The organism is Paenibacillus sp. TCA20 (assembly GCF_000732325.1).
Classification (GTDB): domain Bacteria; phylum Bacillota; class Bacilli; order Paenibacillales; family Paenibacillaceae; genus Paenibacillus; species Paenibacillus urinalis.
Window position 1 is genome coordinate 1 of sequence record NZ_BBIW01000023.1, and the last position, 48,784, is coordinate 48,784.

General features: G+C 45.6%; 46 protein-coding genes, 1 tRNA gene, 1 rRNA gene, 1 other RNA gene and 1 riboswitch. Of the genes, 11 read left to right on the forward strand and 38 right to left on the reverse strand.

The genetic code is table 11. The annotated features are described in order from the left end of the window. Positions 1 to 314 precede the first annotated feature (314 nt). The 13 genes from TCA2_RS24975 to rpoE form a co-directional block, all read right to left on the reverse strand. Positions 315 to 578, reverse strand: a complete 264-nt coding sequence (locus tag TCA2_RS24975) for a pro-sigmaK processing inhibitor BofA family protein (RefSeq protein WP_047914321.1) — start codon at positions 576 to 578, stop codon at positions 315 to 317. Then, positions 578 to 844 (reverse strand): DUF2508 family protein, encoded by a 267-nt coding sequence (locus TCA2_RS24980; protein WP_047914364.1) that lies wholly within the window; start codon positions 842 to 844, stop codon positions 578 to 580. The genes TCA2_RS24975 and TCA2_RS24980 overlap by 1 nt, the downstream gene beginning before the upstream one ends. A gap of 335 nt (positions 845 to 1,179) precedes the next feature. Continuing rightward, positions 1,180 to 1,779 carry a recombination mediator RecR gene (gene recR, locus TCA2_RS24985; protein ID WP_047914322.1) on the reverse strand — a complete coding sequence of 200 codons (600 nt, stop codon included), beginning with the start codon at positions 1,777 to 1,779 and terminating at the stop codon, positions 1,180 to 1,182. A 29-nt stretch (positions 1,780 to 1,808) separates the two neighbouring features. Further along, entirely contained in the window at positions 1,809 to 2,120 is a 312-nt protein-coding gene (locus TCA2_RS24990) for a YbaB/EbfC family nucleoid-associated protein (RefSeq protein ID WP_047914323.1), read from the reverse strand. Positions 2,121 to 2,159: 39 nt separating this feature from the next. Further along, positions 2,160 to 3,905, reverse strand: a complete 1,746-nt coding sequence (gene dnaX, locus TCA2_RS24995) for a DNA polymerase III subunit gamma/tau (RefSeq protein ID WP_047914324.1) — start codon at positions 3,903 to 3,905, stop codon at positions 2,160 to 2,162. A gap of 297 nt (positions 3,906 to 4,202) precedes the next feature. Continuing rightward, positions 4,203 to 4,469, reverse strand: an RNA gene (gene ffs, locus TCA2_RS26825) — signal recognition particle sRNA large type. A 153-nt stretch (positions 4,470 to 4,622) separates the two neighbouring features. After that, positions 4,623 to 4,820: a 50S ribosomal protein L31 gene (gene rpmE, locus TCA2_RS25000; RefSeq protein WP_047914325.1), complete on the reverse strand. Its 198-nt coding sequence runs from the start codon at positions 4,818 to 4,820 to the stop codon at positions 4,623 to 4,625. A gap of 194 nt (positions 4,821 to 5,014) precedes the next feature. Next, positions 5,015 to 6,364 (reverse strand): transcription termination factor Rho, encoded by a 1,350-nt coding sequence (gene rho, locus TCA2_RS25005; protein WP_047914326.1) that lies wholly within the window; start codon positions 6,362 to 6,364, stop codon positions 5,015 to 5,017. Between the two features lie 303 nt (positions 6,365 to 6,667). Then, positions 6,668 to 7,921, reverse strand: coding sequence for a UDP-N-acetylglucosamine 1-carboxyvinyltransferase (locus tag TCA2_RS25010; RefSeq protein WP_047914327.1), 1,254 nt, complete (start codon positions 7,919 to 7,921; stop codon positions 6,668 to 6,670). 190 nt (positions 7,922 to 8,111) lie between these two features. Then, the gene (gene fba, locus TCA2_RS25015) at positions 8,112 to 8,966 is read right to left on the reverse strand and encodes a class II fructose-1,6-bisphosphate aldolase (protein ID WP_047914328.1); all 855 of its coding nucleotides are present in this window, start codon (positions 8,964 to 8,966) and stop codon (positions 8,112 to 8,114) included. A gap of 234 nt (positions 8,967 to 9,200) precedes the next feature. After that, positions 9,201 to 9,581 carry a response regulator gene (locus TCA2_RS25020; RefSeq protein ID WP_047914329.1) on the reverse strand — a complete coding sequence of 127 codons (381 nt, stop codon included), beginning with the start codon at positions 9,579 to 9,581 and terminating at the stop codon, positions 9,201 to 9,203. Between the two features lie 206 nt (positions 9,582 to 9,787). Beyond that, positions 9,788 to 11,398, reverse strand: coding sequence for a CTP synthase (locus TCA2_RS25025; protein ID WP_047914330.1), 1,611 nt, complete (start codon positions 11,396 to 11,398; stop codon positions 9,788 to 9,790). Between the two features lie 333 nt (positions 11,399 to 11,731). Continuing rightward, a complete protein-coding gene (gene rpoE, locus TCA2_RS25030; RefSeq protein WP_047914331.1) occupies positions 11,732 to 12,274 on the reverse strand; it encodes a DNA-directed RNA polymerase subunit delta in 543 nt (180 codons plus the stop codon). Positions 12,275 to 12,813: 539 nt separating this feature from the next. On the opposite strand from rpoE, the gene TCA2_RS25035 reads away from it, so the two are divergent. After that, complete coding sequence (locus TCA2_RS25035) at positions 12,814 to 13,974, forward strand: S8 family peptidase (protein ID WP_047914332.1); 1,161 nt, start codon at positions 12,814 to 12,816, stop codon at positions 13,972 to 13,974. A gap of 152 nt (positions 13,975 to 14,126) precedes the next feature. On the opposite strand, the gene argS is transcribed toward TCA2_RS25035, so the two are convergent. The 10 genes from argS to TCA2_RS25085 all read right to left on the reverse strand — a co-directional run bounded on the left by argS (position 14,127) and on the right by TCA2_RS25085 (position 24,296). Continuing rightward, entirely contained in the window at positions 14,127 to 15,806 is a 1,680-nt protein-coding gene (gene argS / locus TCA2_RS25040; RefSeq protein ID WP_047914333.1) for an arginine--tRNA ligase, read from the reverse strand. Positions 15,807 to 15,809: 3 nt separating this feature from the next. After that, a complete protein-coding gene (locus TCA2_RS25045; protein ID WP_047914334.1) occupies positions 15,810 to 16,229 on the reverse strand; it encodes a DUF1934 domain-containing protein in 420 nt (139 codons plus the stop codon). 232 nt (positions 16,230 to 16,461) lie between these two features. Continuing rightward, positions 16,462 to 17,331 (reverse strand): agmatinase, encoded by an 870-nt coding sequence (gene speB, locus TCA2_RS25050; protein WP_047914335.1) that lies wholly within the window; start codon positions 17,329 to 17,331, stop codon positions 16,462 to 16,464. 16 nt (positions 17,332 to 17,347) lie between these two features. Beyond that, entirely contained in the window at positions 17,348 to 18,175 is an 828-nt protein-coding gene (gene speE / locus TCA2_RS25055; RefSeq protein ID WP_047914336.1) for a polyamine aminopropyltransferase, read from the reverse strand. A gap of 210 nt (positions 18,176 to 18,385) precedes the next feature. Further along, on the reverse strand, positions 18,386 to 18,814 hold the full coding sequence (gene mnhG, locus TCA2_RS25060; RefSeq protein ID WP_047914337.1) for a monovalent cation/H(+) antiporter subunit G: 429 nt from the start codon (positions 18,812 to 18,814) through the stop codon (positions 18,386 to 18,388). Then, positions 18,798 to 19,082 (reverse strand): Na(+)/H(+) antiporter subunit F1, encoded by a 285-nt coding sequence (locus TCA2_RS25065; RefSeq protein WP_047914338.1) that lies wholly within the window; start codon positions 19,080 to 19,082, stop codon positions 18,798 to 18,800. Before TCA2_RS25065 ends, mnhG begins: the two co-directional genes overlap by 17 nt. Further along, positions 19,082 to 19,558, reverse strand: a complete 477-nt coding sequence (locus TCA2_RS25070) for a Na+/H+ antiporter subunit E (protein ID WP_047914339.1) — start codon at positions 19,556 to 19,558, stop codon at positions 19,082 to 19,084. Before TCA2_RS25070 ends, TCA2_RS25065 begins: the two co-directional genes overlap by 1 nt. 4 nt (positions 19,559 to 19,562) lie before the next feature. Continuing rightward, on the reverse strand, positions 19,563 to 21,047 hold the full coding sequence (locus tag TCA2_RS25075) for a Na+/H+ antiporter subunit D (protein WP_047914340.1): 1,485 nt from the start codon (positions 21,045 to 21,047) through the stop codon (positions 19,563 to 19,565). Continuing rightward, entirely contained in the window at positions 21,040 to 21,378 is a 339-nt protein-coding gene (locus TCA2_RS25080) for a Na(+)/H(+) antiporter subunit C (RefSeq protein ID WP_047914341.1), read from the reverse strand. The genes TCA2_RS25075 and TCA2_RS25080 overlap by 8 nt, the downstream gene beginning before the upstream one ends. Before the next feature lie 2 nt (positions 21,379 to 21,380). Then, the gene (locus TCA2_RS25085; protein ID WP_047914342.1) at positions 21,381 to 24,296 is read right to left on the reverse strand and encodes a Na+/H+ antiporter subunit A; all 2,916 of its coding nucleotides are present in this window, start codon (positions 24,294 to 24,296) and stop codon (positions 21,381 to 21,383) included. Between the two features lie 195 nt (positions 24,297 to 24,491). Here TCA2_RS25085 and TCA2_RS25090 point away from each other — a divergent pair, with 195 nt between their 5' ends. Continuing rightward, positions 24,492 to 26,504, forward strand: a complete 2,013-nt coding sequence (locus tag TCA2_RS25090; protein WP_052512296.1) for a transglycosylase domain-containing protein — start codon at positions 24,492 to 24,494, stop codon at positions 26,502 to 26,504. A 131-nt stretch (positions 26,505 to 26,635) separates the two neighbouring features. Here TCA2_RS25090 and TCA2_RS25095 read toward each other — a convergent pair whose 3' ends face one another. Beyond that, the gene (locus TCA2_RS25095) at positions 26,636 to 27,142 is read right to left on the reverse strand and encodes a YwhD family protein (protein ID WP_047914344.1); all 507 of its coding nucleotides are present in this window, start codon (positions 27,140 to 27,142) and stop codon (positions 26,636 to 26,638) included. Positions 27,143 to 27,244: 102 nt separating this feature from the next. Between TCA2_RS25095 and TCA2_RS25100 the strand changes: the two genes are divergently transcribed. From TCA2_RS25100 to TCA2_RS25120, 5 genes are all read left to right on the forward strand, one after another. Next, a complete protein-coding gene (locus tag TCA2_RS25100; protein ID WP_047914345.1) occupies positions 27,245 to 29,227 on the forward strand; it encodes a M1 family metallopeptidase in 1,983 nt (660 codons plus the stop codon). A 12-nt stretch (positions 29,228 to 29,239) separates the two neighbouring features. Beyond that, positions 29,240 to 30,061, forward strand: coding sequence for a hypothetical protein (locus TCA2_RS25105; RefSeq protein WP_047914346.1), 822 nt, complete (start codon positions 29,240 to 29,242; stop codon positions 30,059 to 30,061). A 306-nt stretch (positions 30,062 to 30,367) separates the two neighbouring features. Further along, positions 30,368 to 30,509: riboswitch (cyclic di-AMP (ydaO/yuaA leader) on the forward strand. A 6-nt stretch (positions 30,510 to 30,515) separates the two neighbouring features. After that, on the forward strand, positions 30,516 to 30,983 hold the full coding sequence (locus tag TCA2_RS25110) for a C40 family peptidase (protein ID WP_047914347.1): 468 nt from the start codon (positions 30,516 to 30,518) through the stop codon (positions 30,981 to 30,983). Positions 30,984 to 31,110: 127 nt separating this feature from the next. Continuing rightward, positions 31,111 to 31,608, forward strand: a complete 498-nt coding sequence (locus TCA2_RS25115) for a GNAT family N-acetyltransferase (protein ID WP_047914348.1) — start codon at positions 31,111 to 31,113, stop codon at positions 31,606 to 31,608. A gap of 113 nt (positions 31,609 to 31,721) precedes the next feature. Beyond that, positions 31,722 to 32,084, forward strand: a complete 363-nt coding sequence (locus TCA2_RS25120; RefSeq protein WP_047914349.1) for a cytochrome c — start codon at positions 31,722 to 31,724, stop codon at positions 32,082 to 32,084. A 93-nt stretch (positions 32,085 to 32,177) separates the two neighbouring features. Here the strand turns inward: TCA2_RS25120 and TCA2_RS25125 are convergent, their stop codons facing one another. Continuing rightward, positions 32,178 to 32,474, reverse strand: a complete 297-nt coding sequence (locus tag TCA2_RS25125; protein ID WP_047914350.1) for a 4a-hydroxytetrahydrobiopterin dehydratase — start codon at positions 32,472 to 32,474, stop codon at positions 32,178 to 32,180. Between the two features lie 241 nt (positions 32,475 to 32,715). Further along, positions 32,716 to 33,009, reverse strand: a complete 294-nt coding sequence (locus TCA2_RS25130; RefSeq protein ID WP_047914351.1) for a hypothetical protein — start codon at positions 33,007 to 33,009, stop codon at positions 32,716 to 32,718. Positions 33,010 to 33,156: 147 nt separating this feature from the next. Between TCA2_RS25130 and motA the strand changes: the two genes are divergently transcribed. After that, on the forward strand, positions 33,157 to 33,957 hold the full coding sequence (gene motA, locus TCA2_RS25135) for a flagellar motor stator protein MotA (RefSeq protein WP_047914352.1): 801 nt from the start codon (positions 33,157 to 33,159) through the stop codon (positions 33,955 to 33,957). Continuing rightward, a complete protein-coding gene (motB, locus tag TCA2_RS25140) occupies positions 33,944 to 34,738 on the forward strand; it encodes a flagellar motor protein MotB (RefSeq protein WP_047914353.1) in 795 nt (264 codons plus the stop codon). Before motA ends, motB begins: the two co-directional genes overlap by 14 nt. A gap of 111 nt (positions 34,739 to 34,849) precedes the next feature. Here the strand turns inward: motB and rluF are convergent, their stop codons facing one another. Together rluF and TCA2_RS25150 are read right to left on the reverse strand one after the other, a co-directional pair. Then, positions 34,850 to 35,551, reverse strand: a complete 702-nt coding sequence (gene rluF, locus TCA2_RS25145) for a 23S rRNA pseudouridine(2604) synthase RluF (protein ID WP_047914354.1) — start codon at positions 35,549 to 35,551, stop codon at positions 34,850 to 34,852. Between the two features lie 35 nt (positions 35,552 to 35,586). Further along, entirely contained in the window at positions 35,587 to 37,893 is a 2,307-nt protein-coding gene (locus tag TCA2_RS25150) for an ATP-binding protein (RefSeq protein WP_047914355.1), read from the reverse strand. Positions 37,894 to 38,279: 386 nt separating this feature from the next. On the opposite strand from TCA2_RS25150, the gene tadA reads away from it, so the two are divergent. Then, on the forward strand, positions 38,280 to 38,795 hold the full coding sequence (tadA, locus tag TCA2_RS25155; RefSeq protein ID WP_047914356.1) for a tRNA adenosine(34) deaminase TadA: 516 nt from the start codon (positions 38,280 to 38,282) through the stop codon (positions 38,793 to 38,795). A 3-nt stretch (positions 38,796 to 38,798) separates the two neighbouring features. After that, entirely contained in the window at positions 38,799 to 39,362 is a 564-nt protein-coding gene (locus TCA2_RS25160; RefSeq protein ID WP_052512295.1) for a GNAT family N-acetyltransferase, read from the forward strand. A gap of 177 nt (positions 39,363 to 39,539) precedes the next feature. Here the strand turns inward: TCA2_RS25160 and TCA2_RS25165 are convergent, their stop codons facing one another. From TCA2_RS25165 to rrf, 10 genes are all read right to left on the reverse strand, one after another. Next, positions 39,540 to 40,622: a hypothetical protein gene (locus TCA2_RS25165; RefSeq protein WP_047914357.1), complete on the reverse strand. Its 1,083-nt coding sequence runs from the start codon at positions 40,620 to 40,622 to the stop codon at positions 39,540 to 39,542. Positions 40,623 to 40,926: 304 nt separating this feature from the next. After that, entirely contained in the window at positions 40,927 to 41,079 is a 153-nt protein-coding gene (locus TCA2_RS25170; protein WP_047914358.1) for a small acid-soluble spore protein P, read from the reverse strand. Positions 41,080 to 41,092: 13 nt separating this feature from the next. After that, positions 41,093 to 41,434: a hypothetical protein gene (locus TCA2_RS25175; RefSeq protein WP_047914359.1), complete on the reverse strand. Its 342-nt coding sequence runs from the start codon at positions 41,432 to 41,434 to the stop codon at positions 41,093 to 41,095. 129 nt (positions 41,435 to 41,563) lie between these two features. Beyond that, a tRNA-Ser gene (locus tag TCA2_RS25180) sits at positions 41,564 to 41,652 on the reverse strand. A gap of 132 nt (positions 41,653 to 41,784) precedes the next feature. Next, entirely contained in the window at positions 41,785 to 43,068 is a 1,284-nt protein-coding gene (gene serS, locus TCA2_RS25185; protein WP_047914360.1) for a serine--tRNA ligase, read from the reverse strand. 125 nt (positions 43,069 to 43,193) lie between these two features. Further along, positions 43,194 to 43,778 carry a pyridoxal 5'-phosphate synthase glutaminase subunit PdxT gene (gene pdxT, locus TCA2_RS25190; protein WP_047914361.1) on the reverse strand — a complete coding sequence of 195 codons (585 nt, stop codon included), beginning with the start codon at positions 43,776 to 43,778 and terminating at the stop codon, positions 43,194 to 43,196. A 17-nt stretch (positions 43,779 to 43,795) separates the two neighbouring features. Next, positions 43,796 to 44,677, reverse strand: a complete 882-nt coding sequence (pdxS, locus tag TCA2_RS25195; RefSeq protein WP_047914362.1) for a pyridoxal 5'-phosphate synthase lyase subunit PdxS — start codon at positions 44,675 to 44,677, stop codon at positions 43,796 to 43,798. A gap of 309 nt (positions 44,678 to 44,986) precedes the next feature. Then, complete coding sequence (locus TCA2_RS25200) at positions 44,987 to 46,357, reverse strand: D-alanyl-D-alanine carboxypeptidase family protein (protein ID WP_047914366.1); 1,371 nt, start codon at positions 46,355 to 46,357, stop codon at positions 44,987 to 44,989. A 402-nt stretch (positions 46,358 to 46,759) separates the two neighbouring features. After that, on the reverse strand, positions 46,760 to 48,223 hold the full coding sequence (gene guaB, locus TCA2_RS25205) for an IMP dehydrogenase (protein ID WP_047914363.1): 1,464 nt from the start codon (positions 48,221 to 48,223) through the stop codon (positions 46,760 to 46,762). A 348-nt stretch (positions 48,224 to 48,571) separates the two neighbouring features. Beyond that, positions 48,572 to 48,687 (reverse strand): 5S ribosomal RNA (gene rrf / locus TCA2_RS25210). Positions 48,688 to 48,784 lie beyond the last annotated feature (97 nt).

Below are 48,784 nucleotides of genomic sequence, written 5' to 3' on the forward strand. Positions count from 1 at the left end.
CTGACGAGAACGTAATGTTCTCTTTATTTTGCTCAACCATTCATACGGTCTTACGACACGTACCAAATGATCTCGCTAAGCATTTTCTTCGAAAATGCTACTCACTCGTTGTTCAGTTTTCAAAGATCAAGTTTACTTTTTTGTTCAATCGCTTTGTTTCAGCGACCTTTATAATATATCATGTTCAGCACCTTGTCGTCAAGAGTTTTTTTAAATTATTTTTTCGTGTGATATGCTCTCGAATTAAATTAATTTAGTTAGCTCTTAAAAGGGCCGAGATATAATATACCACATATCTTCAATTAAAGTCAACACTAAAATAAAGAGATTTTTAAACCGTAAAGCAAGGCCACTCCCGGCAGTCCAAGCACTGTAACTGTGCCTATGGTTGCAGGGTTTATCGGAATGCTCACCTCTCCAATTAATCCGGAGTAGTTAACGACATATATTCCTAGAGCTGCGAGCACTAAATGAATACCAAAGGAACTGATCCATTTAAAACCGATTTTCCTTCTGAATAGAATGACGAGGATCAGCAGCAAGGATACACTAAGCACTCCCCATAGAATAATTTTCATTATAGCCCTCCCGCTTCTTTGGTAAGACTTATAGCATTCATCTCTTTAACAGCATAATGACCTTTTCCATTCAAACCGGCCTGCTTCGCTCTTTTTAAGTGCATCTGATACTTTCTCTCTGCAGCCTCAAGTGTAAAAATCGCATAATCGATCTGATCCTGCCCTTGTGCCTCCTCGAACATATGGTGCGCCTGCATCCATTCTTCATGTGCCGTCCGTATGTCTTCCAAAATTTCTGTACCTATCCGCTTCTCTTGTAATACCATTTTGCTATCCTTTGCACCAATTGCTTTAATCCAACCTGCCACCATTATGCATCCCCTCCCGAGAAATTAACTCTTAACCTCTTTGAATCCAGAAAAAACCTTTTGAAACAGCTGTTTATATAAACAGGTATTTCAAAGGCCTTGCGACAAAAGCACAAGCACAGCCGAGCCGTGAGCACAGTAAATCTTCTGCCTTCTGATTCTTCAGCGGTCCATAGTGAACTTACTGCGTTATTTCATACATATCGCGAGAGGGACAAACTTAGAACATACAAAAAAGAAGCCCTGATAGACTCAGAGCTTCTTACATTTGTACATTTCGCTTATAAAATGATCTAGTGCAATTGCCGGCGGCCTTCCAGCGCCTTAGATAACGTTACTTCATCTGCATATTCAAGATCCCCGCCTACAGGCAGACCGTGCGCAATCCGGCTCACAACGATCTCAAACGGTTTAACCAGTCTTGAGATATACATTGCCGTTGCTTCTCCTTCAATGTTCGGATTTGTCGCCAGTATAAGCTCCTTCACCCGCTCATCACTCAAACGAGTAAGCAGCTCCTTCAGCCGGATATCATCTGGGCCAATCCCTTCCATAGGAGATATCGCACCCTGCAGAACATGATAATAACCATTGAATTCTTTGGTTCGTTCCATAGCTACGAGATCTTTAGGATCCTGCACAACACAGATCACGGATGTATCCCTCGTCTTATCCTGACAAATGCGACACGGATCTGTATCCGTAATGTTACAGCACACCGAACAATAGTGAAGATTCCGTTTCACACTTACCAGCGCTTTGGCAAAATCAATCACATCATCTTCTTTCATGTTCAGTACATGGAAGGCAAGGCGAGCGGCCGTTTTGGGACCGATGCCGGGCAGACGTGTGAAAGCATCTATAAGCTTCGCAATCGGTTCCGGATAATACAAGTTAAGAATTCTCCTTCTATTGGCTCAAATTAGAACAAGCCTGGGATTTTCATGCCGTTCGTAAATTTGCCCATGTCCTGGTTAGCCAGTTCATCAGCTTTGCTCATTGCATCGTTCACTGCAGTCATAACAAGGTCTTGCAGCATTTCAACATCTTCAGGATCTACTGCTTCAGGCTTGATTGTAATTGAGATCAGTTTCTTGTGGCCATTCACTTCAGCTGTTACGACACCGCCGCCAGAAGAACCTTCTACAGTCTTCGTGCCAAGCTCCTCTTGAGCCTTGAGCATTTGCTCCTGCATTTTTTTGACCTGCTTCATCATTTGATTCATATTGTTCATCTGTGTCATCTCCTTAAATTAATATAATGTTATACACGCTTATTCTTTAATGATAACCAAATTCTCGCCAAAAAGCTCGATCGCCTCATCAATCCAAGGCTCCTTCTGGTTCCCTTCCTGCTCAGGCTCCAGCTTGAACTCCTCTTCCTTCTTCGTCTCCTGCGTACCTTCAATTGCAGTTAACCAATCCCGCTGAAGCATCGTCACCAGTCTTAACGGTCTGCCCAGCTGCTGCTCTAGCACACCTTCAATTACTTCCCTATTCGCCGGCTTCTCTGTTGTTTCTCGGTGAATACTGTTCTTAAAGGCGACAAGCACAGCATCTTCTAAGGCAGAAACAGGTTCTCCATCAACAAACCAGGCATGTACCGTTACTTTCTCTTCCTTGACGCGCTGAAGGATCTGCCCCCATTTGCTCGCAATATCGGTGAATTCCTTGCCGCCTCTCTGGGCAACATATTGCTCCATGTTAGGAGGCAGCTTGGCAGGCCCTGATATTCTTGGCGCAGCTGTTCGCTGATTTGAGCGAGCAGTACCGCCACCTGCGCCCTGAGCTCCACTCGCAGCTCCTACGCCGCCACTCTTCATCGCCTTCTCCAGCTTCTTCTCAAGCTCAGCAATTTGACGTTTCATCGCGGCGATCTCAGAGGAGTCGACGCTGGATCCTTGCCCCTCGGAAGCTATTGCAGCAGTACCGCCCTGAGGAAGACTGCACAATTTGAGCAATGCGACTTCGAACAAGGTTTGGGGCTGAGCCGCATATTTCATTTCACTTTGATATCGATTGAGCGTATCAATTACGTAAAACAACTGCTCTTTGGAAAAGGCATCTGCAATCGGCTTAAATGACGCAGGATCAAGGACCCGATCCGTCATCCGATCTGCATTCGGCACCATCTTGATCAGAAGCAGATCACGGAAATAATATAGAAGGTTCTCCATACTCTTATCCGCGCTCTTGCCTTCCTGCATAAATTCTTCAACCGTCTGCAGGACCTCGCCCACGTCTCCTTTCAGAAGGAATCCAGCCAGCTTGCCAAACTTCTCTGATGGAAGTCCACCTGTCATATCCAATGTCTGCTGATAGGAGACATGTCCTCCTGTAAAGGAAGAGACTTGATCAAGAATGCTCAGCGCATCCCGCATCCCCCCATCAGACAAACGCGCAATATATTGAAGAGCCTCATCTTCTGCTGTAATACCTTCTTCTTTACAAATCGCTGCAAGCCGTCCTGTCTGCTCTTCCAGGGATACCCTGCGAAAATCAAAACGCTGACAGCGAGAAATAATCGTAGCAGGAAGCCGATGCGGCTCTGTTGTTGCGAGTATAAACATCACGTGCGGCGGCGGTTCTTCCAGTGTCTTCAGCAAGGCGTTAAACGCTTCTGTCGTCAGCATGTGTACTTCATCAATGATGTACACTTTATGACGGACCTCGGTAGGAGCATACTTCACTTTTTCGCGTAAATCACGAATCTCCTCTACCCCTCGATTGGATGCAGCATCAATCTCCTGGACATCCATTACCGAACCCGACGTTATACGCCGACATGCTTCACACTCGTTGCAAGGCTCTACCTGAGGACCCCGTTCACAGTTGACAGCCTTCGCAAGTATCTTGGCAGCGCTTGTCTTCCCTGTTCCACGCGGACCACTAAACAGATACGCATGCGAAATCCGCTCTTCACGTATGGCATTCTGCAAAGTCTGAATGATATGCTGTTGCCCAACCATGTCTTGAAACGACTGAGGCCGCCAAGCACGGTACAACGCAATATGTTCCACTGTGCTTTACCCTCTTTCCACATGTCTCATGACCTTTGTTTGTGGCTTCATTATACTATATTCCCTCTTGAATCAAAACTTTAAAAGTACATGAGCCGTATTTTCATTATTATTTATTACTTGTATTCAATATTGTGAGGTCAAAAGAAATACCCAGTTGAATTGAGCTATTTCTATTTAGATATAACCATGAATTATTGCATTTAAATTCACTAAAAACCTCTCATAAATACAAAAAAATCTTTGCATTCCTAATGCAAAGATATCTGTCATACCATCTATTTATTTAGATAAGAACCGTGCACCTGTTATTGATAATTGCGATCCAAGCGGCACCCCTGCATAACAACTCGGGTTAGGCCACCCTCCGGCACAAGAGTGATCTTGCTTATGGCTGCTTCCTTCCGGACCTGACCAGATTCACAAGTACTCATTGCGGAGGACCCAACCGTCAACATTGCATGCAGGGACCAGCCTCACATCGACAAAACCTCTAACAGGAATTCAACCTCGCTATAGCGGATTGCGAGTTACAGGGCACCGCTACCTCCCCATCTAGCACGGTGAAAATAAGTATATCGCATGCAGTATTAAAATGCAACCGGACTGCAACACTTTCCAGCTCCACCCGTCCTGCAAAAAAATAAAACCTTCTGCCACTCCGGCAGAAGGTCAAAAACAAATGAAGCTGACGCAAGCTCGTCAGCTTCATATAAATTACATTCCGTATTTTTTCTTAAATCTATCAACACGGCCACCAGCATCCAAGAATTTCTGTTTACCAGTGAAGAACGGGTGACATGCAGAGCATACCTCTACACGCAGAGATTCTTTAATAGAACCCGTTTCGAACGTGTTACCACATGCGCAAGTCGCTGTAGTTACGTGATATTTTGGTTGAATCGCTTCATTCATGACTTTCACCTCTTCTTGCCCTGAGCCGGCTAATGGACCCAGAGTTATTAAGAACACAAAGTTGATTATAACACGCTCTTCTGCTCTACGCAATGCCTATGCAAATAAATGGTATTTGCAGAAATGAGAAGGCTTGTTTTATTCAAAAAGTCTGCTTTTTTACACATTGGATACCTATTCACTACGTGCTGTGATTAGGTTGTCGTAGCGGATGCCGCCGAAGTTCTATTCGTTCGTCTTGCAGGCGCAGAGCTTGTGCCCGAACCAGAAGAGCTGCCGGATTGTGTCTGACCCGTATTACCTGCCATATCGAGCGAAGCCAGGAACTCCGCATTCGTCTTGGTATTGCGCAGCTTCTTAAGGAAGCCTTCCACAAAGTCATGACTTTCATTCATATTCTTACGCACAGCCCATATCGCATCCAGCTCATCCTTCGTAAGCAGTACTTCCTCACGACGTGTACCGGAACGGCGAATATCGATTGCCGGGAAGATCCGGCGTTCAGCAAGCTTGCGATCCAGATGCAATTCCATATTACCTGTTCCCTTGAACTCCTCGTATATGATGTCATCCATACGTGAGCCCGTGTCAATAAGTGCAGTAGCTAGAATCGTTAAGCTGCCTCCCTCTTCCACATTCCGAGCCGAGCCGAAGAAACGCTTCGGACGATGAAATGCAGCCGGGTCAATACCACCGCTGAGTGTCCGGCCAGATGGCGGAATTACCAGGTTATATGCACGCGCAAGACGCGTAATGCTGTCCAGCAAAATAACAACATCCTTCTTCGCCTCCACTAGACGAAGCGCACGCTCAAGAACAAGCTCAGCTACTTTAATGTGATTTTCCGGAAGCTCATCAAATGTTGAGGCAACAACTTCCCCTTTAACAGAACGCTGCATATCCGTCACTTCCTCAGGACGTTCGTCAATCAGCAGTACAAACAATTCAATCTCCGGATTGTTGGTTGAAATGCTATTTGCTATCTCTTTCAGAAGGAGTGTCTTGCCCGCCTTGGGAGGTGCAACAATGAGTCCGCGCTGTCCCAATCCTACGGGAGCAAGCACATCCATAATACGGGTTGATAAATGCGTTGGGGATGTTTCAAGTACTAGCTTTTTCTGTGGGTATAGAGGAGTTAAGGCTGGAAAATGGAGTCTTTCAGCTGCCATCTCAGGGCTTTGTCCATTAACGGCATTAACCTGAAGCAGTCCGAAATATCTTTCATTCTCTTTAGGAGTACGGCACTTGCCGGATACGAGATCCCCAGTCCTTAAATCAAACTTACGAATTTGTGAGGAAGATATATAAATATCTTCTTTGCTCGGCAAATAGTTGATGGGGCGGAGAAAACCATAACCCTCTGGGAGGATTTCAAGTACGCCTTCCATGAACATAAGGCCGCTTTGTTCTGCCTGTGCTCGAAGAATAGCAAAGATCAGTTCTTTCTTCTTCAGCTGGCCGTAATAAGGGATCTGGTACTTCTTCGCTAACTTGTATAAGTCAGTCAGCTTCATTTCTTCCAGATCGGAAATTTGTAGATCCATGCAATAACCACCTATTCAATTAATAAGTCCGTAAAAATGGGAAGACTGACGGTCCAGTCGTATGTGTGCAAACTAAGTAATGATTATCTTCAATAACACTGCTTAGCATCCATTGTACGGAATTTACCTGTCTGAATGCAAATATGCAGATTATTGGCGGTATGATTGCCATTGTTATGCAAGAAATCAGTATTAGAATAGGTTTACCCATTTTTCGAAGAGATATTCATATAAAATATAGATCGGATAAAAAGAACTATTCTTGAATATGTTTATCTCTTCGAATATAAAACAATGACTTCTCTACAGTGTTTGACGCCAAACATCGGCACCCAGCTCACGCAGATTGGTGACTAAGTTGTCGTATCCACGATCAATAAACTCTACACCGCCAACCTCAGTGACCCCTTCTTCCACCGTTAATCCAGCGATGACAAGAGCTGCGCCTGCTCGCAGGTCGGCCGCCTTTACCTTGGCCGCATTCAGCGAATGTCCCTCGATAATCGCCGATCTTCCTTCTACCCGAATCTTAGCACCCATTCGGATAAGTTCAGGCACATGCTTAAAGCGGTTGCTATACACAAAATCGCTTAGTACACTCACTCCTTGTGCCTGGGTCAGCAAGCTGGTCATTGGAGACTGCAGGTCGGTGGCAAAGCCCGGATATACCAATGCTTTGACATCGACATGTTCATAGCTTGGTTTGCCGATCACTCGAATGCTCTCATCAAGCTCCTCAATACCAACACCCATTTCAATCAGCTTAGCTGTCAACGCCTCTAAATGCTTAGGGATGACATTATCAATGAGTACATTGCCACGAGTTGCAGCAGCTGCAATCATATATGTACCTGCTTGAATACGATCAGGAATAATGGAATGCCGGCAGCCATGAAGCTCCGATTTGCCCTCGATACGAATCGTTTCGGTTCCTGCACCTTTAATCGATGCTCCCATGGAATTCAAAAGTGTTGCTACATCTATAATCTCAGGCTCTTTGGCCGCATTTTCAATAATTGTAGAGCCCTTGGCTCTTGTCGCTGCCAGCATAATGTTTATGGTTGCTCCTACACTGACAACATCGAGATAAATTTTGGCGCCCTTAAGCTCTTTGGCATGAAGATGGATCGCACCATGCTCATTCGTCACCGTTGCTCCCAGAGCTTCAAAACCCTTGATATGCTGATCAATAGGTCGAGGTTCAAAGTTGCAGCCCCCTGGCAGTCCTATGGTCGCTTCTTTGAAGCGCCCTAGCAAAGCACCCATCATATAATAAGACGCGCGAAGCTTCTTCACCGGTCCGTTAGGCATAGGCAGTGAAATAATATGAGAAGGGTCAATCTTCATCGAATTTCCATCCCAAGATACCGTAGCTCCAAGCTCCTCTAGAATTTCGGAATAAACAGCAACATCACTGAGTAAAGGTAGATTATCAAGAATAACTTCCGACTCGGCAAGGATTGCCGCCGGAATGAGCGCTATGGCACTGTTCTTAGCTCCGCTAATGGTAACCGTGCCTTGGAGTGGCCTTCCACCACTGATCATTAATTTTTCCATAAGGTAAGAGGTCCTCCTAGAAATCACTTCTAGCCGAATTGAATAATTCTTATGGCATTGCGACACTGCGGATTATTATCATTTTAATACATTAAACTTTTAAGAAAATACTGATTATGAAATGGAAAAACACCGACTAAGCGGTGTGATTCCCATTTCATCTATTCAATTGAATTGTATGTCAAAGAACTTACGCTTGGTTGCTGGAACCAAACTCACGGATTTTGCCGATAACTGTTGCTTTGATCGCGTCACGACCTGGAACGATATATTTACGTGGATCGTATTCATTTGGTTTAGCTGCAAGCACTTCACGAACAGTCTTCGTGAACGAGATTTGGTTCTCTGTATTCACGTTGATCTTGGAAGTACCCAGAGAGATTGCTTTCTTGATGTCATGAGTCGGGATACCTGTACCGCCATGAAGAACAAGTGGAAGTGTCGTCGCGTTACGAATCTCTTCCATTTCTGCAAAACCAAGGTTAGGCTCGCCTTTGTAAGGACCATGAACAGAACCAAGAGCTGGAGCAAGTGTATCAATACCTGTTTCGTTAACGATACGAACACAGTCGTCAAGCTTAGCGTACATTACTTCACCGACAACATCATCCTCTTGTCCGCCTACGATACCAACTTCAGCTTCAACGGAAACGCCTTTGGAATGTGCATACTCAACCACTTTTTTAGTGATTTCGATATTCTCGTCGATTGCATGGTGGGAACCGTCGATCATAACGGAAGTGAAGCCTGCATCAATTGCTTCTTTACATTTATCAAAGCTGGAACCATGATCAAGATGGATGGCTACAGGCACGGTAATTTTCATATCGTGGATGAGGCCTTCAACCATTTTTACTACAGTGTAGAAGCCGCCCATGTGACGAGCTGCGCCTTCGGATACTCCAAGAATGACTGGAGATTTCTCTTCTTCTGCTGCAGCAAGAATAGCTTGAGTCCACTCAAGGTTGTTGATGTTGAATTGACCAACTGCATATTGACCTTTAAGCGCTTTGTTTAACATGTCTGTCATTGATACTAATGGCATGGTTTAAATCCTCCTAGTGTCTTTGTTTGTCTATGGTTATTAGCCGACATCACATACAGCCATTATTATACCACATCCGATGTTAAATACTAAACAAGGGTTTGAAAAATAAAATAAGCTGTGCAGACGTCCTGCCATTTCGAATTCTAGCAGAAGGCAGGGCACTGGCAAAGTGATGTCATTTACAAAAAGGCTACAAAAAATCCTGCCCGTTAAGACAGGACCCTATACATCCTATATTTCGTTCTTTACCCCGCCAAGCTGCATATTAACCGCGATCCGCATCTCATCAATGTCAAAAGGTTTGGTGAAGTGCATTAGCGCTCCTAGCTCGGTAGCTTCTTTAATCATGTCAAGCTCACCATATGCGGTCATCATAATGACCTTGATTTCAGGGTTCATCTCTTTGATATGCTTCAGTATTTCCAGACCATCCATTCCTGGAATCTTCATATCCAGCAGGACAAGGTCAGGGGAATGCTTCTGAACAATTTCCAGTGCAATTTTGCCGTTAGCCGCCTGGTATGTTGTATACCCTTCACTGCTAAACACTTCCATAAGCAAAATACGAATTCCATTCTGATCATCAACTATAAGTACTTTTTTGTTATTCAAAGTCTTACCTCCCGCAAATCAATCTACGCAAGCCGCACATGATTGTACCTAATCCAGCGATTTTTAGGTTGTTAGATATAAGATTCTACCTCGCTCAGTTAAATCCTGCTTACTCGAACTATATTGCATATAAATGGAACGGCATCCAATACCATGATAAAAAAAGATCCCGAAAAACGGGATCTTTGGTTTATATCCATTCGTTATTACATGTTCTCTGAATGTGTAAGGGACGCCTTCACAAATTCACGGAACAATGGCTGCGGACGGTTCGGGCGAGAAATGAATTCCGGATGGAACTGAACAGACAGGAACCAAGGATGTCCTGGAAGCTCAACGATTTCCACCAAACGTCCATCTGGAGACGTACCCGAGATAAGCAGACCTGCCTTCTCAATCACTTCACGGTACTCATTGTTAAATTCATACCGGTGGCGATGTCTCTCGTAGACCAATTCATCCTGATAGCAGGCAGCTGCAAGAGAGCCTTCCTGCAATTTACAAGGATACAGCCCAAGACGCATCGTACCGCCGAGATCCTCGATATCCTTTTGCTCTGGAAGCAGATCAATAACCGGATATTCAGTAGAAGGGTTAATCTCCGAGCTGTTAGCACCTGTGAGACCAACGACAGAACGAGCATACTCAATGACAGATACCTGCATACCCAAGCAAATGCCGAAGAACGGAATGTTCTTCTCACGCGCATAGCGAATAGCCGACACTTTACCTTCAATACCGCGATCGCCAAATCCGCCAGGCACCAGAATCCCGCCAATTCCGTGCAGCAGCTCATCTACGTTCTCATCCGTAATCTCTTCCGCATTTACCCAGCGGAGCTTCACTTCTGCATTGGCAGCAAAGCCTGCATGAGACAGCGATTCAACCACACTAAGGTAAGCATCGTGAAGCGCAACATATTTACCAACAATGGCAATTTCCACTGTTCTCTCCAGCTTGCTGATCCGATCAACAAGGCCCTCCCACTCGGTCATGTCCGGTGCAGGCGTTGTCAGCTTCAAATGATTCACTACAATCTCATCCAAGCCTTCATCACGAAGATTCAACGGGACCTCATACAGTGTGCTTGCATCACGGCATTCTACGACAGCATGCGGATCAATGTCGCAGAACAGCGCCAGCTTAGCCTTCATATCCGCGGAGAGCTCCTGCTCTGTACGGCACACGATCACATTCGGCTGGATACCAATTCCGCGTAGTTCCTTAACGCTGTGCTGCGTCGGCTTCGTTTTCACTTCACCCGCTGCTTTGATGTAAGGAATCAACGTAACGTGAATGTACATCACATTATCCCGGCCTACATCACTCTTGATCTGACGAATCGCTTCAAGATATGGCAAGCTCTCGATATCACCTACCGTACCGCCAATCTCCGTAATAACAACATCAGACCCCGTTTCACGACCCGCACGGAATACGCGTTCTTTGATCTCGTTCGTAATATGAGGAATAACCTGAACCGTACCGCCCAGATATTCTCCGCGGCGTTCTTTGCTAATAACTGTAGAGTACACTTTACCCGTGGTCACATTGCTGTTCTTGGAAAGATTTATATCAATAAAACGCTCATAATGCCCAAGGTCAAGGTCTGTTTCCGCTCCGTCATCTGTTACAAACACTTCACCATGCTGGTAAGGACTCATCGTTCCTGGATCCACATTAATATATGGATCAAATTTCTGAATCGTCACCTTAAGCCCTCTGTTCTTCAGCAGTCTTCCCAGAGATGCAGCTGTAATCCCTTTGCCCAGGGAAGACACAACCCCGCCCGTCACGAAAATATACTTTGTTGTCACTTTATAATACCCTCCTACATAAAAGTCCGTAAAATTCAGGCGACATTATGATGTTATCCTAACCCATTTTTCAGGTTATCATCGTCTAAAAAGGGAATAAGCAAAATTTGCTTGTCAAAAAAAACATCCCGCCTCACAGATCAAGGCGGTACATGTTATTTCTATCTATAGTTCCCTATAAAAAAGAAAAAAGCACACCCGAAAAAACGGGGCACTTTTTTATATAAAACACGTGTAATATTCATCGCTCAATCATAAGCCCAAGCAATAGTTTACCTGCTTGCATGAGCTTTTGTCAAGGATGTTCATCGACTTTATACAACCAGTTTTGGACTAGATTTCCTCGTCCTCATCTTCGTTGTCTGACTCATCATCATCGTCGTCTTCTGCGTCTTCTTCCTCATCGAGCTCTTCATCGCCAATAATCTCATCATCGACATCATCATCGTCATCATCCGAGTCATCATCGAAGAGATCGTCGTCTTCATCCTCATCACCAGAATGATCGAAATCTTCATCCTCGTGTTCTTCCTCAATGTACTCTTCATCCTCATCATCGTCGTCGTTGATGATTCTTGGACGCTTCGTACCCGTAACAGCATCTTCTGCTTTATCGATCGGATACCAGCGCTTGAGTCCCCACAGATTGGTTCCTACATAAGCAAACCGGCCGTCGATATTAATTTCAGTATATAGCTGTGCAATGACATCATTAATCTCTTCGTCGCCGAGGCCACGCAGCTTCGCTACTTCATTCATCAGGTCGCGATAGTAATAAGGCGTGTTGGCAACTTTAAGCACCATAAAAGCCAAATCGACCATCGGCATTTCGCGGATCCTTTCTGGATCCAATTTTAAATTGAGTGAGGTACTCACTAACGGACACTTCCTCTCACACATTAATTCGCATAACGGTTTATAGAATGATCTAAATACTCAGCTCCAGCTCAATCTATATAACGCTTTAACTATAACTAACATATCCATTAACAAACCTAAGTAAAACCTATTTAGCCTCAAAATGCAAGTTTTATGTGCATAAGTAACGAGATTTAAATCAAGCAGAAAAATTCCAATCTCTATCTATATAACTCACAGGCGATGTTCTCTGCAATATGTATCCCTTCTTCAGCGATAACTCTTCGATCACGCTTCCACTTCTATATTAGCTGCAAAAATTAAAAAAGACGGGGGTCCCTCCCCCGCCTTCTGACTGTATCCGCCCTGAAGGATCACTCCTTCGACGGGTCCCCGCAAGAGCCATGGAGCTCTCTATGTATATTATGAATTTCCAACCCATTTGACACGATTTATCGGGCCTATTTGAAATAAAAAAGGGCTGGTTTCCCATGCGGCATCACCTGCACGTACATACAATACCTCAAGCATGGCATCCAGAGGGGGACTGCCCAAAAATGGATTACTCCGTATTCTTATCCTTGCTGAATGATGAGATGAATCAAGCTTCCCAGACATCCAGCGGACACCAGATCATTCGTTTTGCAAAACCGCAGCAGTATCATGAGTGTTTGCTTGCACTTGCTAAGCTCAAGCCAACCTTAAAAAATCTCCGGCATGTCAGAGCATCCCGCCTGATCAGGGCACTGATCGTTCCTCTAACTCCATCTGCCAGGCTTCACAGTCTGAGCGGGCCAATGTTAACCATTGAGAACGACAGTAAAATAAAGGTTCACTCCACGATAAAAAACATCAAAACAACCCCTTCAGGAAGCCACGGCATCCCATGGGGGGTGAGAAAGATCCGAGCTCATAAGGCTTGGTCCAATTCTACAGGGCATCGAATCAAAATTGCTGTCATCGATACTGGCGCCGATTATCAGCACCCTGACCTCCGCCATTCCCTCGCCAGAGGCATTAATCTTCTCAATCGAAACATGCTTCCCTTCGACGATAATGGACATGGCACCCATATTGCAGGCACCATAGCCGCGGCAAACAGCACGGAAGGCATTATTGGCGTTGCCCCTAGATCCATCATATACCCTGTAAAAGCATTCGATCATCAAGGGTCGGCCTATGTCTCAGATATCATTCTCGGCATTGATTGGTGCGTCCGGAACCGGGTGGATATCATCAATATGAGCTTCGGCATGCGCACCAAGAGCAAAGCTCTTCTTGATGTCGTCAATAAAGCAAGCAGGGAAGGCATCGTCATCGTTGCCTCCTCAGGAAATGACGGGAAGCGGCGCTTCATTGATTATCCGGCCAGATACTCCCAGACCATCTCTGTTGGTGCGACCGATGAGAATAGGCGGATTGCCGAGTTCAGCAATCGGGGCCCTTATGTAGATGTGTATGCTCCAGGCAAAAATATATACTCCTGCTGGACTCACGGGAAATATCATGAGATGAGCGGTACCTCTATGGCTACTTCCCACGTCAGCGGTGCGATTGCATTATTGCTGTCAGAACGCCCCGGCTTATCCCCTGAGGAGATCAAGGCGCTGATCAAGAAAAGCGCAACCCCCCTTCGTTTAGGGAAGTCTACCCGTTCCAATGATCAAGTCGGGGAGCTCCATGCACTTCGATTACTTCAGGAGGGAACCAAGTCTTAATTAGGTGTGTGGTGGTCTATCTATTCTCGAAAGGTGTAGATCCTTAGTTGTTTTTCAGTCCTTGTATGAGTAAAAAAGCCTCCCGAGATGATGTTGGGAGGCTTCTGCATTATTTAGGAACAGCCGATTTTTTTGGCAGCTGCCAAGACAAATTACATTTTTTCGGGTGCACTCACGCCGACAAGTCTGAGGCTCGTAGCAATAACTGTGCGAACCGCGCCAAGAAGAGCCAGTCTCGCTTGCGTCTGTTCTGCATCATCCGTAATGACACGCTCTGCCTTGTAATAGCTGTGGAACAGTGCAGAGAGCTCGTACACATAACGAATAATACGGTGAGGTGCATAGCCGTTCGCTGCAACTTCAATCTCTTCTGGGAATTCACCAAGCTTGCGCAGAATGTCATATTCATGCTCTGCTGTCAGCTTGGACAGATTCACATCCCGTACAGGGTAGATTGCAATCCCTTGCTCTTCTGCCTGACGGTACACACTGCATACCCGGGCATGTGCATACTGTACGTAGAACACCGGGTTCTCGTTACTAGTGGAGATCGCAAGATCCATATCAAAATCAAGATGAGAGTCCATGCTGCGCATCGTAAAGAAGTAGCGAATTGCGTCCACACCAACTTCGTCCATCAGATCTTCCATCGTAATAGCTTTGCCCGTACGTTTGGACATCTTCACCTTCTCGCCATTCTGGAACAAGCTTACCATTTGGGCAATGAGAACAACCAGCTTGTCAGGATCGTTGCCGAGCGCTTCCATAGCGGCCTTCATTCTTGGAATGTAGCCATGGTGGTCTGCACCCCAAATATTGATCATTGTATCGTAGCCGCGGGCATACTTGTCGCGATGATATGCAATATCCGGTGTCAAATAGGTGTATGTCCCGTCATTTTTAATAAGAACACGGTCCTTATCGTCACCATATTTCGAAGTATGCAGCCAGGTCGCTCCGTCCTTCTCGAAGATCTCATTTCTTTCCCGCAGCTCATCAAGTGCATTCAGTACGGCTCCGTTGTCATAAAGGGAGGTTTCGCTGAACCAATTATCGAATTCAACACGGAAGCGCCCAAGATCACGTTTGATTTTATTGAGCTCTTTCTCAAGACCATAATCTCTAAAGAACGCTGCACGGTCACCCGGATTCAGCTCAAGCAGGGAGTTCCCCTTCTCAGCAACCAGTTCTCTGGCAAAGCCGCGGATATCCTCGCCATGATAGCCATCCTCCGGCATGTCTACTTCCTGGCCCAGCTCCTGAAGATAACGTGCCTCAATGGATTTGCTCAGGTTAAACACTTGATTACCGGCATCATTAATATAGTACTCACGGGTCACTTCATACCCTGCAAAATCAAGCACATTGCATAAAGCATCACCAACAGCTGCTCCCCGGGCATGTCCAAGGTGAAGGCTTCCGGTCGGATTCGCGCTGACGAACTCCATCTGGATTTTGCGTCCTTCGCCCATGTTTACACGTCCGTAGTCCTCACCCTGCTCATGAATGAGTTCAATAACAGGGTACAGATAGCTCTTGCTGAGTCGGAAATTAATAAAGCCCGGTCCTGCGATCTCAGCGGACTCAATGCCAGCCTTCGACAAATCGAGATGCTCAATCATTTGTTCAGCGATCATGCGCGGATTCTTCTTGGCAATACGAGTCAGCTGCATCGCAGCATTCGTCGCGAGATCCCCGTGACTCTTGTCCTTCGGTACTTCCAGCACGATTGCCGGTATCTCTTCCTCAGCCACAATGCCTGCTGATATTACAGCTTCTTTAATTGCGGCAGTGACTTGCTCATTAATAAGCTCTAGTGGATTGCGTGTCATGAATTAAAGTTCCTCCTGTATTTCCATACTGATATCAAAACGTCCTGATTTCTCTTCAAACATATATAGATCATAGCGAAAAGCAAGCTTGGCCGACATTCCTGCCGTGCGGATCTCAAGCTTCTTCGTATCTGTAGACAAAGCAAACGAAGTGTAGGGTGATTTATAGAACCCGGGCAGCCGTTGTCCCAGCTCAAAGTTCTGCTCTGATTCCACTCCGCCATGGCGGATCAGCTTCAAGCTGTGCGCTGTGACCTTAATTGTATTTCGAATCCTGCTCCCCCCGGGAACCTGCTCTTCTTCTTCATATCGTACATAGAGGGCGCTGCCTTTCCTGATCGCCTCTCCGGTAAATGTCTGTATAACCTTCTCGCCGTCAGCCATACTGTAAATATGAACCTTGACGGGATTCCATCCTGACATGATTCTATCGTCCCCTATCTACCTTAAAAAGCGTTCCTTTCGCTTCTTTCCTTAGTTCATTCTATAGATTTTGGTCATGTTGTTCAAATCAAAATCCTGCCTATCTATCTAAATGATGCCGTAAAACGTTAGCTCGCATACAAAAGCACCCCAGCAGCCCTGATCATATCTTCTTCAATCAGGGGATGAAAGGGTGCTTCACAAACCTTAAGCTGTGTAATATTGTACAAACCTACTTGACGAAGCCAAGCAGCATTTCACGGATCAGCTTGGATGCAACGATTGGCGTCTGCTGCGTTGGATCATAGATCGGCGCCACTTCAACGACGTCAAATCCCACGACATTCACACTCGATCTTGCAATCGCATGAACAGCCTCAAGCAATTCCTTGGATGTAATTCCGCCGGCTTCTGCTGTTCCTGTGCCTGGAGCTGCGGAAGGGTCAAGCACGTCGATATCAATCGTCACGTAAACCGGACGACTGCCCATGGACGGCAATGCTTCCTTCATGGGAGCTGCCACTTCAAATGGATAGAAGTTAATGTTCTCACGTGCATAGGCAAACTCTTCTCTCGAACCGGAACGGATACCGAATTGATAGATGTTCTTGCCTCCCATCAATTCTGCCGCTTTGCGAATTGGAGTCGAGTGGGACAACGGCTCACCTTCATACTGCTCACGAAGATCGGCATGGGCATCAATATGAATAATCGCAAGATCAGGATATTTCTTGTACATTGCTTCAAGTACTGGCCAAGTGACCAGATGCTCTCCGCCCAGACCAACGGGAATCTTACCGTCAGCCAAGAGACCTTCCACATACTCCCGGATGATATCCAGGCTGCGGCCTGCATTACCGAATGGCAGCAGCAAATCGCCTGCATCGAAATACTTCAGATCCACAATGCTTCTATCCAAGTAAGGACTGTATTCTTCAAGTCCTACAGAAGCCTGGCGAATATGTGCCGGACCGAAACGCGAGCCCGGGCGGAAGCTGACGGTGTAATCCATCGGCATGCCGTAGATCACGGCTTTGGCATTCTCATAATCCTCGGAGCTGCAAATAAATACATTTCCAGAGTATGCTTGATCAATTTTCATATTAAGCTAATTCTCCTTATTTAATCAGATCTTCCACGAACTTTGGCAGCACAAACGCTGCCTTGTGAAGACGCGGAGTATAATATTTAGTATCGATTTCTGGAATTGCTGACTCGTCTACCTCAAGGGGATCATACTTCTTGCTTCCCATAGTAAACGTCCACAGACCGCTTGGATAGGTTGGAATATTCGCTCCATATACACGAACGATCGGGAACACTTCCTTCACATCCTTGTTCACACTCTGAATCAGCTCAGCCTTAAACCAAGGGTTGTCTGTCTGAGCAACAAAGATTCCTTCTTCCTTCAATGCTTCATAAATTCCTTGGTAAAAGCCGCGTGTAAACAGATTGGCTGCAGGGCCTACCGGCTCTGTGGAATCGACCATGATAACATCATAAGCATTTTTGTGTTCATGAATGTGCATAAAACCGTCCCCTACGAGCACTTCGACACGAGCATCCTCCAGCTTGCCTGCAATGCTTGGCAAATATTTTTTGGAATACTCGATTACTTTGCCATCAATATCAACCAGAACCGCCTTTTTCACTTGAGGGTGCTTGAGCACTTCACGGATGACTCCGCCGTCACCGCCGCCAACCACAAGGACATGCTCAGGGTTAGGATGCGTATATAGTACCGGATGCGCAACCATCTCATGGTATACGAATTCGTCTTTTTCTGTCGTCATTACCATACCATCAAGGAGCAGCATGTTGCCGAACTCCTCGGTTTTGACCATAGCCAGATCTTGAAATTCCGTCTGCTCATTCACATAAGTTTCGTGAATCTTCATTGTAATGCCGAAATTCTCGGTTTGTTTCTCCGTAAACCACAATTCCATCGTTATTACCTTCTCTCGATTAGAATAAGTGTTCAGCCGGCAGCCTTCACCTGGATTTCTATCCACACAGCATATACAAGCGAATAGGAGCTTCAGATTTTCCGTCTATATTGTACTAAACCCATGGCACAAATTGACGCACTTTTGCATTATACGTTAAATCTGAAATCGCTGTAAAGATACTGTTCTATGGCGTTATTTTAGGAGAGCTCACTCATGCTTGGTCTGATTTCGGTTCGGCTCCGGCTCAAGCGAATCCACCGAAACCTCCTCGTTCTCGAGGAGCTGTCGCTTCTTCCCTTTTAGAGCTTTTGCCAGCTCATCCAGCGCACTTCCCTTCCATAAGGGAACATCGGTACGATAGGCAGCACGACCATTCAAATGCCCTGCAACAGGAGCCGTCAAAAAAACAAACAGAATGCCAAGCAGCAGCCTTGCACTCACATAGCCGTCATATACAATAAAAAACAAAAAACTGCCGGATAGAATGCACAAAATGCCAAGCGTATTACTCTTTGTTGCTGCGTGCGCTCGGAGGTATACATCTGGAAGCCGGATGAGTCCGTAGGCACTCAGCACACTCAGAACCGCACCAAACAAGACAAGGAGCCCAACGATTACACTAAAGATCATCGTCATTTTCGAGTACGAGCCCCCTTTCAATAAATCTGGCAAAGGCAACGGTACTGATAAACGCCAAGATGCCAATTAAGAGGATGATATCCACATAGGCTTGGGTATGAAGCAGCATAGACAATACCGCTACACTTCCAATCAAGTGAATACCTATCGTGTCGAGTGCCGTAATCCGATCAGCCATGGAGGGTCCCTTCAGAACCCGGTACAGACACCCGAGAATGGCGATACCCAGCAGCAACAGCGAAATGCTAAGAACGACAGTCAGCATTATCTTGTCACCTCCATAATCGCTTTCTCAAACGTATTCTTGATACCCTCTGCAATCTTATCTTCGTCCGGGATATGAAACGCATGAATGTATATGGTTCTCTTGTTCCTGGAAATCTCAAGCGGCATCGTGCCTGGCGTCAGTGAGATGAACAGAAACAGCAGCATAATCTCGAATTCGGAGCGAAGATCCGTCTCATATTTAAAAATCCCTGGCGAAATGTCGAGCTTCGGCTTCACAATATGGGAAATAACTTCAAACGAAGAACGAAACAGCTCCACAATGAGCAGCTTAATCAGCTTCAAGGTAGACCATAGCTTTTTTAAATAGAAGGGCTCGGGAAAGAATCGCCGAAATGCAAAAATGATCAGTAAGCCAAGGGTGTATCCGACAAAGAAGCTTGCTCCGCTCCATGAATGATTGAGCAGCATCCAGAGAAAAGCGATGAGTAGATTGAGAATAATCTGCCTGGACATTCCATCACCACCCCTTCAGGACCTTATTGACATACAGGCTAGGATCAATCAGGACATGTGCCGCCGTCGAAAAAGAAGGATACAGTGCCTCTGCAAACAGTCCCATGCCGATTACAATAACAAACAGCCCTCCTGCCGGAATAAGCATCCGGTTAATTGAATAGTGAGGCTCGTCTGTATGGATGGTCTGTCCCTTTCCCCAGAAAGCATAGATGAAGATCCGCAGAAGCGAATACAGCATCAGGAAGCTGGCGATCACCGCAATGGTGGTCAGCCCATACAGCCCCGCGGCGATGCCCCCTTCAAACAGCATCAGCTTGCCTGGAAATCCGCTTAGCGGAGGAACACCTGCCAAGGCAAGTGCGGCCACGAAGAACATCCAGCCGAGCAGCGGGTAGCTGCGGATGAGCCCGCCCATGTTGTTCAGACTTGCAGTCCCGGCAGCAGCAATTAAGGCTCCGCCCAGCAAGAACAAGAGTGTTTTGATAATCATGTCGTGCAATAGATAGAACATCAGTCCTTCAAGCGCGAGCTTGTTATCTGCTGCCATCCCAAAGGCCACAAAGCCTACCCCTGCAACGACGTTATACACTAGAATCTTATTTACATTCTTATAGGCAATAGCGCCGATTACCCCCAGTATCATCGTAGCGCCAGCCATCCAGCCAATGATCTGACGGGTAAATTCAGGATCGTGATAGAACACAAGCGTGAACATCCGCACAATGGCGTATAAACCCACCTTCGTTAGAAGACCGGCAAACAGAGCGGTTACGATGGCTGGCGGGGCTGCATAAGATCCGGATAACCAGAAGAACAAGAACAATCCGGCTTTTATGCTGAAGATAAGCAGGAACAAGACCGAGATGACTCCCAAAATACCATCCTGTCCTACCTCAGCCACTCTCACCGATAAGTGAGCCATGTTGACGGTTCCTACAACGGAATACAGGTAACCTATGCCAACGACAAAGAAGGAGGAGGATACCATATTGATAAGCACATATTTTAACGACTCCATCAGCTGTCTTTCCGTATTCCCCAGCACCAGCAGTGCATAAGAAGAAATGAGCATCAGCTCAAAGCAAACGAATAGATTGAACAGATCTCCGGTTAAGAAGGAGCCGTTGACACCAGCCATCAGAAATTGAAAGAACACGTAAAAGTGATATTTCTCTCTCTCTTCTGTGAGACTTCTAAATGCATAGAAGATGCAAGCCACCGCAATAATGGAGGCTACGAGCACAAGCAGAGAGGCGAGAGTATCCGCTACAAACACGATGCCATAAGGCGCTGCCCATCCTCCCATATTGAGCAGCTGGAGGCCCGAAACGGATACTTGTGCGAACAACAGGATCGCAATGCCAAGTGCAATGACAGTACCAATCCCGCTGATCCAGCGCTGTATTCTGACCGACTTCATAAACAGAATAAGAAGAATCCCTGTCAGAACAGGGATGAAGATCGGCAGAACAACGAGGTTATTCATATTTCGGCCCCCTTACTTCCTCCATATCGTCGGTCTTCAGTTTGAGATACGAACGATAAGCCAGCACGAAGAAGAAGGACAGCAGTCCAAAGTTAATGACAATCGAAGTCAGGATCAGTGCCTGTGGAAGAGGGTCCACATATTGCTCGGCGTTCTCTCCCAGCAGCGGAGGTGCTCCTGTCTTCAGACGAGCCATTGTCATAAGCAATAGATGCACTCCATGTGACAGGATGGATATCCCTAGCACAAGCCGCAGCAAGCTTCGAGACAGTATCAGGTATACTCCTACGGCAAATAGAATACCTACTGTAACGCTCATTATAATTTCCATCGTCATCGATCCTCCCCAATTTGCAGAATGATAGTCATCGTAACGCCGACCACGGCCAAGAAGACGCCTGTCTCAAAGATCAGAGCTGTTGTCAGCTCAACCTCCCCCAGGATCGGTATATCAAAATAATCAAACGTCTGGCTCATAAACGGAACCCCGAACAGAAAAGATCCTGCGGCTGTCGCTAGCGATATAAGTAGTCCCCATGCAATAACGTAGCGGTAGTCCACCGGAAGTATTCGCCGGAGCGTGTCTGTGTTAAACGCAATTGCCATAAGAACGAGCGCGGCCGAAGTCACGAGCCCGCTGATAAATCCGCCCCCCGGCTGATGATGTCCGGCGAAGAAGAGATACAGGGCAAAGACCAAGATAATAAATACAATGATCTTTGTACTCATCTGCAAGAATACATCATTGCTTCGCAAAGGAACGGTGTTCCAATTATCCGGCTTGACCATTCGGCTCCTATCCTTCACTTGATCCTCTTCATCCTTCTTCGGTAAAGCTTGGTGCTTCGAGCCAAGATCTCTGCCTGTCAAATTGAGATTAATCATCGAGTAGATCGCCAGGGCAGCAACACCAAGCACCATAATCTCCAGCAGCGTATCAAAGCCGCGGAAATCAACCAACAGCACGTTGACGATATTTTTGCCCCCTGCCAGGTTATAGCTCTCCCTCGTAAAGAACTCGGAAATGGATGCGAGCTGAGGTGTTCCGCTTGCTGCCAGAGCAATCAAGGTAACCATCACACCGACTCCAATAGCAATAACCAGATTCAAAGCCTGATACTTCCTGCTTGATTTAGGCGTCAGCTCGGGAAGGTGATAGAAGCAGAGCAGGAACAGTGCGACCGATACTGTTTCAACGACCATTTGAGTCAAGGCCAGATCAGGCGCTCTGAAGAGCACAAAGAACAGAGTAACAAGATAACCCACAGCCCCTGTCAGGATGACTGCAGATAACCTATGCTTGGCTAGCGGAATACACAAGGCGGTAATAATTAATCCTGCGAGCAAAATATTTTCATAAGCCATAAACGATTCATAGCCGCTGAAATCCCACTGTATATCGCTGGCACGCCAGAATGCATAGAAGTTCAGAATCAGCATAAAGCCGAAGATGTAGATTAAGTAGTTGCGCAGCGATCCGTTCATGTAGGTCTGAGTCCATCGCTTCGCAAATCGGTGCAGCGCTCTGAATGCTGTTGAATAAAAACGATTGATGGTATATCTCGGGATGTATTCCTCGTATTGCGTCTTCCATCTCGGCAGGAACTTGTAGATGACTCCACCAAGAACAACTACGCCTAAGGTCATCCACAGCTCGGGTGTAAGTCCATGCCATAGATACAGATGCACATCGAAACGCTCTCCATCCGTCAGCAGAGGAGACAGAACAGAAGCCATCGCCGGTTCAATCAGCCCGCCAGATAACAGATCCGGATATACTCCTGTGATCAGCACCATCAGCGCCAGAATAGATGGCGGAATTAACATCCCTATAGGTGCTTCATGAAGCTTATGTACCGGAATTTCAGTCTTGTTCGTTCCAAGAAAAGTCCGAAATACGATAATCATGGAATAAATAAAAGTCATTACACTGGCAATCCAGGTCAGGATAGGGAATATGATTCCCCAGGCTTCGAGATTGAATATGCCCAGCTCTGTAATTTCAAGTGTCGCTTTAAAGAACATCTCCTTACTCACAAATCCATTGAATGGCGGCAGACCTGCCATGGAGAACGTGCCAATCAGTGCAATGGAGAAGGTAATTGGCATAACGGCCATAAGTCCGCCAAGCTTTCTAATATCCCGGGTGCCTGTCTCATGGTCTACAATCCCTGCCATCATAAACAGTGATCCCTTGAACAGTGCATGGTTGAACAGATGTAATATGCCTGCCGTTGTTGCTGTCGTATATAATAAGGATTCTGATCCGTATCCAAAGTACAGAGCTGCAGAGCCCAAGCCGAATAATGACATAATGAGCCCAAGCTGAGATATGGTTGAATACGCCAGAATGGCTTTGAGATCCGTCTTCTTAATGGCGATAAGTGAGCCATAAGCCATCGTTATGATCCCTACAAGCGAGACGAGCCAGAACCATACCACCTCACCACCAAAGACCGGAGTATAGCGAGCTACAATATAAATCCCTGCTTTGACCATTGTGGCTGAGTGCAAATAGGCACTTACCGGCGTCGGAGCCTCCATCGCATCGGGAAGCCAAATATGAAACGGGAACTGTGCAGATTTAGTAAAAGCCCCGATCAAAATGAGAATAAGCGCAGGGATGAAGAGTGAGTGATCGTCTATATAAGAGATAGATTCAATGGTTTCTCTTATGCTGTATGAGCCGCTGATCAAGTACAGCATGATGAACCCTGTCAGCATCGCGAATCCGCCGAAGACCGTGACAAGAAATGACTTTTGTGCACCGCGGATTGACTCTTCCTTGCTATGATGAAAAGCAATCAACAGGAAAGAGGCAATACTCGTCAGCTCCCAAAAGCCGTATAGCACCATCATGTTGTCTGAAAGCACAACGCCAAGCATCGCTCCCATAAACAGGAGCAGATACAGGTAGAACTGATGCAATGCCTGACCACGTTCCATATAGTAAACAGAGTATAGAACAACTAGCGTACCTATCCCTGTTATCAGCAGCGAGATTAGTAAGCTTAAGCCGTCTAAATAGACTGTAAAATAAATGCCCAGCGATGGAATCCATGGAATGGATTCATAGAATACGGAATAGTCACGCACATCAGGAATGAGGCTCAGAAAATAGGCAAACAGAATCAGCGGTACAAACAGAACCGCCCATCCCAGGTGAAAACGGTGTGACAAACCTTTCATAAATGCAATCCCAATCCCTGCCGCAATGGGAAGAAGAATAGAAATATGAAGCAGATACACAAGTACACCCCCTAGTAGCACGAATTAGAGTTTATGTTAACCTTTACCCTTAACAGCTATGCACAGAATCTTTATCGCTATGAATAATGAATAGGACCTAGTCCCATACTGGTACATGAGGTTATTTTTGGAATGAAGGGAGTGCTCCATTTGTCAGAATCTGCAGAATCCACGAAAAAGAAAACCAGCCGCACCATGAAGGTTCTGAAAGTACTAGGCATTCTGGCGCTCACGGGTATTGTGCTTACGACAGTGCTTGTCATCTATCTATATGCTACGAGCCTCCCTCTCGCAGATAATGACCGAAATTCAAGGCTGTTTGATATCAACGGTGAGGTAATCGCTACTTTCTCCTCCAGTGGGAAGGATTCGACTCCTGTGAAGCTGGATCAGATTGCTCCTGAATTAAAAGAGGCTACCATTGCCGTCGAGGACCGCAAATTTTATGAGCATCACGGCTTTGACATTGTTGGCGTGGGACGAGCCGTTCTCGTGAACATCAAGGAGATGAGCATGGCTCAAGGCGCAAGTACACTGACACAGCAGCTTGCCCGAAATCTGTATCTCACGCATGAGAAGACCTGGTCACGAAAAATAAAAGAAGCGGTCTATACAGCCCAGCTTGAAATGAACTTTACTAAAGACGAAATTCTACAAATGTATCTGAACGAAATCTACTATGGTCACGGAGCTTATGGAATTGAAGCGGCATCTCAGCTCTATTTTGGCAAGTCGGCGGCAGAACTTTCGCTTGCGGAGAGCTCACTTCTCGCCGGTGTCCCCAAAGGACCTACTTATTACTCACCGTACAATAATATGAAGAAAGCGAAGGACCGTCAGAAGATTGTCCTCAGCGCTATGGTCGATACAGGTGATATTACACAGAGTGAGGCAGACACCGCATTCAACGAAATGCTGGATATCAAGCCGCAAAGTGAGCGGAAAACAAATGAAGAGGCTCCGTATTTCCGTGATTATATCCGTAATGTGGTCGTTAATGAGCTGGGGATTGATTCCTCGCGCCTGGATCACGGAGGACTTAATATATACTCGACCATTGATATGCGGATGCAAAAAACCGCTGAAGAAACCGTGGCCCGCATTATGGACCCGGAGAGTAAGCTTCAAGTGGGCCTGGTCTCCATCGATCCGCGGGATGGATATGTAAAAGCAATGGTGGGCGGCACCAATTATCTGACCAGTCAGTATAATCATGCGCTGGCCGGTAATCGCCAGCCGGCCTCCTCCTTCAAACCGATCATGTATCTAACAGCCATTGAATCTAAGCAGCTGACCAGTGTTTCTCTATTTGAGAGCAAGCCGACCGTATTTCATTACGATAATGACCGGAAGACCTATGAGCCCAGCAATTTTGGCGAGAAATATCTCGGTTGGATTGATATGCGCAAGGCGATTGCTGTTTCGGATAATATTTATGCAGTCAATACACTGATGCAAATCGGATATGAGCCGGTCATTGCCATGGCCCACAAATTAGGGATAACCAGCTCGCTCAGCGGAGTCCCTTCGCTTGCCCTCGGCACCTCGCCTGTGAGCGTGTTTGAAATGGCCTCGGCATACAGTGTCCTTGCCAATGAAGGACAGCGAAATGCACCGATTGCCGTGCTAAAGATTACCGATGCGGCTGATCGAATCGTGTATAAAGTTCCGGATCAGGTGCCCGAACAGGTCGTTGACCCGGCCTCAGCGTATGTGATTACCAACCTGCTGGAGAGCGTATTTGATACGGGAGGCACAGCTCACCGGGTGGCGGGCAAGCTCGCAAGGCCTGTGGCGGGCAAGACAGGGACAACAAGCTCTGATGCCTGGATGGTTGGATATACACCTGAATTAGCAACAGCGGTGTGGGTTGGCTATGATGAAGGGAAAGAGATTACAACTACAGAGAGCCGCAGGGCTGCTCCAATCTTCGCAGAATACACAGAGAAGGCGCTTGAGAATGTGCCTCCAAAAGTATTCCCTGTGCCGGAAGGAGTGGCCAGTGTATATATCGACCCTACGACTGGGAAGCTTGCCGGCAATTATTGCGAGAATCGCAGGCTCGAAGTATTCCTGCGCGGCACAGAGCCGGCCGAATATTGTACCGAGCATGCTGCTGAGCCGGAACAAAACTCAACCGAGCAGGATATTGAAAGAGAACGAGATGATTCTTGGTGGGATCACTTTAAAAATTGGTGGACCAAATAAGCCCGGAACCAGCTTATGCGTACGTGCTGGGCTGACCCCCGTGGCCCTGGGCAACGGTATGATTAAACAGCAAAGAACCGCAGAGCTGATACACTTCAGCCCTGCGGTTCTTTTCGTTTTGAACAATAATATCAGCTCTCCAGCGCTTGCTTCAGTTCTTCTGGAGAAGCATTCCACCAGTCCTCATTATGCGCTATAAGCAGCTTCTTCAGCGCTGCTTTGTCTTCTGGTCCCAGCTCATCCACCATGATCCGGCGCTTCATTGCATAATCCATCTTGTTCACATGATCGGCGAGAATCTTCCAGCCCCGTCTCGCTTCCGTATCAATCCACATTTCGCATGCAGTGGCGCCTGCATACAGCTGTCCTTCCGGAGTCCGATCCACTGCCACCCATACGAGCCACACCTGGCGGCCATTCGGCACATCTGCCTTATCCGCAGAGAATTTAATTCCCCGTTCCACTTTACTCTTCGCATGCATGGCACCAATATCAATCTTCGCCTCTCCAGCATCAATAATAACAGGTGATAAGTTGTTCAGATCAATGGATCCTGCACCGAATCCTTTATGCTTGCTCTTGCTGCTTACAATATTCAAGGCAATTTGCTTCTTGCCGCTTTGACCGTTTTGTTCCATTGTTATGGCCTCCAAAAGTTGATACCAATATTTTAACTAATATTTGTCCCGTTGCAAACATATACATGCCTTAGATGCTTGTCAACGGGAGGTATATAAAGTATGACCCCAGTTCGCGCGAAAGTTATTCTATCTTCTATTATTGCTGTTTGTGTCCTAGGCGGCACACTGCTGCTCAGTCTAAGCGGCTCCCCGGATGCTCTACCTGCTCTCGCACCAAATACGGCCAAGCCTGGGGCTACTCCAGCACCTGCACCGGTACAGGATAGCGTTCAAACTCCTCGAGCTGAGGTGCTGAGCGACCGCATTGTCGAATATCACATTGACGTGCAGCTGACCGAAGAGAACACCTTAAAAGGCACCTCCATCATGACCTGGACTCATCCGGGAACCAAAACCGTAAATGAATTATATTTTCATCTATATCCTAATGCATTCTCTTCTGATCAGACAACCTTTATGAAGGAGTCCGGCGGAAAGCTTCGAGGCGACGCAATGCCGAAGGACGGCTATGGCTCCATGAAGCTTACCGAGATCAAAACAACAGAAGGATTGTCCCTATTGCATCGTATTCAGTATGTCCAGCCGGACGATGGCAATATGAATGACCGCAGTCTTGTGAAGGTTCGTCTGCCCAAGCCTGTCAAAGGGGGCGAAAGTATTACATTAAACATAGCCTTTGAAGTAGAGCTGCCTAAAATTTTTGCCCGGATGGGTACAGCCGATGATTTTGTCATGGCAGGTCAGTGGTTTCCTAAAATAAGTGTCTACGAACCTGTTGGCAGACGTAATCGGACAACCGAAGGATGGAACCTCCACCAATATCACGGGAACTCAGAATTCTATTCCGACTTCGGAATTTACAGTGTACGGATAAAGGTCCCCGAAGATTATATCGTGGCTGCAACCGGATTCCCGACCAAGCCTTATACGAAGCAGGATGGCCAGAGGATTTACCAGTTCTATGCTGATGATGTCCATGATTTTGCCTGGGCGGCTTCACCGAATTTTATCGTAGCTGAGGAACCGTTCTCCTCGCCGAATGTTCCGGGAGTGCGCATCAAGCTGTATCTTGATCCGGCTCATGCCGATCTGAAGGATCGCTATTTTTACGCAGCCAAGTCTGCGCTCACCAATTATAGTGAATGGTACGGAAGGTACCCTTACTCTACCCTATCCATCGTTGTTCCTCCTATTGAAGCGAACGGTGCGGGAGGAATGGAGTATCCGACACTGATTACTGCCTTTGGCGCAGATGACACCTCCCCCGGTTATGAGCTGGAGAGAACCGTCATTCACGAGATTGGCCATCAATACTTCTATGGCATGATCGCGAGCAATGAATTTGAAGAAGCTTGGCTGGATGAAGCATTCACCTCCTATGCAGAAGACCGCCTAATGGAGCAGGAATATGGACTCACTCCCAACCTCCCGCTGCAATCTGCGTCGATGAGCTCACCGGCATCACTTACGCAGGAGGCATGGAAGTATGACTCTCATAATCACTATGCAGAGAATGTATACACAAGAGGTAAACTCGTCCTCCTCGGTATAGAACAGCAGGTGGGGACCAAGAAGATGGATCAGATTATGGCTACCTATGCAGCCAAGTATCGATTCAAGCATCCGACGACTGCTCAATTCCAAAAGGTTGTAGAGCAGGTTACCCGCAGATCATGGGACACTTATTTTGATCAATATATTTACGGCAGCCAAATGGCTGATTTCTCCGTGGATTCCATCGCCATCAAGGAACAGGGAACGCCTGAAGAGCCAAGCTATATTTCCTCGATCCGAGTAGCTAAGAATGCAGGAGATTACTCCGAGATTCCTATCGTCTTTACGTTTGAAGATGGACATATGATCCGCAAGGTATGGGACGGTAAAGGTGGAGAAATCATCTACAACCTGACTTACAAGTCTCCGCTGGAGTGGGCAATGGTTGATCCCGAGTACTCTATCACACTTGAGAACAAGCATATGAACAACTACTTAAAAGCTGAAGGAGATGAAGTGTTGGAGACCCGGTTTAATATCAGTATTACCAAAGTGTTGGAGCTCTTGCTCGGAAGTCTGTCATGGTGAGGTGTATAGCGGATGAAATTTTATCTCTCCGAAGGTTTTAAATTGGTGAAGCGTCATTTTCTAATCGTTATATTCTTGTTTCTGTACCAGCTGCTATGGGGTGTGCTTCTGTACAAGATTGTATCCTCTGCGGTCATTCCCTTGCTTATGCGCTATCCGGATCCCCCTCCTCATGAGCTCAGCCAGATCTTGTTCTGGTTAGAGGGGCAGATCAGCTTGAGCACCAGCTCCACAGTCCATGAATATGTATGGCTGCTTGTCCTCATGTTCATTTTACGGATGCTCATTACTCCATTGATTCGGGCAGGTCTGTTCCACAGCCTTCATGAAGACGCAAGCACCAGAGGCTTCTCCTTTTTTCGAGGGACACTTAAACACTGGAAAAAGACATCTCTACTCTATCTCGTTGAGATCATATTGCTGCTGCTGCCTGCCTACTGGATCCTTCCAAAGGTGCTCCCCATTCTCATGAATGCAGTCTACAACCAGAATCTCCTTCTGCAGGCGGCTCCTTACGTCATCTTATGGATCGTTTATGCCTACATCATCAAGCAGCTGCTCCTATATGTCCAGTTTGGACTGACAGGTAGTCGAAGCAGCCTTGGCGCCGTATGGATCTGCCTCCGTCATGCACTTCCTGTCACTGGAGTTGCCCTGACACTTAGTACGCTTGCCATTCTGCTATTCAGTGCTTTCACGGCCGTATCTCTCATATGGACAGGACTATTAGCCCTCATTCTCCAGCAGTCTTACCATCTCGTTCGATCACTGATCAATGTATGGAAGATTAGCTCGCAATTCAGCATTTGGCGTTCCAACAGCGAAGAGACCTGAGCTTTTTGTCTCACTCCTATCCTGCCTCCTCTTATCAAAATCGCATGCCAGGGCGAATATAACGCTCTCAAAGTAGAAATTAAGTCCAAACTGCCTAACGTCAAAAAAGTTTAAAAGTCTCGCTCTTTTCCTAGAGTGAGGCTTGTTTTTTGTAATATTTTATCAAAAAACGATTGCCAAATTTACACAATCTCTGTTACAATAGGCCCAGAACATCTAGTAACAACTTTGTAATAATTGTTGTAACTTTTATTAACTAACTAAGTACATAGTCTTACAAGAGTGAGCGACTTTCACAGGTGCACATCATTAGAACAGCCAAATTCCTGGCATCTGGGAAGCGGGGGAACCACTTTTATGGGTGAATTGATCTCGCAACATAAGTGATCATAGGGGAACCTTCTACCGAATCCTTAAGCTAACCTCGCAGGCATTGGAAGGGGATTATTTTTTCTTGAAAAAGTCACTAACTGCTGCTGCACTGAGCCTTGCTATTGCTTTCTCCATCGGAACAGGTAGTGCATTCGCCGATTCCAAAATGGACAAGGTCATTGATAACGCTAAGGGAACCGAATATAAATATGGCGGTACAACTTTGAACGGATTTGATTGCTCTGGTTTTACCATGTATGTATTTGATAAACTCGGCATCGATCTGCCTCATCAATCTGGATCTCAATACAAAATGGGCAAGTCTGTATCCCGTTCTGAGATGAGACCTGGCGACCTTGTATTCTTTAACACAAGCGGAAATGGTGTATCCCATGTCGGCATCTTCGTAGGTGACGGTAAATTTGCACATGCTTCCTCCTCCAAAGGAGTTATTATCAGCAAGCTGAACGAGAGCTACTATGAAAAACGTTACGTTGGTGCAAAACGTATCATGAGTACGGAAGAATACGAAACCGCTGCATTAGATTAAGCAACACTGTGCTGGAACGAACCTTATAGCCCGAAGATTAGATTACTAAATAGTAATCTATCTTCGGGCTTTTTATATTAGAATCAATTTCATAATACCTTTAACTGTTAACAAAGGAGACGATGACATGAAGCAGAAAGGCACGACCTTTCATGCCCTTTCTATGAGTGAAGAGCATGCAGCTGAGATCTGCACTTGGCAGTACGAACCTCCTTATAACATATATGGCTGGCTGCCCTGGGAGCAAATGAAGGCACTTGAGATTGAATTCGGCGACCCTAAGCTTCGAGACACACAATATTTATCCATTGTAAATGATACCGGTGAGCTATACGGGTTCGCACAATTATTTCCTCTAGCCGGTGTGACCCGGCTTGGTCTCGGTCTGAGACCTGATCTGTGCGGGCAGGGGCTCGGAGCCCCCTTCGTAAGCTCCATTGTACAAGAAGCTGCTGCCCGGCAGCCGCAGAATGAGATTGATCTTGAAGTTCTCACCTGGAATAAAAGAGCAATCCGCACTTATGAGAAAGCGGGATTTGCTATTCATGATACCTATGAGCGCCTTACGCCAGAGGGTCCTAAGCTGTTCTTCTGTATGGTGTTTACTGGCACAAATCTCAAATAGACATGATTGTCTCTCCTAACTTTTGTTTAAATATTTACCATAAAATACTATGAAGCCGGTTCATGATCCTTTATAATAAATGAAGGATTGTACATAGTAGGAGGACACAACGAATGAAGAAATGGATCATGAGTGGGTTATTTTTCTTCGCTTGCGCTTTTGCCCTCGTGTTAATGTTTACGGTTCCAGGAAGAGAACATGTGGCTGAAGAGGAACAGCCTCCGGCAATGCCTGAGGTAACACTAGACGCTGCTGCTGCTGAGGAAAAGGCGAAGGCAAGCTGTATTACTTGTCACGGTAATCAACTGGAAGGCGGTATGGGGCCGTCACTGCAAACCATTGGTGCAGAACATGATGCCAATAAGCTGTACCAAATTATTAGTGAAGGCACAAGCGGGGGGATGCCGGCGTTTGAAGGTCAACTCACGGAAGAAGAGATTGCCAACCTTGCTTTGTGGCTGGCCGAGAAGAAGTAGAGTCTATAACTTAAATAAAACACGCCTGCAAGAGTCTGTATCTGTCGTCAGAACATACTCCTACAGGCGTGTTTTGTTAATTCCTATTGCAGCTTAATTTTGCATCATTCTATCGTAAGCTTCATTATATTGTTGTGCTTCTTTAATATCGATCGCTGTTATTCCTCCATCATCCCATGAAGTGAGCCGCAGTGTGACCACTTTATGATCGATGGTGATAAAAGGGTGATGATTGAATGCCTCGGATATTAATCCGACTTCATCAACAAAGGCAATCCCCTTCATGAAGCTGGTAAACGTGAATTTACGGACAATCCAGCGCCCCTCTTCGTATTCCCAGCCCTCAAGTTTATCTAGATGAGCTTCTACTTCCTCTTGTGTAAAGACCATCGCTTCAATCTAACCTCCTTGATAAGACGTACTTACATTCAGCAGACCCGGTGCCTCACGTAAATACAGGCACTGCAATAAATGCAGTAAAAGAATGCTAAGCATATCAGCAAGCTTAGGTGCAATTCTATCTCTATATTTACTGATATCTTACAATAAGGAACCGTTTGCTATCTGGTAAACGGCTTATCGTGTTCCATCTTATCATGTAAGCGATCCTAATTCCAGCGCCCCATTAGCCCTAAATCAGGGCTACGAAATCCAGTTCATCCTCGCCTATTAAGATATTCAGACGATGATTCTCCTTATCATGAATCACGACTCCACTTCCCACCGTAATCATGGATTCGCCACCCAGCGCGTAAAACAAATCTTCTGCAAGCGCTTCATCTACCTCGCGCCGGTCTGCTGCTCCAAGCCGCTCCCAGTCCTCTTCTTCCATCTCGAAGAACGTATATCGATCTGGAATTTTTCCAATGGCCTTAATCAAATCTTCTAATATGTCACTATACTCGCGTCCATGTTTTACGCCCATACGTGTGTTCACTCCATTTTTAGTATCGTGTTTCTATTATACCGGAAAATTAACCCTTCACAAAAATGAATAACGTGTCGATAAATATTATAAATCAAAGGGATATCTTGAAAGGATTCAGATTAAATCTCATGGATGAGGTGTATGATGGAAATTTCAACAATTATTGGACTGATACTAGGGTTAGTGTCCCTAGTTGTAGGTATGATCTTTAAGGGTGCACCACTTATTAATTTGGTGAACAACCCTGCAGCTTACCTGATTATTTTTGGTGGTACGGCGGCTACCATTTTTATGGCATTCCCCATGTCAGAGGTCAAAAAAATACCCAAGCTGTTTAAGATCGTCTTCATGAAGCAGAAGATGATCGATAAGGTATCACTGATCAGCATGTTCTCCGAGTGGGCATCCATTACGCGTCGCGAAGGACTCCTCGCACTCGAGGCAAAAGTAGACGAAATCGACGATAACTTCCTGCGCAGCGGGATGCGTATGATTATAGACGGCAATGATCAGGAATTTGTCAGTGACGTCTTGATGGAGGACATCCACGCGACAGAGGAACGACACAAGACAGGCGCATTGATCTTTTCTCAAATGGGTATGTATGCTCCTACGCTTGGTGTTCTTGGCGCGGTTGTCGGTCTTATCGCAGCCCTTGGCGATCTCAGTGATATGGACAAGCTGGCTCACGCCATCGCAGCTGCCTTTATTGCGACCCTGTTAGGTATATTTACAGGATATGTGCTCTGGCATCCAATTGCGAATAAGCTCAAGCGTATTTCCAAAAAAGAAGCCGAGCTTAAATTAATGATGGTCGAAGGTCTATTATCCATCCAATCCGGTGTATCCACCATTGCGATCAATCAGAAGTTGTCCGTATTCCTGACCCCGAGCGAACGCGCAGAGCTAGCAAGCAAGGAGGGAAGCACAGGTGAAAAAGACTAAGAAAAGACATGAAGAGCATGAAGAGCATGTAGACGAGAGCTGGCTGCTTCCGTATTCTGACCTGATGACCTTGCTTCTGGCCTTATTCATCACTTTGTTCTCCATGAGCTCCATTGATGCTCAGAAGTTTGAACAAATGGCGAGTGCTCTAAGCAGTGCGCTTAATGGAGGTACGGGTGTATTGGATAACAAGTCTGCCTTTCCCACCGATCCCAGCATGGACTTAGGCAACGAAACGACTCCGCCCAAAAATCCGGAGACTTCTCAAGAGGCTCAGCTCGCGAAGCAAGAGCAGGAAGAGCTGGAGAAGCTGAAGAAGCAGCTCGATCAATATATTAGCGAGAACGGGCTCACCGAACAGCTGGATACCAAGCTCAATCAATCACAGCTTATGATCACCATCGCAGACAATGCTGTCTTTGCTTCAGGGCAAGCGACAGTGAAGACCGAGGCAAGAGTTCTAGCTAAGAATATATCCCGCATGCTTCAGCAATTTCCTGACTATGATGTCATTGTTACCGGTCACACGGATAATATGCCTATCAACAATGCACAATATAATGACAACTGGGATCTGAGCAGCGACCGGGCTTTGAATTTCTTGAAAATTATGCTGCTGAACACGAATCTGGATCCTTCGAAATTTACACCTAGCGGCTATGGGGAATATCACCCTGTCGCGTCTAATGATACGCCAGAAGGGCGCGCCCAGAATCGCCGCGTCGAAATTTCGATTATTCGAAAATACACTGGAAGCTCTAACACGATGAGTGTGGAGTAATTAAACAGCTGAATAACGAATAGGTCATGCGAATAGAACCATTCGCATGGCAATAAACAAAGCCTCCAATCCTGTTGGAGGCTTTGTTATATGGTCATTGCTCGTGCTTGCTTAGATCAGCTTGTAATTCAGGAGTTTCCCTAATTCCGATTTCTCCTGCTCGCTTAATTCACGCCAAGTACCGATCGCCTGGGAACCGAGATGAATGTTCATGATCCGAATTCGCTTCAGTTTGCGCACTTCATATCCAAACGCACTGCACATCCGCCGAATCTGCCGATTCTTCCCTTCTGTCAGAATGATGCGAAAGGTCTTCTCGGAGATGCGAGTCACCGTACAAGGCAGTGTTCTCTCACCTAGAATCTTCACACCGCTGGACATCCCTCTCAGGAATGACTCTGTCACCGGCCTGTTCACAGTCACAATATATTCCTTCTCATGCTTGCCTTCAGCCCGGAGGATTTTGTTAACGATATCTCCATCATTCGTCATTAAGATCAGACCCTCTGAATCCTTGTCCAACCGGCCAATCGGAAAAATACGTTCTTGGTGACCCACAAAATCTACGATGTTTCCTTCAATGTGCTGCTCTGTCGTACTGGTAATGCCGACAGGCTTGTTTAATGCAATATATACGGTGTTGCCTTTGGCACGAAGCGGCTTCCCATCAACCAGCACTTCGTCCCCTTCCTCCGCCTGACTGCCAAGGACAGCCACAACTCCGTTGATTGTTACTTTTCCGCTGTCTACCAGCTTGTCCGCCTCTCTTCGGGAACAATAGCCTGTTTCACTAATATATTTATTAATTCGCATTCATTCACTCACCTAACATTAAAAAATCTGGATGCTTAAACTGCTTCAACATCAGAAGGGTCGGTGTCACCATCTAGGACCTCGGGTAAAAGAATGGTTACCGTCGTTCCTTTACCCTTCTCACTTTCAATTTCCATCGTGCCTTTATGAGCCTGAATTAGTCGCTGACAGACCATAAGTCCAAGCCCAGTTCCCGTTTCCTTATTCGTAAAGAACGGCTCACCAAGCTTATGCATGATATCCTCCGGAATACCAATGCCTTGATCCTTTATTCGGATTCTAATCTGCTCATCGGGAGTCTTAGAGATCGCAATACGGATCGTTCCTCCATCCGGCATTGCTTCCATCCCATTTTTTAAAATATTGATAAACACCTGCTTCAATTGATTCTCTCCGCAATGCACAATCGATGGTCCCTCGGCCTCAATATCGAATTCGATACCGTGCATATGAGCTTGGCTGTCGAGCAGAGAAATGACATCACCCATAATAAACCGGATGTCCTTCTGCTGGAAATTAACCGCCTGAGGCTTAGCCAATATGAGGAACTCGCCGACAATCAAATTAATCCGGTCCAGCTCTGACAGCATAAGGTCGATATGCCTCAGATTCAGCTTCTTGGTCTGCTGCTGCAGCTGAATGAAGCCCCGAAGTGTTGTCAGAGGATTACGTATTTCATGGGCTACACCTGCTGCCAGCTGTCCAACGGTCGTCAGCTTCTCTGACCTGCGGAGCATTTCCTCCATCCGCTTGCGGCCCGTAATGTCTCTAGAAATACTAATAAACCCCGTGATCTTGCCTTCGTTGTCCCTGATAGGTGCTGTGCTCACACTGACCTCAATTCTACTGCCATCCTTGGCTAAACGGTAAGATTCGATATAAGGAACGGTCAGACCCTCATGAAGCTTCTGCGTCCGCTCTTTTTCTTCGTCGATTAATTCATCCGGTACATTGGTCAGCGGTTTGCCGACAATCTCTTGACTGGTCCATCCATATAATTGTTCAAAAGCCCGGTTTACCTGAATTACATTACTGTTCTCATCTGTAATATGAATGGCATCCGCTGTCTGGTTAATCACCGACTCAAGATGCTCCTTCACTGCTCGATTTTCCTCATACATCTGCTTGAGGCGATTCGTATAATGACCGAGATTGCGGATCATCGCATTAATTCCGTTAGACAGCTGACCAAGCTCATCATGACGCTTCAGCTGCAATCCAATATTGAAATGTCCATCTGCCACCTCATTTACCTTAGAGAGTACAATTTGGATAGGCTTTGTATATGCAGAAGCCAATAAATAGCTGCCAAATATGACAATCTCCAATAAAACAAGTGATACGGCAATATGACTAACCAGCTGCTCGGTTATAACGCCTTGGATCTCCTGATAATCGGTAATAATGCTTATGATGTAGGAGCCGCCTTCCGGGTTCGGAATCGGAATCATATTCTTCAATACTTTTTTATTATCCACATTCGCTACATAAGACACATTATTACCGGTTTCAATCGCTTTATGAATTGCTGTGCCATCTTCCTTAATCTGCCCATACTCATACGTGCCGAACATAATCGGCCGGGTCCCAAATTTATAGTTGAGCTCATCCGTTCCATCGGGTGCCATAGATGGCTGTCCAAATGTGGACGGATTAATCCCTGCAATGGATAGAATGGATGGATTCACATCCTTTACCTTCTCAATCATTCCATCTGGACTTGAGAACACAACATAGTCTTCCACCTCAGACGCATTCAGAAAAGGATTAATGATGTAATTGCGTTCTCCGTCGTGATAATATCCCCAAATATTGATGTTGTCCGGGTCTGAAGTGGCATATTCAAATCCATCGGACCAGTAGTGATCATAGGTAATTCCCTGAGGTATTGTTACTTGATTGAAGGCAAACAGCTGTTTAAAAGCCTCGTACCAATAGGTCATTTTCTTGGTGGATAAGCCAATCTCATTCGGGTCAGAGGATTTACTCACAATGATATCGTCCTCTGTTTGAATCATGAGTGAAATATCGGTAACTCCGGTTTCTTCACTTAACTGTTCTAACTGCTCTATCGTGACGTTCTTGATATCGGGATCTAATTGATTGGCTGCTATAATGGAAGCCAGCCATATGTTCTTGGATATCTGCTTCTTAATGGACTCCGTGCTATTCTGATTCTGCTCCACTGCAAGTGCGATCTGCTTGGCAGCCGAAACGGCCCGCTTCTCGCTGTCCTGCTGTAAATTCTCCTGGGTCGTATAATAGCTTAATGCAATGTTGAGCCCGAGTATAATGAGTACCGAGAATGACATTACTAAAGATAATTTTATTTTAATGGACAAGACTTCAGCTCACCTCTTGGCTCATATCCTGGCGAAATGTGACTTTATTTACTACTTCTTAGGACTTTATGTATTTATAAAACCATCATACCTTTTAGTGGTCTATTTGAAAAGGAATCTGATTCGTAACTATGCAGTAATTTATAGGAATTTTCTCTTTATTGATTTGATATATCCCCATGTTAAATCTACAATAAATTAAACAGGTCAGAAATATGATATGAAAAATAATACACATATTTGTGCACAAATCCACAGGCCTTTGGATAATATGTGTACAAACTTGTTAGCAACTACAAGGTTATCCACAGAGTTATGCACAACATGTTAACAATCGAATATTTGTTCGTTGGATAATTGAATAAGGAAAGGCAGGAACCACATAAATGAACGAAATACAGTCCCACATCGGAAAAGACGAGGATTTTCTATACACAGATGAGTATTGGATGAGAGAAGCAATAAGTGAAGCAATAAAGGCAGAGTCATTAGGTGAGGTACCTATTGGAGCGATTATCGTTAAAGATAACGAAATTATCGGCCGGGGATACAATCTTCGGGAGCTTCAATACGATGCTACAGCACATGCTGAGATCATTGCTATTAAACAAGCAAGCGAGCACCTAAAAGCATGGAGATTGCTCGACTGCAAGCTGTATGTCACGCTCGAGCCATGCCCTATGTGTGCGGGTGCCATCGTACAATCTAGAGTTCCTCATGTTGTGTATGGAACAACAGACCCGAAGGCCGGCTGCGCTGGTACGCTTATGAATCTGCTTCAGGAATCTCGATTTAACCATCAGACCGAAATTACAAGTGGAGTGTTACAGGAGGAATGCGCTGCGCTGCTTACGTCCTTCTTTAGAAAGCTTCGCCGCAAGCCACGTACGGAGGGGGAATAACGAGTGGACACGATCCTTCGAGATACACAACACGGCATCTATATCAGGCCTTACGTGATAGAAGATACGGAAGCGTTACAGGCTATGTATATGGCGAGCAGAGAGCATCACGCCCCCTTTGAACCCATTAGGGGAGATGAATTTTACACCCTGGAATCCCTGAGAGATCGAATCCAATCCCGGCAGCAGGAAATCGATCAGGACCAAAGCTATTATTTTGGAGTTTTTGAGGCAAATACCGATAAGCTGATTGGACAGGTCAGTCTCACCAATATCGCACGCGGAGTGGCTCAGTATGCAGATTTAGGTTATTTTACGCATGTAGATTATATGGGTAAAGGCTATATGAGCGCAGCGGTTAAGCTAATCCTCTTATTTGCCTTCCGTTCGCTTCAGCTTCACCGGATCCAGGCATCCATTCTTCTTCATAATATGGCGTCCCGCCGAGTCCTGGAGAAGAACGGCTTTGTGGCAGAGGGCATTGCCAGGGGATATCTGCTGATTGCTGGCCGCTGGCAGGATCACCAGATCTATTCTTTGTTAAATCCCAACGATGGACATGACTAATGCCTCCAATGAACTGCATGACACCTGAGAGCAGTGAGCGGTCATGTGTTACGCAAGTTTCACGCACTTAGCTGCTAAAAAAAACCCGTCGAGCTGACGGGTTTTCTTGTGTATAAAACCGATGAATCTCAATCGGATCATTATTTATAATGGCAATCTCATTATAACGATTCGCGATTAATAGCTGTAGTAAGACTCGTTCAATATCTCTTCGAACTCTTCCATGGTTACTACATCATCTCCCGCAGGAATACCAATGACGAATTCAGGCGTTTCGTTAATTTTGGAATAATGATTTGTGCCTGTCAGCGCAAGGTTAATCACCTCTTTTGTGTCTGGATCGTTGATCACGATATCCACAATTGCTTCTTGGTATGCAGGGATATTATCTTTATTAATCGCTGTATTGATGTTAAATGTGTTGATCGTCAAATAATTCTTCAGCTCTTCCAGATCTGCTGCCATTTGGCTTTGATCTGTAGCTGTAAGAGCTTCCTTCGCTTCTGCAATATCCTCATCTGTCAGCTGGAGCATCTCTTTGTATTCATCCTTGCTGATGATATCGAGTACTTTAGGCAGTGCGTTGTTTACCAAGACGGTAATGGCTTCCTTCACATTATCATTGGTAATCGCAAATTGTACGATTTGTTTAGCATCTACATCCTCAGGAAGTGTAACTGCATCCGCCTCCAGGTTCTTGAAATACGTATCCTGGTCGTATTCTGCAAGGACTGCCTCGCTAATTTCATTCGTCAGCGCCTGAGATTTAGCAACATCCATCGCTTCTGGATTCCACTCTACGCCTTCTTCCTCAGCAAGCTTCTTCATATCCAGCTCAATGTATTTACCAATTAGTGTTTCTGGCATTGGAAGCATAGGGATGTTCGGTACCTTAACGAACACCTTCTCCGTAGTCACAACCATTGGGATGTTATACGTCATCTCCATGTCGCCCTTGATTGCAATGCCTAGTGTAAACTCTGCTTGCATCGGATCATTCTGGAACACCCCATCAACCGTAAGCTCTGCATCCTTCAACATGGACATAATCATGGCCATATCATCGGAATTTTCTGCAGAGCTAAAGCTTAAGTTGTCAATTTTCACTTTGCTTGTCATTTCGTAAGAGGTCATTTCTGCCGCTTGTGTCGCCGCACTTTGTACCGCCTCTTTCGGTTCTTGCTTGGTTCCGCAGCCTGCCAGAATTAACACCATAGACAGCATTAATGCAAACAAGCCTTTCGTGAATCCTTTTTTCATTTGTTGTTTTTCCCCTTTCCAAAGCCACCATTTCCATAAATCACACCATAACATAATAAACCATTAGCTCATAAGTATAAACACTTTTGGTCAATTTTGGTGCTATAGATTTATAAAAATCTAATTTAGTTAATTTCGTCTTTTTTCGACACCATTTTATAAGCGTTTTCAAACTAGGGGTTACGACGATTTCTCTTGTCACCATGCGGATTTTCATAATTATGCAAAATAAAAAAGCCTCTGCTTTAAAAGCATGGCCTTTTCACAAAAATGCATTTATTACTCACATACAAGCTATCCATAACTATCCTTCCGGATTGTTATGGTCCACATGATTGCGGTTCTTCACCTTTTTGGAGCCAGACAACGGCGCGGGACCCGAAGCATGATCACGCTTCTCTTTACCCCCTTGTGAAGTCTGTGCTTCAGGGACAGGAACTGCTCTTGGCTTACCCATTCGTGAATTCCTCCTAAGGATTGGTTAACTGCTGTACCGCTTGGGCACATTCATGGATATGACGAGTGTAATCCTGCGCCATCTGCTGTATTGCATCGGTGCGTTCATCAATATGAAGCCCGTCTTTTTCTACATCAATTAGATCTACCTTCACTTCACGGTTGTCCACATACGCACAGCGAAAATCAAATGAGTACAATTGACGTCCTGCCGCATCAATATGAATACGAATTGCTTGCTGATCCGCCTCATCGGCATGCACCTGAGCTTGATCTCCCTGATTCAGGATGACAGGCAGTCTTTCTTGCCAGGCATGAACAAGCTGATTTTGATCAATATCAAAACTTTGGCTCATTTATATTAGCACCTCCACACCTTATAAAGTGCGAAATACAGCTGCTTTTTATGCATTGCCCGTGTCATGAACCGATATAAAAACAAAAAAGCCATCTCTTAATAGAGAATGGCTTGATTATGTTATGTATGGCGGAGAGGATGGGATTCGAACCCATGTGGAGTTGCCCCCTAACGGTTTTCAAGACCGCCCCGTTATGACCGCTTCGGTACCTCTCCAGGATAAAATAATGCTTTATTTGGCGTTACATTTATATAACGCGTAACAAAAATTATCTTATCACAGCTAGTACACAATTGCAAGTTTTTTTATAATTTAAATCCTAATCAGCAATATAGAAGACATCATCTTTACTTCTTAGATGTGATTTTCTCTACTCCGCCCATATATGGAACCAGCACTTTTGGAATGATGACACTTCCATCTTCCTGCTGATAATTCTCCAGAATAGCCGCTACCGTTCTGCCTACCGCTAGTCCAGATCCGTTCAGTGTATGCAAAAATTCAGGCTTGGCCTTTGCTTCTCTACGGAAACGAATATTTGCCCGTCTAGCTTGGAAATCCTCACAGTTAGAGCAAGAGGAGATCTCGCGGTACATCCCGCTCTCAGGCAGCCATACTTCAAGGTCATACGTCTTCGCTGATGTAAAGCCCATATCTGCCGTACAGAGCGCCATAACGCGATAAGGGAGCTCCAGAAGCTGTAGAACACGTTCTGCGTTGCGGGTCATCTCTTCGAGTTCTTCATAAGAGTTCTCAGGCAGCGAGAATTTCAGCATCTCTACTTTGTTGAATTGATGCTGTCTGATCAGACCTCTTGTGTCACGCCCTGCCGATCCGGCCTCAGAACGGAAGCAGGAGCTGTAAGCGACAAATTTCTGAGGCAGCTCTTCTGCAGGGATAATCTCCTCACGGTGATAGTTCGTTACCGGTACTTCTGCCGTTGGAATCAAGTAATACTCGGTATCCTTGATCTTGAACAGGTCCTCTTCGAACTTAGGCAGCTGTCCTGTACCATACAGACTGTCCTGATTAACAATCATCGGCGGCAGAATCTCTTCATAACCATGATGATTACTATGAAGGTCCATCATGAAGTTAATCAATGCCCGCTCAAGACGTGCACCTAGACCTTTATAGAAAGTAAATCTAGAGCCAGTTACTTTAGCAGCAGCTTCAAAATCAAGTATTCCCAGCTCCCCAGCTACATCCCAGTGCGCTTTCGGTGCGAAGCTGAACTCTCTTGCTTCAGACCAGCGGCGAACCTCTACATTCTCATCCTCAGAAGCTCCCACAGGAACACTCTCATGTGGCAGGTTAGGAATCGCCATCGTCAAATCATTGATCTCGGATTCAAGCGTACGAATTTCTTCATCCATCTGCTTAATACGATCGGATACCTCACGCATTTCCAGAATCAGCTCTTCTGCATCCTCTTTGTTCTTCTTGCGCTTGGCCACTTCACCGGATACTGTATTCCGGCGATTCTTTAGTAGCTCTACCTCTTGCAGCAATTCCCGGCGACGCATATCCAGCTTGGGGAATTCCGCAATAAGCTCCACTGATTTGCCTCGGTTCTTTAGTGCTTGCTCTACTCGACCGAAGTCATTTCGCAATATTTTAACATCTAACACGAATAATCCCTCCTACGAAAACAACCTTGCCTGAAAAATAGGAAAAGCTCCTCCCGCAAAGCTTATACAAGCCTGTGGGAGAAGTTTTTCGTGCCTTACCCGGGCAAGATCGTTTAAAAGTACAATTATCTCAAACCTTGCAGGCTGCTCTCTACCATCTGCACAAAATACTGATGTAATCGGTAATCATCCGTGAGCTCCGGATGGAAGGAGCATGCGAGCAAATGCCCTTGACGGGCTGTCACGATTTCGTCTTGATACATAGATAGAACCGTAACCTCGTCTCCAATAGATTGAATGAGCGGAGCACGAATAAACACTGCGCGTACCGTCTCTTCGATGCCAACCATCTGCAAGTCGGTCTCAAAGCTCTCACGCTGACGGCCAAAAGCATTTCTTGAAACCGTCATGTTCATCAATCCTAGATGTGGTTCTTCACCGCCGGCAATTCGCTCAGCTAGCACAATCAAACCAGCACAAGTGCCGAATATTGGCTTGCCAGCCGCGGAAAATTGCCGAATTGCATCAATGAAGTTATACTTTCTCATCAGCTTACCAATCGTTGTACTCTCTCCGCCAGGAATAATTAAACCGTCTATATCGTTTAATTGCTCCACCTTCTTAATAGAGATGCCTACACCACCAGCTAGCTCTACACTTCGAATATGCTCAGCTACTGCACCTTGTAGCGCCAATACACCAATCTTCAACTCGGTTCCCTTCTCTCTTACCAACCGCGATCGGACATGCGTTCTGCTGCAGTCAATTTGGATATTTCAATCCCTTTCATAGGGGCTCCTAAGTTCTTGGAAACTTCGGCAATCAGTTTGTAGTCGGTATAATGAGTTGTTGCTTCCACGATTGCACGAGCAAATTTCTCAGGGTTGTCCGATTTGAAAATACCGGATCCTACGAATACACCATCTGCGCCCAAGTGCATCATGAGCGCTGCATCTGCTGGAGTCGCTACACCACCTGCTGCAAAGTTAACGACAGGTAGCTTTCCATTCTCATGGACTTCACGCAGCAGCTCATAAGTCACGCCCAGGTTTTTCGCTTCCGCATACAATTCATCCTTGGACATGTTCTGTACTTTGCGAATTTGGCTGTTAATGAAACGCATATGACGAACGGCCTCAACGATGTTACCTGTTCCCGGCTCGCCTTTTGTACGAATCATGGATGCCCCTTCACCAATCCGTCTTAGCGCCTCTCCTAAATCCTTCGCGCCACATACAAATGGTACAGTGAACTCATGCTTATCGATATGGAACACTTCATCCGCAGGCGTAAGCACTTCGCTCTCATCAAGATAGTCAACACCTAGTGATTCCAGTACTTTCGCTTCAACGTAATGACCGATACGCGCCTTAGCCATAACCGGAATAGATACAACCTTCATAACCTCTTCAACGATGGTTGGATCAGCCATACGCGCCACACCACCGGCCGCACGAATGTCAGAAGGTACCCGCTCAAGAGCCATAACCGCAGTTGCACCTGATGCTTCTGCAATTTTTGCCTGCTCCGCGTTCATGACGTCCATGATGACGCCGCCTTTTTGCATTTCTGCCATGCCTCTTTTAACACGAGATGTTCCTGTTTCCATATCCTTTTACGCCCCCCATAATATGCAGCAGTTCTTCCACTTAGGTCCCTATAAATAAGGTGTGTATACTTAGAAAAACATATTATATTTATCGACCATAAAATAGAATTCTAACTTGATATTTTACCTTATACATCCTTATTATACAACAATTTTACTGGATTTGACGTTCTATCCGAAGATCACCTGGACAGCGAAAATGAACCTAGGGCAGATCGTGCTTATATGACCTGTCTAGTTGTCATTATCTCCGCTATGGACAATTTTATTTGATTTAAAATATTTGGTTTAAGAAACTGACTTCATAGCTTAAAACAAATTTTTGATACTGTCGAACATATCCCCGAAGAAGTCCCCAATTGCACGGAACATCAGGCTGAACCAGCCGGCTTTTTCTACAGGCTCTGAGGTCACAAGGTTCACGGTCTGTACCTGTTCACTTGCCATTCCTTCAATTTTGTAAGTGTACGTAATAGTGCCTGCTTTGGCTCCAGCTTCTACAGGTGCAGTTAGTCCTTCTCCTTCAAAGCTTGTCTCAAAAGTTGGAGTTGCATTCTCTGTTCCTTTAGGTACGAGGAAGTTCACTGCCTGTTCCGTTACAACTGGTGCTTCTTTCTCCTTACCTTTTAACACTGGAGCTGTTTCTGCACCTGGAACAACGCTCTTGGCAGCTACGACCTGCTTCACTTCAAAATTCTCGAAGCCGTAATCAAGCACTTTCTTCGTTTCTGTAAACCGGCTAGCTTGTGAATCAGCACCCATAACGACACTAATCAGTCGCATGCCATCTCGTTCAGCCGTACCCGTAAAATTGTTGCCTGCTCTTGCCGTATGTCCTGTCTTCAATCCATCCAGGCCTTCGTAAGCAAACTGTTTGAAGTTCGTAATGTCTTTGTTCGCTTCAAGCATCCAGTTCCAGTTCACCATCGGCTCTTGATCCGTTTCGCGGAATTTCAAGGATGGAATCGCTGTGTATTTGGCAAAATCCGGATGGTCAGTAATGATATACTTAGCCAATATTGCTGCATCCATTGCAGACATCGTAATTTCCTCATCTTCCGCAGGACGGAATTCCTCAGGCATATCTGCACGGTCAAGGCCAGTCGAATTGATGAAATGGGTTTTCGTCATTCCCATCCGCTTGGCTTCTTCATTCATCAGCTTAACAAACTCTTGCTCTGAACCAGCAACATATTCTGCAAGTGCTACAGTTGCGTCATTGGCTGAGCCTACAGCCATCGCTATGTATAGCTCTTCTACCGTATGTGTGTCACCTTCTGCTAGGAAGATTCGTGAGCCCTCACTGCTAGCTGCATTTTTCTTGACGGTAACTTCGGTATCCCACGAAAGCTCCCCTTGTTTGACCTTCTCAGCTACGATATACTCCGTCATCATCTTGGTCATACTCGCAGGCGCCAAAGCCTCGTCCGCATTAACAGATAGAAGCACCTCACCCGTGGTTGGCTCCAGCAATATTGCTGCCTTTACGTTAAGATTAACCGAGTCTGGAGACGGGACCTTAGCTGTTGCTGCTGTTGTTGCCGCAGTCGTTTCAGCTGTCGTATCTGTATTTGTTGTTGTGGCCGTTGCTACAGGAACGGAAGCTCCAAACACAGCTGCTGGAAGCACCGCCATGGAGAGCATATTCACAACCATAACCGTAGCAATCCTCTTCTTCATTTTCGCCTTCTTTCCCTTAGTGGAATGCTCTAATAATTCACTGTATTTCTTCAATGGAATAAATCCTCCTCTAATTTCTCAATCAATGATGTGCAAAACCCAATTCGTTCGTAATTACTTCGTATGCATGAATTCAATCGTGCCGAGATATTAAGAATCTATATTCTATACCACGATCCTAAACCACAGGATACGCAGCGAATTGCAGGCAGATTTATCTCACTGCTAAAACGAGCTTAAAATAAATGTCTCAACAGCGATTCATTTAGCGGAACAAGCACTGTTTCATTTTAACACACGATATTGTGCAAAAAAAGACAGGTCAGGTTAATTTCAACCTGCCTGTCTATAATCATGAGACTCTATATTGATGAAGGAATCATCAGTATAGAAAATTATATTCTACAAAGCGTAGTTAGGTGCTTCCTTCGTAATCTGTACATCATGCGGATGGCTCTCACGTAAGCCAGCATTTGTGATACGAATAAATTGAGTGTCGTTACGAAGCTGATCGAGAGTTTCTGTTCCACAGTAACCCATACCTGCACGAAGACCACCCATAAGCTGATGAACTGTGTCGCTTAGTGGACCTTTATAAGCTACACGTCCCTCAATTCCTTCCGGTACAAGCTTCTTGCTCTGATCATTATCTTGGAAGTAACGGTCTGCACTACCTTTTTTCATAGCGCTGATCGAGCCCATACCCCGATATCCTTTGAAACGGCGGCCTTGATAAATTTCAAACTCACCAGGGCTTTCTTCCGTACCTGCAAACAAGCTTCCCATCATAACAGCATGGGCTCCAGCAGCAAGTGCCTTCGTAATTTCTCCGGAGTATTTAATACCTCCATCTGCAATGATAGGAACGTTATATTCTCTTGCAACAGAAGCACAATCATAAATCGCAGTAATTTGAGGTACACCGATACCTGCTACGACACGAGTCGTACAGATTGAACCTGGACCAATACCGACCTTAACTACAGATGCGCCGGCTTCGATAAGCTCGCGAGTCGCTTCGCCTGTTGCCACGTTACCTGCAATGATTGTCAGTTCCGGGTATAGACCACGTAGTTTGCGAACTGCATCAATAATGTTTTTGCTGTGTCCATGTGCTGAGTCGATGGAGATCAAGTCAACACCGGCTTTAACCAGAGCTTCTGTACGCTCGTATAGATCTTGAGAGATACCAACCGCTGCACCCACCACAAGACGTCCTTGTGCATCTTTGGCTGCGTGAGGGAATTGGATTGCTTTTTCAATATCTTTAATCGTAATAAGTCCTTTGAGTGTGTTCGTTTCGTCAACCAAAGGAAGTTTCTCAATCTTATGCTTTTGCAGGATCTCTTCAGCTTGATCCAAAGTTGTACCCACCGGTGCAGTAACCAGGTTCTCGCTTGTCATTACTTCGGAGATTTTGATGTTGTAATCATGGATGAAACGCAAATCGCGGTTAGTAAGAATACCAACAAGCTTCTGCTGATCATCGACGATAGGCACACCAGAAATACGGAATTTAGCCATAACACCTTCAGCATCCGATACCAAATGATCTCTGGTCAAAGAAAAAGGGTTCGTAATGACGCCACTCTCGGAACGCTTAACACGATCTACTTCCTCTGCTTGCTGCTCAGCTGTCATATTCTTATGAATAATACCAATACCGCCTTCTCTTGCGATGGCAATAGCCAAAGGCGCTTCTGTAACAGTATCCATTGCAGCACTAATGAGTGGAATGTTAAGCTTGATATTCTCGCTCAAACGAACCGATACATCAACTTGTTTAGGCAAAACCTCAGATTTACGAGGTACTAACAATACATCATCAAACGTTAAACCTTCTTTACCGAACTTATCTTCCCACACCAGGATGTTCCTCCTTTATTTATATAGCCTTAAAGATCCGAAAATCAGCCCCATTTGAGAACTTTCGACCGTTTTCTGAAAATATATTATTGCCATCTTAGCAAAGGCCCATTTGCACTGTCAAGGAAAAGTAACCTGCTATGAAAGAGAGTATTGCACTAGAAAAACAAGTGTATCTGAGATGCGGACAAAACCTAATTTAATCGAATAATGGCACTCCTGTTTCGTAGAATTGTAATTCGATGAACTTACACCATCTATGACATAGAATGCATCTTTTTCATGTAATTTATCGCTGAAAATAAAAAAAACAACCCACTTCCTATTAGAGGAAATGGGTTATCTTTAGCTTGGCGGCGTCCTACTCTCCCAGGACCTGCGGTCCAAGTACCATCGGCGCTGGAGGGCTTAACGGTCGTGTTCGGGATGGGTACGTGTGGAACCCCTCCGCTATCGCCACCAAACATGATTTTTCGAAGCTTTCGCTTCTTGAAAAATCGTTATAACAAGGATTTACTCCCTGAAAACTAGATACGAAACAATTCACGATTTATGTTTTTT

Coding starts and splice junctions, on each gene's coding strand:
- TCA2_RS24975 (WP_047914321.1), bottom strand. CDS start 578: ATGAAAATTATTCTATGGGGAGTGCTTAGTGTATCCTTGCTGCTGATC.
- TCA2_RS24980 (WP_047914364.1), bottom strand. CDS start 844: ATGGTATTACAAGAGAAGCGGATAGGTACAGAAATTTTGGAAGACATA.
- TCA2_RS24990 (WP_047914323.1), bottom strand. CDS start 2,120: ATGAACAATATGAATCAAATGATGAAGCAGGTCAAAAAAATGCAGGAG.
- rpmE (WP_047914325.1), bottom strand. CDS start 4,820: ATGAATGAAGCGATTCAACCAAAATATCACGTAACTACAGCGACTTGC.
- rho (WP_047914326.1), bottom strand. CDS start 6,364: ATGGATCTACAAATTTCCGATCTGGAAGAAATGAAGCTGACTGACTTA.
- TCA2_RS25010 (WP_047914327.1), bottom strand. CDS start 7,921: ATGGAAAAATTAATGATCAGTGGTGGAAGGCCACTCCAAGGCACGGTT.
- fba (WP_047914328.1), bottom strand. CDS start 8,966: ATGCCATTAGTATCAATGACAGACATGTTAAACAAAGCGCTTAAAGGT.
- TCA2_RS25035 (WP_047914332.1), top strand. CDS start 12,814: ATGGATTACTCCGTATTCTTATCCTTGCTGAATGATGAGATGAATCAA.
- argS (WP_047914333.1), bottom strand. CDS start 15,806: ATGACACGCAATCCACTAGAGCTTATTAATGAGCAAGTCACTGCCGCA.
- TCA2_RS25045 (WP_047914334.1), bottom strand. CDS start 16,229: ATGTCAGGATGGAATCCCGTCAAGGTTCATATTTACAGTATGGCTGAC.
- speB (WP_047914335.1), bottom strand. CDS start 17,331: ATGAAAATTGATCAAGCATACTCTGGAAATGTATTTATTTGCAGCTCC.
- speE (WP_047914336.1), bottom strand. CDS start 18,175: ATGGAATTGTGGTTTACGGAGAAACAAACCGAGAATTTCGGCATTACA.
- mnhG (WP_047914337.1), bottom strand. CDS start 18,814: ATGACGATGATCTTTAGTGTAATCGTTGGGCTCCTTGTCTTGTTTGGT.
- TCA2_RS25065 (WP_047914338.1), bottom strand. CDS start 19,082: ATGCTGACTGTCGTTCTTAGCATTTCGCTGTTGCTGCTGGGTATCGCC.
- TCA2_RS25070 (WP_047914339.1), bottom strand. CDS start 19,558: ATGTCCAGGCAGATTATTCTCAATCTACTCATCGCTTTTCTCTGGATG.
- TCA2_RS25075 (WP_047914340.1), bottom strand. CDS start 21,047: ATGAATAACCTCGTTGTTCTGCCGATCTTCATCCCTGTTCTGACAGGG.
- TCA2_RS25080 (WP_047914341.1), bottom strand. CDS start 21,378: ATGGAAATTATAATGAGCGTTACAGTAGGTATTCTATTTGCCGTAGGA.
- TCA2_RS25090 (WP_052512296.1), top strand. CDS start 24,492: ATGAAGGTTCTGAAAGTACTAGGCATTCTGGCGCTCACGGGTATTGTG.
- TCA2_RS25095 (WP_047914344.1), bottom strand. CDS start 27,142: ATGGAACAAAACGGTCAAAGCGGCAAGAAGCAAATTGCCTTGAATATT.
- TCA2_RS25100 (WP_047914345.1), top strand. CDS start 27,245: ATGACCCCAGTTCGCGCGAAAGTTATTCTATCTTCTATTATTGCTGTT.
- TCA2_RS25105 (WP_047914346.1), top strand. CDS start 29,240: ATGAAATTTTATCTCTCCGAAGGTTTTAAATTGGTGAAGCGTCATTTT.
- TCA2_RS25115 (WP_047914348.1), top strand. CDS start 31,111: ATGAAGCAGAAAGGCACGACCTTTCATGCCCTTTCTATGAGTGAAGAG.
- TCA2_RS25120 (WP_047914349.1), top strand. CDS start 31,722: ATGAAGAAATGGATCATGAGTGGGTTATTTTTCTTCGCTTGCGCTTTT.
- TCA2_RS25125 (WP_047914350.1), bottom strand. CDS start 32,474: ATGGTCTTTACACAAGAGGAAGTAGAAGCTCATCTAGATAAACTTGAG.
- TCA2_RS25130 (WP_047914351.1), bottom strand. CDS start 33,009: ATGGGCGTAAAACATGGACGCGAGTATAGTGACATATTAGAAGATTTG.
- motA (WP_047914352.1), top strand. CDS start 33,157: ATGGAAATTTCAACAATTATTGGACTGATACTAGGGTTAGTGTCCCTA.
- rluF (WP_047914354.1), bottom strand. CDS start 35,551: ATGCGAATTAATAAATATATTAGTGAAACAGGCTATTGTTCCCGAAGA.
- tadA (WP_047914356.1), top strand. CDS start 38,280: ATGAACGAAATACAGTCCCACATCGGAAAAGACGAGGATTTTCTATAC.
- TCA2_RS25165 (WP_047914357.1), bottom strand. CDS start 40,622: ATGAAAAAAGGATTCACGAAAGGCTTGTTTGCATTAATGCTGTCTATG.
- TCA2_RS25170 (WP_047914358.1), bottom strand. CDS start 41,079: ATGGGTAAGCCAAGAGCAGTTCCTGTCCCTGAAGCACAGACTTCACAA.
- TCA2_RS25175 (WP_047914359.1), bottom strand. CDS start 41,434: ATGAGCCAAAGTTTTGATATTGATCAAAATCAGCTTGTTCATGCCTGG.
- pdxS (WP_047914362.1), bottom strand. CDS start 44,677: ATGGAAACAGGAACATCTCGTGTTAAAAGAGGCATGGCAGAAATGCAA.
- TCA2_RS25200 (WP_047914366.1), bottom strand. CDS start 46,357: ATGAAGAAGAGGATTGCTACGGTTATGGTTGTGAATATGCTCTCCATG.